Annotated in this window: 50 protein-coding genes and 5 tRNA genes (1 of these 55 running past the window's edge); 46 read left to right on the forward strand and 9 right to left on the reverse strand. The window is 48.9% G+C overall.

Annotated elements, in window-relative coordinates:
• The first annotated feature begins 152 nt into the window (after window positions 1–152).
• The 3 genes from ABCW45_RS09885 to ABCW45_RS09895 all read left to right on the forward strand — a co-directional run bounded on the left by ABCW45_RS09885 (window position 153) and on the right by ABCW45_RS09895 (window position 4,122).
• Complete coding sequence (locus ABCW45_RS09885) at window positions 153–1,139, forward strand: hypothetical protein (RefSeq protein ID WP_343220748.1); 987 nt, start codon at window positions 153–155, stop codon at window positions 1,137–1,139.
• Window positions 1,140–1,226: 87 nt separating this feature from the next.
• Entirely contained in the window at window positions 1,227–3,209 is a 1,983-nt protein-coding gene (locus ABCW45_RS09890) for an AAA family ATPase (protein ID WP_343220749.1), read from the forward strand.
• Window positions 3,202–4,122 carry a hypothetical protein gene (locus ABCW45_RS09895; RefSeq protein WP_118514967.1) on the forward strand — a complete coding sequence of 307 codons (921 nt, stop codon included), beginning with the start codon at window positions 3,202–3,204 and terminating at the stop codon, window positions 4,120–4,122. The genes ABCW45_RS09890 and ABCW45_RS09895 overlap by 8 nt, the downstream gene beginning before the upstream one ends.
• Before the next feature lie 119 nt (window positions 4,123–4,241).
• Here ABCW45_RS09895 and ABCW45_RS09900 read toward each other — a convergent pair whose 3' ends face one another.
• Entirely contained in the window at window positions 4,242–5,396 is a 1,155-nt protein-coding gene (locus tag ABCW45_RS09900; RefSeq protein WP_343220750.1) for an IS3 family transposase, read from the reverse strand.
• A 74-nt stretch (window positions 5,397–5,470) separates the two neighbouring features.
• Window positions 5,471–6,250 carry a DUF6904 family protein gene (locus tag ABCW45_RS17925; RefSeq protein ID WP_425518601.1) on the reverse strand — a complete coding sequence of 260 codons (780 nt, stop codon included), beginning with the start codon at window positions 6,248–6,250 and terminating at the stop codon, window positions 5,471–5,473.
• A 333-nt stretch (window positions 6,251–6,583) separates the two neighbouring features.
• Here ABCW45_RS17925 and ABCW45_RS09915 point away from each other — a divergent pair, with 333 nt between their 5' ends.
• From ABCW45_RS09915 to ABCW45_RS09925, 3 genes are all read left to right on the forward strand, one after another.
• Window positions 6,584–6,787: a hypothetical protein gene (locus ABCW45_RS09915; protein ID WP_117470871.1), complete on the forward strand. Its 204-nt coding sequence runs from the start codon at window positions 6,584–6,586 to the stop codon at window positions 6,785–6,787.
• A 455-nt stretch (window positions 6,788–7,242) separates the two neighbouring features.
• Window positions 7,243–7,665 (forward strand): DUF6431 domain-containing protein, encoded by a 423-nt coding sequence (locus ABCW45_RS09920; RefSeq protein WP_117483470.1) that lies wholly within the window; start codon window positions 7,243–7,245, stop codon window positions 7,663–7,665.
• Between the two features lie 485 nt (window positions 7,666–8,150).
• Window positions 8,151–8,378 carry a helix-turn-helix domain-containing protein gene (locus ABCW45_RS09925; RefSeq protein ID WP_117470870.1) on the forward strand — a complete coding sequence of 76 codons (228 nt, stop codon included), beginning with the start codon at window positions 8,151–8,153 and terminating at the stop codon, window positions 8,376–8,378.
• Window positions 8,379–8,423: 45 nt separating this feature from the next.
• Here ABCW45_RS09925 and ABCW45_RS09930 read toward each other — a convergent pair whose 3' ends face one another.
• Window positions 8,424–8,642: a helix-turn-helix domain-containing protein gene (locus tag ABCW45_RS09930; protein WP_343220753.1), complete on the reverse strand. Its 219-nt coding sequence runs from the start codon at window positions 8,640–8,642 to the stop codon at window positions 8,424–8,426.
• A gap of 289 nt (window positions 8,643–8,931) precedes the next feature.
• Here ABCW45_RS09930 and ABCW45_RS09935 point away from each other — a divergent pair, with 289 nt between their 5' ends.
• The 3 genes from ABCW45_RS09935 to spoVT all read left to right on the forward strand — a co-directional run bounded on the left by ABCW45_RS09935 (window position 8,932) and on the right by spoVT (window position 10,579).
• Window positions 8,932–9,222, forward strand: a complete 291-nt coding sequence (locus tag ABCW45_RS09935) for a helix-turn-helix domain-containing protein (protein ID WP_015552337.1) — start codon at window positions 8,932–8,934, stop codon at window positions 9,220–9,222.
• Window positions 9,223–9,518: 296 nt separating this feature from the next.
• Window positions 9,519–9,950 carry an FKBP-type peptidyl-prolyl cis-trans isomerase gene (locus tag ABCW45_RS09940; RefSeq protein WP_343220754.1) on the forward strand — a complete coding sequence of 144 codons (432 nt, stop codon included), beginning with the start codon at window positions 9,519–9,521 and terminating at the stop codon, window positions 9,948–9,950.
• An 80-nt stretch (window positions 9,951–10,030) separates the two neighbouring features.
• Window positions 10,031–10,579: a stage V sporulation protein T gene (gene spoVT / locus ABCW45_RS09945; protein ID WP_015552339.1), complete on the forward strand. Its 549-nt coding sequence runs from the start codon at window positions 10,031–10,033 to the stop codon at window positions 10,577–10,579.
• A gap of 491 nt (window positions 10,580–11,070) precedes the next feature.
• Here spoVT and ABCW45_RS09950 read toward each other — a convergent pair whose 3' ends face one another.
• A complete protein-coding gene (locus tag ABCW45_RS09950) occupies window positions 11,071–11,940 on the reverse strand; it encodes a DMT family transporter (RefSeq protein ID WP_015552340.1) in 870 nt (289 codons plus the stop codon).
• Between the two features lie 384 nt (window positions 11,941–12,324).
• Here ABCW45_RS09950 and ABCW45_RS09955 point away from each other — a divergent pair, with 384 nt between their 5' ends.
• The 23 genes from ABCW45_RS09955 to ABCW45_RS10065 all read left to right on the forward strand — a co-directional run bounded on the left by ABCW45_RS09955 (window position 12,325) and on the right by ABCW45_RS10065 (window position 34,887).
• Window positions 12,325–12,720 carry a MazG nucleotide pyrophosphohydrolase domain-containing protein gene (locus tag ABCW45_RS09955; RefSeq protein ID WP_015552341.1) on the forward strand — a complete coding sequence of 132 codons (396 nt, stop codon included), beginning with the start codon at window positions 12,325–12,327 and terminating at the stop codon, window positions 12,718–12,720.
• Between the two features lie 149 nt (window positions 12,721–12,869).
• Entirely contained in the window at window positions 12,870–13,145 is a 276-nt protein-coding gene (locus tag ABCW45_RS09960) for an HU family DNA-binding protein (RefSeq protein WP_015552342.1), read from the forward strand.
• A gap of 159 nt (window positions 13,146–13,304) precedes the next feature.
• Complete coding sequence (locus ABCW45_RS09965) at window positions 13,305–13,544, forward strand: RNA-binding S4 domain-containing protein (RefSeq protein ID WP_015552343.1); 240 nt, start codon at window positions 13,305–13,307, stop codon at window positions 13,542–13,544.
• 450 nt (window positions 13,545–13,994) lie between these two features.
• Window positions 13,995–14,273: a sporulation protein YabP gene (yabP, locus tag ABCW45_RS09970; protein ID WP_021905775.1), complete on the forward strand. Its 279-nt coding sequence runs from the start codon at window positions 13,995–13,997 to the stop codon at window positions 14,271–14,273.
• A gap of 125 nt (window positions 14,274–14,398) precedes the next feature.
• Complete coding sequence (yabQ, locus tag ABCW45_RS09975) at window positions 14,399–14,725, forward strand: spore cortex biosynthesis protein YabQ (protein ID WP_242990631.1); 327 nt, start codon at window positions 14,399–14,401, stop codon at window positions 14,723–14,725.
• A 53-nt stretch (window positions 14,726–14,778) separates the two neighbouring features.
• On the forward strand, window positions 14,779–15,108 hold the full coding sequence (locus ABCW45_RS09980; RefSeq protein WP_015552345.1) for a septum formation initiator family protein: 330 nt from the start codon (window positions 14,779–14,781) through the stop codon (window positions 15,106–15,108).
• Between the two features lie 161 nt (window positions 15,109–15,269).
• Entirely contained in the window at window positions 15,270–16,694 is a 1,425-nt protein-coding gene (locus ABCW45_RS09985) for a SpoIIE family protein phosphatase (RefSeq protein WP_117470867.1), read from the forward strand.
• A gap of 61 nt (window positions 16,695–16,755) precedes the next feature.
• Entirely contained in the window at window positions 16,756–18,381 is a 1,626-nt protein-coding gene (gene tilS / locus ABCW45_RS09990; RefSeq protein WP_343220755.1) for a tRNA lysidine(34) synthetase TilS, read from the forward strand.
• Window positions 18,374–18,901: a hypoxanthine phosphoribosyltransferase gene (gene hpt, locus ABCW45_RS09995; protein WP_015552347.1), complete on the forward strand. Its 528-nt coding sequence runs from the start codon at window positions 18,374–18,376 to the stop codon at window positions 18,899–18,901. The genes tilS and hpt overlap by 8 nt, the downstream gene beginning before the upstream one ends.
• Before the next feature lie 14 nt (window positions 18,902–18,915).
• Entirely contained in the window at window positions 18,916–20,760 is a 1,845-nt protein-coding gene (ftsH, locus tag ABCW45_RS10000) for an ATP-dependent zinc metalloprotease FtsH (RefSeq protein ID WP_199537923.1), read from the forward strand.
• A gap of 586 nt (window positions 20,761–21,346) precedes the next feature.
• Window positions 21,347–23,428: a glycoside hydrolase family 13 protein gene (locus ABCW45_RS10005; RefSeq protein ID WP_343220756.1), complete on the forward strand. Its 2,082-nt coding sequence runs from the start codon at window positions 21,347–21,349 to the stop codon at window positions 23,426–23,428.
• A 46-nt stretch (window positions 23,429–23,474) separates the two neighbouring features.
• Window positions 23,475–23,556: transfer RNA gene (locus ABCW45_RS10010), tRNA-Tyr, on the forward strand.
• A 225-nt stretch (window positions 23,557–23,781) separates the two neighbouring features.
• Window positions 23,782–23,854: transfer RNA gene (locus ABCW45_RS10015), tRNA-Phe, on the forward strand.
• A 159-nt stretch (window positions 23,855–24,013) separates the two neighbouring features.
• A tRNA-Gly gene (locus ABCW45_RS10020) sits at window positions 24,014–24,084 on the forward strand.
• Between the two features lie 113 nt (window positions 24,085–24,197).
• Entirely contained in the window at window positions 24,198–25,970 is a 1,773-nt protein-coding gene (locus ABCW45_RS10025; RefSeq protein ID WP_343220757.1) for a bifunctional homocysteine S-methyltransferase/methylenetetrahydrofolate reductase, read from the forward strand.
• A gap of 163 nt (window positions 25,971–26,133) precedes the next feature.
• Window positions 26,134–27,390 carry a PP-loop family protein gene (locus ABCW45_RS10030; protein ID WP_117504280.1) on the forward strand — a complete coding sequence of 419 codons (1,257 nt, stop codon included), beginning with the start codon at window positions 26,134–26,136 and terminating at the stop codon, window positions 27,388–27,390.
• Between the two features lie 179 nt (window positions 27,391–27,569).
• Window positions 27,570–27,649 (forward strand) — tRNA-Leu (locus ABCW45_RS10035).
• Window positions 27,650–27,868: 219 nt separating this feature from the next.
• Complete coding sequence (locus ABCW45_RS10040) at window positions 27,869–28,432, forward strand: manganese efflux pump MntP (RefSeq protein WP_343220758.1); 564 nt, start codon at window positions 27,869–27,871, stop codon at window positions 28,430–28,432.
• A 198-nt stretch (window positions 28,433–28,630) separates the two neighbouring features.
• Window positions 28,631–30,421, forward strand: coding sequence for a VanW family protein (locus ABCW45_RS10045; protein ID WP_343220759.1), 1,791 nt, complete (start codon window positions 28,631–28,633; stop codon window positions 30,419–30,421).
• A 77-nt stretch (window positions 30,422–30,498) separates the two neighbouring features.
• Complete coding sequence (locus tag ABCW45_RS10050; protein ID WP_117470877.1) at window positions 30,499–31,455, forward strand: LysR family transcriptional regulator; 957 nt, start codon at window positions 30,499–30,501, stop codon at window positions 31,453–31,455.
• 284 nt (window positions 31,456–31,739) lie between these two features.
• Complete coding sequence (locus tag ABCW45_RS10055) at window positions 31,740–32,663, forward strand: fumarylacetoacetate hydrolase family protein (RefSeq protein ID WP_117470860.1); 924 nt, start codon at window positions 31,740–31,742, stop codon at window positions 32,661–32,663.
• 125 nt (window positions 32,664–32,788) lie between these two features.
• A complete protein-coding gene (locus ABCW45_RS10060) occupies window positions 32,789–33,583 on the forward strand; it encodes an SDR family oxidoreductase (RefSeq protein WP_117470859.1) in 795 nt (264 codons plus the stop codon).
• A 119-nt stretch (window positions 33,584–33,702) separates the two neighbouring features.
• Entirely contained in the window at window positions 33,703–34,887 is a 1,185-nt protein-coding gene (locus ABCW45_RS10065) for a pyridoxal phosphate-dependent aminotransferase (RefSeq protein WP_343220760.1), read from the forward strand.
• Window positions 34,888–34,966: 79 nt separating this feature from the next.
• Here the strand turns inward: ABCW45_RS10065 and ABCW45_RS10070 are convergent.
• Window positions 34,967–35,038: transfer RNA gene (locus tag ABCW45_RS10070), tRNA-Gly, on the reverse strand.
• Between the two features lie 198 nt (window positions 35,039–35,236).
• Here ABCW45_RS10070 and ABCW45_RS10075 point away from each other — a divergent pair.
• From ABCW45_RS10075 to ABCW45_RS10105, 7 genes are all read left to right on the forward strand, one after another.
• On the forward strand, window positions 35,237–35,983 hold the full coding sequence (locus ABCW45_RS10075) for a gamma-glutamyl-gamma-aminobutyrate hydrolase family protein (RefSeq protein WP_117483458.1): 747 nt from the start codon (window positions 35,237–35,239) through the stop codon (window positions 35,981–35,983).
• 15 nt (window positions 35,984–35,998) lie between these two features.
• Window positions 35,999–37,336, forward strand: coding sequence for an alanine/glycine:cation symporter family protein (locus ABCW45_RS10080; RefSeq protein WP_343220761.1), 1,338 nt, complete (start codon window positions 35,999–36,001; stop codon window positions 37,334–37,336).
• A gap of 259 nt (window positions 37,337–37,595) precedes the next feature.
• Window positions 37,596–38,141 carry a flavodoxin family protein gene (locus ABCW45_RS10085; protein WP_117483457.1) on the forward strand — a complete coding sequence of 182 codons (546 nt, stop codon included), beginning with the start codon at window positions 37,596–37,598 and terminating at the stop codon, window positions 38,139–38,141.
• Window positions 38,142–38,161: 20 nt separating this feature from the next.
• Window positions 38,162–38,710, forward strand: coding sequence for a flavodoxin family protein (locus ABCW45_RS10090; RefSeq protein WP_117483456.1), 549 nt, complete (start codon window positions 38,162–38,164; stop codon window positions 38,708–38,710).
• Window positions 38,711–38,814: 104 nt separating this feature from the next.
• A complete protein-coding gene (locus ABCW45_RS10095) occupies window positions 38,815–39,198 on the forward strand; it encodes a nuclear transport factor 2 family protein (RefSeq protein ID WP_117567186.1) in 384 nt (127 codons plus the stop codon).
• A gap of 76 nt (window positions 39,199–39,274) precedes the next feature.
• Window positions 39,275–39,562, forward strand: coding sequence for a putative quinol monooxygenase (locus tag ABCW45_RS10100; RefSeq protein ID WP_117567185.1), 288 nt, complete (start codon window positions 39,275–39,277; stop codon window positions 39,560–39,562).
• 256 nt (window positions 39,563–39,818) lie between these two features.
• On the forward strand, window positions 39,819–41,186 hold the full coding sequence (locus ABCW45_RS10105; protein ID WP_343220762.1) for an MATE family efflux transporter: 1,368 nt from the start codon (window positions 39,819–39,821) through the stop codon (window positions 41,184–41,186).
• Between the two features lie 58 nt (window positions 41,187–41,244).
• Here the strand turns inward: ABCW45_RS10105 and ABCW45_RS10110 are convergent, their stop codons facing one another.
• The 3 genes from ABCW45_RS10110 to ABCW45_RS10120 all read right to left on the reverse strand — a co-directional run bounded on the left by ABCW45_RS10110 (window position 41,245) and on the right by ABCW45_RS10120 (window position 44,162).
• Entirely contained in the window at window positions 41,245–41,928 is a 684-nt protein-coding gene (locus tag ABCW45_RS10110) for an ABC transporter ATP-binding protein (protein WP_343220763.1), read from the reverse strand.
• Window positions 41,912–42,685, reverse strand: a complete 774-nt coding sequence (locus ABCW45_RS10115) for an ABC transporter permease (protein WP_120040617.1) — start codon at window positions 42,683–42,685, stop codon at window positions 41,912–41,914. Before ABCW45_RS10115 ends, ABCW45_RS10110 begins: the two co-directional genes overlap by 17 nt.
• Before the next feature lie 397 nt (window positions 42,686–43,082).
• The gene (locus ABCW45_RS10120) at window positions 43,083–44,162 is read right to left on the reverse strand and encodes an ABC transporter substrate-binding protein (RefSeq protein WP_343220764.1); all 1,080 of its coding nucleotides are present in this window, start codon (window positions 44,160–44,162) and stop codon (window positions 43,083–43,085) included.
• 609 nt (window positions 44,163–44,771) lie between these two features.
• Between ABCW45_RS10120 and ABCW45_RS10125 the strand changes: the two genes are divergently transcribed.
• Entirely contained in the window at window positions 44,772–46,244 is a 1,473-nt protein-coding gene (locus ABCW45_RS10125) for a 4Fe-4S dicluster domain-containing protein (RefSeq protein WP_343220765.1), read from the forward strand.
• A 188-nt stretch (window positions 46,245–46,432) separates the two neighbouring features.
• A complete protein-coding gene (locus ABCW45_RS10130) occupies window positions 46,433–46,639 on the forward strand; it encodes a hypothetical protein (protein ID WP_117470847.1) in 207 nt (68 codons plus the stop codon).
• 168 nt (window positions 46,640–46,807) lie between these two features.
• Here ABCW45_RS10130 and ABCW45_RS10135 read toward each other — a convergent pair whose 3' ends face one another.
• The gene (locus ABCW45_RS10135) at window positions 46,808–51,130 is read right to left on the reverse strand and encodes an acyl-CoA dehydratase activase-related protein (protein WP_343220766.1); all 4,323 of its coding nucleotides are present in this window, start codon (window positions 51,128–51,130) and stop codon (window positions 46,808–46,810) included.
• Between the two features lie 397 nt (window positions 51,131–51,527).
• Here ABCW45_RS10135 and ABCW45_RS10140 point away from each other — a divergent pair, with 397 nt between their 5' ends.
• The 5 genes from ABCW45_RS10140 to ABCW45_RS10160 all read left to right on the forward strand — a co-directional run.
• Window positions 51,528–52,391 (forward strand): rhomboid family protein, encoded by an 864-nt coding sequence (locus ABCW45_RS10140; protein WP_117483447.1) that lies wholly within the window; start codon window positions 51,528–51,530, stop codon window positions 52,389–52,391.
• A gap of 1 nt (window position 52,392) precedes the next feature.
• Window positions 52,393–53,829: a pyruvate kinase gene (gene pyk / locus ABCW45_RS10145; RefSeq protein ID WP_343220767.1), complete on the forward strand. Its 1,437-nt coding sequence runs from the start codon at window positions 52,393–52,395 to the stop codon at window positions 53,827–53,829.
• Between the two features lie 27 nt (window positions 53,830–53,856).
• Window positions 53,857–55,131 carry a diaminopimelate decarboxylase gene (locus tag ABCW45_RS10150; protein ID WP_118736621.1) on the forward strand — a complete coding sequence of 425 codons (1,275 nt, stop codon included), beginning with the start codon at window positions 53,857–53,859 and terminating at the stop codon, window positions 55,129–55,131.
• Between the two features lie 450 nt (window positions 55,132–55,581).
• Window positions 55,582–56,475 carry a S8 family peptidase gene (locus ABCW45_RS10155; RefSeq protein WP_343220768.1) on the forward strand — a complete coding sequence of 298 codons (894 nt, stop codon included), beginning with the start codon at window positions 55,582–55,584 and terminating at the stop codon, window positions 56,473–56,475.
• A 513-nt stretch (window positions 56,476–56,988) separates the two neighbouring features.
• On the forward strand, window positions 56,989–57,671 hold the 5' end (the start) of the coding sequence (locus ABCW45_RS10160) for a Na/Pi cotransporter family protein (RefSeq protein WP_343220769.1). The gene runs 1,093 nt beyond the window's last position; only the first 683 of its 1,776 coding nucleotides appear in the window; the start codon lies at window positions 56,989–56,991; its stop codon lies off the right edge, out of view.

Below are 57,671 nucleotides of genomic sequence, written 5' to 3' on the forward strand. Positions count from 1 at the left end.
AGGAGTGCATCCTTTAACTCTGGACTATAGTTCATAATGAAAGCTCCCTTCCTGCGATAGCTCTATACTACCACAAATGTAATTATCTTTCACTGACAACTATCCTAACACACAGGGCTATTGTAGAGGGCGTTAACACCAATGCAAAGAATATGGTTGTATTAAACCATAGTAAGGGAACAAAAGAACTAACAGTTTTTGATTTTAAAAATATCATTGGTAGAGCGGGTAGGTATTATCATAATTTTGTCGGGAGATATTTTTTAGTCGATAAAGAATTAGAAAAATTTGAACATACAGAGGATTTGACGCTTAATTTTGTTACATATGATGATCAAGAATTGGATCCGGTAGATATAGATAATTCAGAGTATATGGATCTTTCGGACATAAATAAAAATCTCAAACATAAAAGAGAGGAACAGTTTAAAGAATACTTATTGACAAATGATATATATGAAAAAAATAGATTAATAAAAAGAGAATATCAAGAGATACTTTTAAGATTTCTACTTAATAATAATATTCTTTATAATAAATTTTATAGGTATTTATCTTACCCAGATATATTAATGCAATTTACGACATACCATGCAATGAATACTGTGCTTGATATTTTTGAAAAATCAGGATTACTGGACGTTACTATTGTTCGAAGATATAAAGCCGTTAGCAATACATACTGTAATGAAGGATTTCATGGATTATTGAGGTATGAAATAGACAATGCCCGAGGAGATAAGGTGAAACATAAACGTATCGATAAAGCGTACATGGATGCGTTTAAAACACAAAAAGATATTATAGAACATAAAATTCCTAAGATCCTAGCACTATTTGAAACTATTTTTTCATATGCATCATTGTTGAGGAGAAAAACATTAGATAATTTTTCATTATCTAAAGTTTCGCGTTTTTATGAAACGGGTGTAAAAAGTTATATTGGAGAACAACTAATTGAATTCGGATTCCCAGTTGATGCAATTAAAAGAATTGAGGATAACAATTTAAGGTTATTATCTATGGATGCGAGTGCGAGTCAAAAATACATATTAGAACACTTGGAGGATATTAAGCAGTTGTTGGATTCATATGAGAGAGGATTATTAGATAAAGCTTTAAAATCGATTTGTAGCTAAGGTTAGTTAAGTAAATTGTGAACTATATAAAAAAATTAAGTCAGATTATATTAACATAAAATCTGGTCCAATAAAGGAAGAATACCTATGATCCTCATCTACGCCTACATAAACAAATTCAAAAACTACACAACCCAGGAAATCATCTTCGACCACCGCTGGCGTGTCAATTTCTCAAACAACAAACTGTCGATCCAATACCGCGGTCAGTCATCCGCGTCCGCGATCATCCGTGGAGACAGGAAACCTGACAACCTGCATATTCTTGTTGGAAAAACAGGGTCTGGAAAGACGAATCTGCTTCAGATGATCGGGGCGAAGCATGATGTGCGGTATCATAGGAAGTGGGAAGGAGAGGATGACTCGTATTTTCTTCTTTATAGTATCAGCGATACGGAATTTTTCCTTGAGATATGTGACATGGAGATCATGCAGTTTCCGAAGCCTGTGGAGAGGGATGATTCGACGATTCCGGAGCCGATCAGGGAGAATGCGAGGCGTGCGGGGACGCTGCGGACGGTGCGTTTTGCGCTGGAAAAAGCGTTGAAGCCGGGCGAGATGGCGGTCAGATTTTGCGCGGTAAAAGAATATGGATACGAAAGAAATCTTTCGGAATTAAAGGTCCGTGACATGGCGATGATTATGAACTGTTATGATGCTCATGCGTTTATACGGCCGCCGTATCCGGATGATAAGGAGGATTTTACGGATTTCAGGAGTGACTGGATCGGCAGGGCGGCTTTTCCATATCAGAGGACATCGCTCTGGCAAATCTGCGGCTATATCCGGGAATATCTTACGAGTCTGGAACCGGGGAGCGGGAAGCGTCAGGTTTCGTTTGTGCTGTCGACACATAATTTTGCGGATCGGTATCCGTTAAAGCTTTCTAAGGCAGTGGAGAAGGAATACTGGACGTTTTATGAGAGGATGCAGGATGAGAAACGCGCAATTTATGATCCAGAGGCCAGGGAACGTGTACGGAAGAGGAAAAAGAAGAAAACGCTGACGAACAAGCAGATGTTCATTCATGATCTGTGGACGGATTATGCGAAGTATCTGCGGAAATGGGTCGAGAAGATCCGGAACTTTAATGCGGAAGAGGAGCCGGCGGAGGACCTGGATGCTTACCAGGAGTTTATGGACTATTATATAGGGAAAACGCGCAGGGAGAGCATCGATCCGACTGTGCTGCCGGATGGAGAAAAAATGTCCATTGTCAGGAGATGTATCTGGCTGGCGGAGTATATAGACAGAGCCGGGGATGGGGATCCACATGGGCTGTTATGGCAGATCATGGGGGATATTAAGGACATTGCCGGTTTTCTCGAGAAGCTGGATGACCGGTATTTCACGGTGGACACATGTTCCATACCGGTGGTTGATATGGAGAGGGCGGAGTATCGGGAATTGTTTGATGACCTGTTTGAACGCATGGAGCAGTATCGTCCGGATGATGCGGGGATTTTTACGGAGTGTCTTCTTCCATACGAGTTTACGAGACTCAGCACAGGGGAGTATCAGTATGCCAAGGTCCTTGGCGGGATGGAGGACTATTTGAAGCTTTCGTCTTCCGGCAGGACCAACAGAGGACTGGACAAGATCATACTGATGGACGAGCCGGAGGCGTATATGCATCCAGAGCTGGCACGGCAGTTTATCGCCCGCATGCTGAAAATCGTTGAGAAATATCAGGGACCTTCTACGATCCAGATCATACTCAGCACGCATTCGCCATTTATGCTTTCTGATGTTCTTCCGGAGGAGATCACCAGGCTGACGATCGACCGTGAGACAGGAAATGCGTTGGTAAAGAACGGATCAGATAAGGAATATTTTGGTGCAAATATTCACACGATCCTGGCGGATGGATTTTTCCTTGATTACACCATCGGGGAGTATTCCAGAAGCTTTCTGCAGAATGCTTTTTCGCGGCTGGAGAGGTATGCGGATCATGGTGACGCTGATGAGTCGTTTTTGATGTCGATGGAACAGTTGATCCAGCACATCGGGGACCGGATGATCCGCAGGGCATTTGAACTTCAGATGGAGAAGGTGAGAAATCGTGATTAAAATACCCGAGAAAGAGGGGCGGCTTTCCGCAGCTAAGGCCGCTCATATTGAAGCAGTTATAGCATTTGTGAAAAGGAAGACGGAGGGATACAGGAGAGACCTGTTTGCAAATATCAGCCGTGTCATGCTTGTTTCTGGGACCTTTGAGGACATGAGTGCCAGGGATGACTGGAGCTGGCTTTCTGATTTTATCCTGGCAGATGTGAAGACTTTGAAGCAGATGATCGGCAGGCCGGAGCTGCTGCAGTTTGATGAGTTTAAGAGAATGTATTCCGATTATTTCAGTGCCGGAAGTGATAAATATGTGGATGCGTCAACGAAATATAATGCGTACATGTTTATTGAGAACCTTGGTGTCACGATCTGTCCCTACTGTGACGAGGAGTATCTGGATGTTGTTGAGAATGGAAATGGAGGAAAACTGAGGACACTGGAGATCGACCATTTCTTTCCGAAGGGAAAATATCCGGCGCTCGCAATGTGCTTCTATAATCTTGTTCCCAGCGGGCAGAACTGCAATGGAATGAAGCGGGAAGAGCTCCTGGGAATGAATCCCTATGAAGAGGGAATCGAAGGCTGTACATGGCTCTACCCGGATCTGCCTGTGGGAGTCAACATGGAAAAGGTCCCGGCTGCTGACTGCACGATCCACTTTCATCCGAAGGCGGGAATGGAGAAGAATGTGAAGGCGCTTCATCTGGAAGAACGCTATGAGCGGCATAAAGCCACAGCGCATAAATATCTTCTTTTGCGGCAGCAGTATGACGATGCGAAAGTGGAAGAGATGGTAAAAATGGGAATGTTCCCGACAAAGGATTTCGCGTATAGGGTGCTGTATGGAGAGCCGTTGGATGAGGAGGCGGAAGAGGGGATTTTGAGAAAGTTGAGGAGGGATATTGCAGGTAGAGGGTGAGAAGAGGATGCCCGGCTGCGTGTTTGAGGGGTAAACTATAGTGGTTCAGTTGTCAAGACAAAAATTCAAGCATTTTATAATGAACCGATATCTGTAGCTGAATTAGGGAGGTGCCCCCGTTAAGCAGCATGATCAATCAGCAGTGCCGGATAATAATATGATGCGGGTGTCTGATCGTTGATCGCTGAATGACAGCGCTCAAAGTTGTAGGTATGTACATAGCTTTTGATAGCCGCTCGCGCTTCCCGGATGTTGGCATACTGTGTAAGATAGGCTTCCTCATATTTGAAGCTACGAAACCAACGTTCAATCATGATGTTGTCTGCCCAGCGGCTTTTTCCATCCATGCTCTGACGGATATGGTTTTCTTTGAGAAATGCTATGTACTCGGTGCTTGTAAACTGACATCCTTGATCAGAGTTCAGAATCAGGGGTTTTGACACCTTGAAAGCTTTTTTCAGCGCGTTTATGACCATTCTGGTGTCCAAGGTATCATCTATCTCCCAGCCAACAATACAACGGCTATACCAGTCAATGATGGCTGTTAGATACAGGAAGCCGTGCTTGATGGGGATATAGGTGATGTCGATTGACCATGCCTGATTTGGACGGTCGATAACGGCGTTACGAAGCAGATACGGGCAGACTTTTGCCTGTTGCATACGTTTGGAAAGATTCATCTTTGGATAGATCGGATCAATCCCCATTTCAATCATATAGCGGCGCGTTTTCCGGCGTCCCACCTGATGACCACGCATTTTCAGCTGTAAAGACATTTGACGAGCTCCCCAGGCAGGATTATCGGTATGCAGATGATCAATGATAGCCTTGCATTCTAACTCTTCCTGAGATATGGGTGTTCCATTATAGTACACGCTGGTGCGGTTGATTCCAAGAAGCTCAGCACCTGTTTTTATCGGGAATTCTTTAGTCTTCAAAAGGTTTCGGACTAAATTTACTCTCGTAGTCAGGTCCAAGTGTTTCTTCAGATTTTTTTTCAACCAATCCACCTGCATGGTGAGCTGGCCAACTTTTTTCGCGTATTCGGCTTTTTCCTTGCGCTCTAAGGCGAGTTTCTCTTTCAAGTTGTCTTCTCTTGAATCATCGAAGACAACCGATGCTTTATCGAGGAATTCTTTTTTCCAGTTGCGAAGAAGATTCGGCTGAATGTTATTTTCGCTGGCAATTGTATTTAAGTCCTTTTCTCCTTTAAGCAGTTCAATGACTAACTCGGATTTGAATTTTGCGGAGAAATTTCTTCTTGTTCGAGACATAAAAATGATCCTTCTTTCTATAGTGCTTACAGTATACCAGATTCATTAAAAAATGTCTCTCAAAGTGTCTTAAATTACGATACCATTATAGTGTTGAAATCTGTTTTCCCAGAGGATTGTATGCCCTTGGCTCTGCCGGGGGCTTTTTCTTTTATCAGAGCTGCTTTTTGGACGGCCTCCCATGCTTCATCCGGGTCTTCATCGAGGAGAGAGGAAAGCTCCAGACAAAGCAGAGAAAGCAGTTCCTGCCGTTCTGATCGTGTTTTTACGCCATTGATCCAGTATGTACAAAGCCATTCCATATACAGATCAGGATAGAAGAAATAGTATTCGATATGGTTGTAGGTTCTGGTGTAGGTCCAGACTACCTTCATAACCTCCTCGGGGAGATGATTTCTCAATTTATCCCAAAGAAGCTGGACAAAATGAGTGATCAGTGCCAGATCTTTCTCGGCCAGATACTCATTATAAAAATCTTCATCGTCAAACCAGGAGGCATAATAATGGTCTTCGACGATTGCCTGCAGAGTGTACAGATAAAAGATAGCCCAGGGATAGAGGACTTCAACATTAAAATAGAGGTTTCCGGACTTATATTTATTGCGTTCTTTCTGAAGGGACTGACTGTCAACGGAAAAGATGCAGGATGCCAGCTGCCCTATATTTTCGTAGTTATTATCGACGGATTCAATATTTCGATCGCCCTGATAGGCATGGCGGATATCGTAGCAGAGCCCGAGAATATTTTCGTAACAGGAAGAGGATTCGACATCATCCTGATGTGCAAAGTAGAAACGAAGGTAATCGCTGAGCGCACTGTGAAGCGCGTTCAGATCCTCATAATCCCCGTGTATTCAATGTGAACTTTCTAAAATATTAACGTTCATTCCGGAATATACTTGTTTTAAGCTATTTGCAGTATGCTTGAAAGTGTTTTTGAAAGTTGATTAACTCTCAAATTTTTTATTGCTTGTGGGACTTTTTGTAGTAAAGATCAAGCGTAAGCGTTTACAAATAAAATGTGGGCCTAAAATTTTGGGGCTAGGATGGTGAGGTGAGGGGCGGACATTGTTGCACACTCCAGGGACAAATTATATAATGATTTTAGAAAGCGTTTGAAGAAGAGCGAGGAAACAGATACTAAGTATAAAAATAAATAATCGAAGAGCAGAAGTGAGGATGAGTCTATGAATAATAATAGTAAGGAAGAGCTGAAAGCGGATCTGTATATGCTTTCGTGCATTAGAAAAATTGAGAAAGTATTTTCCTGTCGGCTTATGGATGTAACTGCGGGAAAGGAAATGAATTTAATCGACTTCTTCTTGTGCCTTGCGAAGAAAAATTACTTATCGGAGAGTGTGCTGCCTCTGCTGAATATAAAGTTAATGTAGCTTGTAAAAACAACAGTGCCTTGCAGTGATGACACTGAGAGCATAGCGAGAGAAAAAATTCTTATGCGTGCGAAAACTTGTGCACTGGCAGCAGAACTTCAAAAAATGGTGGAACATGTTCCGGCAGTTGAAGAGTGGAGAAGGATAGGGAAGGATAAAAATGAGTTTATGGAGATTCGGGAGGCGAAATGGTAACAAAAGAAAGTAAAAAACTTCAATTTTTTTCCATTTTTTCGTCACAAATCCAATTTTATTACGTTTATATTAGTAGAACATGTTGATCAGACCGGAATTTTTCCGAAAAAACGTGGTCGTTTGCCAGAGAAATGAGCGGAAAACGGCGGCAGAACTTTGGTGAAATTCTGGTTAAAACCCTAAAGAACCGGAATACAGGTTTATTTGAACCGATAGGCGGATGTGGTCCTACGAATATGACGAATGGAGGAGGAATGAATATGGTCGTGTTAAAGAATTACAAAATCAAAGAGCAGAATGGAATGTATTATATTGTTCCGTCAAGCGTTCCGGGATGCCCGCAGTGCGGTGGAGAGATGAAGATCCGTGACAGCAAGAGGCGGAAGGTGATTTTTGCGGATGGTACGGTGGATACATTTGTTTTGCGGCGATACAAGTGTACGGTGTGTGGGCGTGTTCATCTGGAACTCCCGGACATCATGGTTCCTCATAAGCATTATTCGAGGTCGGCGATCATCGATACGATAAATGGTGAGAGAAACTGTTCCGCGGAGCAGTCGACGATTTACCGCTGGAACCGGGAGAAGATGCAGCTTGAACGTCTGCTGGTTCAGGTGGAAGATAAGAGTCCGGAAGCAAAGCGGACTGACGGCGATAATAACTGCAGGTGCGCAGGAAATTAAATATGAAAAAGCGGCAGGTGAAATACCTGCAAAAGGGGAAATGAAAAAGCGGCAGGTGAAATATCCGAAAAGGGGAAATGAAAAAGCGGCAGGTGAACTGCCTGTAAAGGGGAAAATGAAAAAGCAGCAGGCGGATGCCTGTAATTTGTGTGATCAGTGATTATGATGGCCGGTCAGTCAGAAATGGCTGACTGGCGTTTTTGATTGCCATGTATCCGAAAAAATGTCAGAAGAAGATTCTGTCAGTTCATAGAAAACAATGATTGAAACAGAGCACAGAATCCGTGCATAAGCTGAAAAATTGGCCATTCGCGCGTCGTATACCTGACCGTGACCGAACGTGGAACATATATAGTCCGAATATGGGCAATATACAAATAGTGTCAATGTATGTTATATAGAAGACATCAGAGTAACTGTTTGTCAGATTTGCGGATATTTTGCGGGCTGAAAAGTGTGTTGGGCTGATATGCACGGAGGATAAAATGATAAGTTACAATCGCTTGTGGGAGACCATGGAGAAGAGAAAGATCAGTCAATATCGGTTGATCAAGGAGTTTGGCTTAAGCTCCGGCCAGATGAGCCGTCTGAAGAAGAATACATATGTTTCGACGCATACGTTGGAGACGCTCTGCCGGATCCTGGACTGCCGGATCGAGGATGTGATGGAGGTTTCTTTCGAGGACGAGGAGAAGGAAAATAAGGCGAATTGACACTGATCTTTACCGGAAAAGAGTTCCGATAAAGACCAGATATTTTTACGATTCTTTTTCCTCGCGGTCAAATGAGATGCGGACGATGTCCGCAACGCTGCAGTTTAAGATCCGGCACAGAGTTTCCAGGGTATGTGTGGATACATGTTCATTTTTACGGATCCGATGGAGCTGGCCGGAGCTGAAATGATAGCTGCGGATCAGGCGGTACTGGTTGATGCCTTTTGACTTTAAGGTGTTCCAGAGCGGGCTGTAATCGATCATGAGAAACGCCTCCTTTCCTTATATAATGCGGCAGAAGTTCTGCCATAGTAAAGAATAAAAGATATTTAGGGGAATTTGTGGAAATATAAGGAAAAACAGGTCGAATCTTGCGGATGTTGGCAGGAAATACAAATGAGAAAATAGAAAATGTATCGCTGGTGAGCAGGCGTGGAAACCGAAAGAGAAGAATTTAGGCGGTTTCTGCCGGATTACGAGTCTATGGATTGAACGGGTCAGCCTGGAATGTCCTGGAAATAACGGCGAGAGATGAGACAAAGGAGAAAACGGTATGGTTAAATATACAAGGTTATGGGAGACAATGCAGAGAAAAGGCATCAGCCAGTATCGCCTGATCAAGACATATGGAATCAGCAATGGTCAGTTGAACAGGCTGCGGAAGAATTTATATATTTCGACGCATACCGTGGAGACTTTATGCAGAATTCTGGACTGCCGCGTGGAGGATGTGATGGAGATCGTGTTCGATGAGAGCGACGAGCTTTTATGGTCTCCGGGACTGGAAGAGGAGCGGCAGAAGCAGGAGGAGCTGGAGAAGAAAAAGAAGAGGCAGGGACAGTAAAGATCCTGTGTGGCAAAATTTGGTGCATAACAGATTGCGGAAATGCAGCTGTTTGCGATATCGTGAGCAGAATCCGGCTGTGAAACAGAAAAATGAAGTGCGGCGGTACCTGAAATAAGTTGCCAATATTCTTTTTAACAGGTATACTGGATAGGAATGCATGATTTCGTTATAGAACATTCGTGAAAAACCTGTTATCGGCAGGTTTTGCGGATGAGGTCTGCACATTTGCTGCGCTGACCATGATAGAACGCAGGCGTGCAGGAAATAATAGAGAATATCGGAGGAACTTAAAGATGACAGGACGCAATGTTGGAAAGACATGCCGCACACATTACAGAGGTACTTTTAACGATGGTACACAGTTTGACTCTTCCTACGACCGCGGCGAGCCGTTAGAGTTTGTATGTGGCGCTGGACAGATGATCAAGGGATTTGACGCGGCTGTTGCGGATATGGAGGTCGGTGAGATCAAGGAGATCCACCTGATGCCGGAGGAAGCTTACGGAATACCGAATCCGAATATGATCCTCACACTCGAGATCGCAAATCTCCCGGGTTCCGAGGACCTTGAGGTTGGACAGCAGGTATACCTCACAAACCAGAGCGGCCAGCCGTTCCCGGTGAAGGTTACCGCGAAGGACGAGAAGATGATCACTCTTGACGCGAACCATGAGATGGCGGGGAAAGAGCTGAACTTCAAGATTGAACTGGTTGAAGTAAAATAGGAATAATCCCGACATTTTTCCACATACTACCCATAAGTCACACGATATGGAAGCAGTGGTATGCAGGAGGAATAAACGTTATGAAAGCTACGGGAATTGTAAGAAGAATTGATGACCTCGGACGTGTGGTGGTTCCGAAGGAGATCAGGCGGACACTTCGTTTGCGCGAAGGAACGCCGTTAGAGATCTTCACGGACCGTGAGGGGGAGATCATTCTGAAGAAGTACTCGCCGATGATGGAACTGAATGCGTTTGCAGGGCAGTATGCAGACGCGATGGCGCAGTCGACAGGGCTTATGGTCTGCATCACGGACCGGGACCAGGTGGTCGCGGCGGCCGGCGGGGCGAAAAAGGACTTTTTCCAGAAGCCTATCAGCCGGGCGCTGGAGCATGTGATCCAGGAGCGGATGACGGTGCAGGCGGGAAAGGATGAGCGGGCGTTCACGCCTGTGACGGACGATGACAGCGAGGGAATCACTGCGCAGGTGATCACTCCGATCATCTGTGAAGGTGACGCGATCGGGTCGGTCATTGTGATGAGCAGGGAGCCGAGGGCGAAGTTCGCGGATGCAGAGGTGCGTTTGGCAGCGACGGCGGCGGGATTCCTGGGACGGCAGATGGAGAGCTGAGAATTGAGGCTGGGCGAGATTTGAAACAGCAGTAAAAATGTTGAGAAAATATGCCTGGTAAGATAAAAAACGAAAAAAGTCCACATGATGATATTTTAGAAGAGATCACTTCAATAAATATTATCATGTGGACTTTGACTTTTATTTACAACGAATCAAAAAACGATCGAAACTGTTCAGTAGGTCTGCGCACTTGCTGCGCTGACCGTAAGAAAACATAGGCTGGAGGGCAAAAATCCCATCAGCGAAGCTGATCTGGAATGGATTTTTGCGTGTAACTATGAAGGTACTGAATAGTTACAAACGATCTAAATAAAAGGCATTATGCAAATGCATATTTCTAATTGCCATGCATCCGGAAGAAGCTGCCGGTGGCGGTTCCGCAGGTGAACAGTGTATCCAGACTATGTTCATGCGGGTAGACTTTTCGGATTCTGACATTCTTTATACACGTAATTATTCGGTCTACGCTAGTTTGGGCTGAAAGAACTTTATTTCCCAGCCTGCTTCTTCGAATTCCCATAGATATACACCATGATCGAAGCAATCGCAACCAATGCGCCGCCGAGGATTGAGGTGGATTTTACAGGCTCGCCGAGGATCGCTGCGCCGAGAACGATGCTGAACAGGATTCCGGAGTAGTTGTAGATACTGATCTCGGATGCCGGGGCGAAGCGGTAAGCGTAGGTGATGAATACCTGGCCCAGGGAGCCGAAGAGGCTGATCAGCATGAGCAGCATAAACTGATGCGGGTCTGGCATAACGAAATTGCTGATGACGAACGGCAGGGAACCGAACACGCTGAAGGTTGAAAAGTGCATGATAACGGTGATTCCGTCGACTTTTCCCTTAAAGTAGCCGAGAAACGTGTACGCAACGCCGGATGTGATGGCGGAGAGCAGCGCGACTACCAGCGGAAATGGGTCGGACTGGAAGCTCGGACGGAATACGATGAATGCGCCGATAACGGACAGTGCCAGCGCCGGGATCTGGATCGGGGAAAGCTTCTCCTTCATAAACACAGCAGCCAGCAGTGTGACAAAGATCGGGGAGAGCTTATTTAATACGGTGACATCTCCCTGTGCAGCATGGCTGGAGGCGTAGAACAGCGTGATCAGGCCCAGAAATCCGAAGAAAGAGCGGCCGAACAGGTACGGCTGATATTTTTTCGGGCCGTAGTAGGAACCACGTTTTTTACGGATGATGAAAAAGGAAACGATCAGGATGAAGAGATTGCGGACGCAGATCTGCTCCATCGTTGGAATTTCGCGGCTCATACGGACAACGACCTGCATGGAGGCGAAAGAAAGCGCGGACAGGATCATAAAGAGGATGCCCTTTTGTTTTTGTGTGATATTCATGATGTCCTCCTGTGAAATTGTAATCGAGGAATAGCTCAATTAGAATGATGATATGTCAAAAGACACGACAATTAAGAGTATAACTTTTTTTCATGGAATCGTCAATTGGTGCAAATATATAGAAGGAATAAAAGATTTCAGGAGGACATGTGGAGTATGTTTGGTGCGGATTAAATTGGAACAAATGGACGGTGATGGATTGCAGTTAAAAAACAGAATGCATATTGCCAGAGAAATAGAATCCAGTTACAATGATAGTAGAAAATAGTATTTAAAACTGTTGGCGGAGAGCGTAGGCGGAACCGACGGGGAGAGGACCGGGCGATCGTCAGAGGCTCGAAACAGCAGAAAAATGAATGAAAACGGATAAGGTGAGGAAATACTATGTATACATTCGAGGACTTAAAGCAGATCATGAAGACACTGCGTGCGGAGGATGGCTGTCCATGGGACCGGGCGCAGGATCATGACACGTTGAAAAAGCATCTCGTGGAGGAATGCGCGGAGGTGCTGGAGGCGATCGATGCTCATGACACGGAAAATCTCTGCGAGGAGCTGGGGGATGTCCTGTTCCAGGTCATGTTCCACAGTGAGATCGAGGCGGAGCAGGGAAATTTTACCGTGGATGATGTGGTGAACGGCATCTGCGAGAAGATGATCCGCCGCCATCCACGGGTCTTCGGAGGCGAGATTCCGGAGGTGGAGAACGAGAAGGACCTCTGGGAAGCGATCAAGAAACAGGAGCGGGAGGAAAAGAAAAAACGGGCCGCCGCACACTGACGAAAAGTGCGCAAAAACACGGCAAAAACGGGCAAAAATCCTTGACAAAGAATGCAGAAACATATATAAATGTAAGAGTGCAATGCAAAGGTCCTTCGGGCAGGCTTTGTCCGCAGGTTTGAAATGAATTTTAGGAGGAAATAAAACAAATGAACAAGACAGAATTAATCGCAGCAGTTGCTGAGCAGGCAGAACTCTCCAAGAAAGATGCTGAGAAGGCACTGAAGGCTTTCACGGATGTTATTGCAGCAGAGTTAGTTAAAGGTGAGAAGGTACAGTTAGTTGGCTTCGGTACATTCGAGGTATCCGAGAGAGAGGCTAGAGAGGGAAGAAACCCGCTTACAGGCGAGAAGATCACGATCGCAGCTTCCAAGAACCCGAAATTCAAAGCTGGTAAGGCTTTAAAGGATATGGTTAACGCTTAATTCTGTTTAGAATGATAAAAGTGGCTGTGTAGGCAGCACGTGTTTGGATCCCCTCCGTGATATGCGTATTGCGGAGGGGGAAATTGTTTCCGGGGTTCGCCTGGACAGGCGGGCAGCAGGAAGTCCGGCGGCGATGGTGCCGCAGAAAAGGAGCAAGTTATGCGTTTAGACAAATATCTGAAGGTATCCCGTATCATCAAGCGCAGAACCGTGGCAAACGAGGCGTGCGACAGCGGCCGTGTGATGCTGAACGATAAGATTGCGAGAGCCAGCGCGGAAGTTAAGGTCGGAGATGTGATTGAGGTGGCATTTGGAACAAAAGCCGTCAAGGTCCGTGTGACGAGCGTGCAGGAGACGATCCGCAAGGAAGATACGAAGGAAATGTTTGAATATATTTAGGAAAAACCTCACAGTGAAAACTGATGAGGTTTTTTATGTAAGGCGCGAAAACATACCAAAACATACTCTTTATTATACCGGAGTCCATAGATTCAAGTGAATCCATATGATATAATCGACTCGTTGTCACACCCAATCTGGCAACAGAAAGGGGGTGAATGCATGGAGTCGATAATTTCATTTCTGGTTTCCGTTATGGCAAGTGTGATCGCATACTATATTTGCAAGTGGTTAGACGGAAACGACAGTGGCAATTAGCCCAAATGAAAACCCCAGAGAATGGCCTCTCTGGGGTTTTCGCTTGTGAATTGCATGGATACAATTTCATTTCTGGTTACCGATATTGTAGCATATGCAAAAATGTATTTCAATATGCCAAAAGTGAAAAACAGCATAAAAATTTTTTAACTTCATATATTTAAAACATATTTACATATACAGGAGGTTTTTATGGAAGAGAATCCGGGAATGGCGCATAAGATCGTTTTGAATAATCGGAATCAGGGAAATCTCACGGGGATCCTGGATGTGATCTCCTTTGACGAGAACTCCATCGTGCTGGACACGGACATGGGACTTCTGACCATCAAGGGAAAAGACCTCCATGTAAACCGGCTGAGTCTGGAAAAAGGTGAGATCGATATTGAGGGCAGGACGGACAGCCTTGTGTATTCGGCGGGCGGCGGCGCGAAGAGCGGGGAATCATTTTTTGCAAAATTATTTAAGTAGTGGAAAAGCAGTGATGAAAGAGTTCATGAGGAAAAATTCAGGTAACCGCAGAAAATAGATCATGTGACGAAAAATGAGACCATGAAAGAGAAAATAAGCAGGAAATTTAAACTCGGAGGTGCCTTGTGAGTCCTTATCTTACTCTGGAAGTCCGCCTGGTTGGCATGAGTACGGTGCTCGGCTTTATTTTGATGGCGAGTTATGACTTTTTGCGGCTATTCCGCTTTTTTGTTCCCCATGGGCGGCTGTGGACGGGGATCGAGGATTTTTTTTACTGGATCTATGCGGCTGTCATGACGTTTCTTCTGCTGTTTTACGAGAACAGCGGTATTGTTCGGGCGTACATCATTGCGTGTGTGTTTTTCGGCATGATTTTTTATGATAAAATCATTAGCCGGAATGTGTTTCAGCTATTGAAAAAGCTGAAAAAATGGTATAAGATTAAAAGATAGAATCGTTTTGTTGGTTAGAACGGGAGGGAAAATCCAGAAGGAAGCGAGAAATCATGGGAGAAAACCGGAACAGACGAAATAAAAGAAAATCGAAAAACAGTCTGAGCAACCGGATGGCGTTAATTGGAATCACGGTGGTCGTAGCGAGTCTTGCTGTGGTAGTCCATATCGGCGGCGCTTCCCTGAGAGAACGCGATCTGGAATATCAGGCGCGGGAACAGGCGCTTGAGAAGTCCCTCGCGAAGGAAGAGGCGAGAGCCGCGGAACTCGAGGAGTACCGCGTGTATGTTCAGACGAAGCAGTATATTGAGAAGGTCGCGAAAGAGAAACTGGGGCTTGTAAATAAGGATGAAATTCTGTTTAAGGCCGATGAATCAAGCTAGGGCGAATCATGTCACTAACTTTTAAAAATTAAATACGGGAATCCGACAAATATTTCCCGCCTGCCTGCATATAATAAAATGGCGTATTCTGCGCCGTTAAAGCTGGTCATGGAGATCGGAACGGTCTTTGTGACAGGGTACGCAGGTTAGGAGGGATTTTTGTGTTTGGAAATCGTGAGGTACATAGAAAGCTGTCCGGGACCGGGGGCTATGCGGCGGGGCGGCTTGCGGAGATATCTGAGTCATTAGGACAGCTTGCGAAGGTTATGAAAAATTCCGGCGAAGATCCCGGACTTTCCAGGGAGGACGGGATCGCGGCACTGGAATCGGCGGCGTCCATGGTCTGCGGGAGCTGCGACCGCTGTGGCATGAAACAGGAATGCCTGGAGGATCAGGACGGGGAGAACTATTTCCTCTATTATCTGCTTCGCTCTTTCGAGAAAAAGGGCGCTCTGGAATATCCGGACATGCCCAGGGAGTTCCTGGACCGGTGCCGGAAGAAAACGGATTATCTGCGGGAATTAAATAGAAGTCTTGGGCGGTCCACGATGAATCTCGCCTGGAAGAACCGGTTTCTGGAGAGCAGGGACGCGGTCATGCTGCAGTTTGAGGAGATGGCGGGGATCCTGGGGGAGTTCTCCGGGCAGATGGAGCAGGCGGCGGATGTGACGGAGGCGCTGGTTCCGGCGGTGCGGGCGGCATTTCGGAAACGGCGGATCGCCCTGGAGGACATGCTCGTTTTGAAATATGGGGATGGACGCCGGGAGGCATTCCTCACGGCACGGACAGGAAACGGACGGTGTGTGACCGTGAAGGACATGGCGGCGTTGTTTGGACAGGCTGTGGGGGCGGAATTTATCCCGGCGAGGAATGGGAAGACGCTGGTCACGAGAAAATCGTCCATGGTGCGTCTCATCGAAAAGGGAAGCTACCGGATCCTGTTTGGATGCGCGAAGACTCCGAAAGAGGGGGAAGAAGTCTCCGGTGATAATTATATGTTCCGGAACACGCTGCCGGGGCAGGTGGCGTTGAGTCTCTCCGACGGAATGGGGAGCGGACCGGCGGCTGGGGCTGACAGCGAGCAGGTCATGGAGCTGGCGGAGCAGCTTCTGGATACGGGATTTTCGGCGCGGTCTACGTTAAAGCTCATCAACACGGTGCTCCTGCTGAATGGCATGGGTGACCGGCCGGCGACGATGGATCTGGGACTTGTGAACCTCTATACGGGGGTGCTGGAGATGATGAAGCTCGGGGCGGCGGCATCGTTTTTACTGCCGGACCGGCGGGGCGGCGGCGAGGCAGAGGTCCTGGAGTCAGAAACAGTCCCGGCGGGAGTGCTGAATCCCGTGGAACCGGTGATGATATCGAGGAAGCTGTGGGACGGAGATAAGATCATTATGGTCAGTGACGGAGTCCTGGATGCTATGCCGGGAGTGGAGAAGGAGAAAGCGTTCCGGGAATTTCTGGATGGTCTGCCCGACACGGGGGTGCAGGAGACGGCGGAGATGATCTTGACGTTTGCATTGTCGTTTGAGGGAGAGCCGCGGGATGATATGACGGTGCTGGTGGGCGGAATATACGGGTAAAGGTAATCACAAACGCACAAAGATTTTAGATATCATTACAGGAAAAACAGCGGAGAAGAAAATGGCAGGAAAAACAGCAGTGAAAACAGATGTAAAAGCGGGCAGATTTCGGCAGAAAGTTCTTAGCTTTATGAAGAAAAATCATATGACAGACCGGGGAGACAGCGTCCTGGCGGCAGTGTCGGGGGGCGCGGACTCGGTCTGCCTGCTTTTGCTTTTGCATGAGATGGCGGCGGAGCTTGGAATTAAAGTCTTTGCATTTCATATGAACCATGGGATCCGCGGAGCGGAGGCTGACCGGGATGAGCAGTTTGTGATGGAACTCTGTGAGCGGTTAAATATTCCGCTCACCGTGGCGCATGAGAAAGTGGAAGAATATGCAGCGGAACGTGGTTTATCGGGCGAAGAAGCAGGGCGGATCCTGAGATATCATCATTTGGGAGAGACTGCGGAAAAGTATCAATGCGCGAAGATCGCTGTCGCACATCATGAAGATGATGATGCGGAGACGGTGCTTTTGAATCTGTTCCGGGGAAGCGGACTTGCCGGACTTTCCGGGATCCGGCCGGTGCGGGAGAATATTATCCGGCCGTTATTATGTGTTTCACGGAAAGAAATTGAGGAATACTTAAATGAGCAGGAGCTTTCCTGGTGCGAAGACTCCACAAATAAGGAAAATGACTACACTCGGAACAAGATCCGAAACGAACTTCTGCCCTGGGTGACAGAGAATATAAACAGCCGGGCAGCAGAACATATTCTGGCGGTGTCGGAGTTTGCGGCGCAGGCAGACGCATATTTTGAGATGGAAGCAGAGAGAATTCTGGAAGAAAGCTGTTCAAAAAGAAGAGAAGAGGGGAAACAGCCAAATTCCAAAAATGCGGGGGAAGCAGATGGAAAAGAGCCTGGGACAGGTCAGAGCTCGAAAGTGGCAGAAAATGAGATGAAAATGTGTACAAAAATAAACACAGACATTTTCGATCCACAGCCCGAGATCCTGAAAACCTACATCGTCCGCCGCATGATCCTAAACGCCGCAGGGAAAGCGAAGGATATCACGGAACGCCATATCCGCTCCGTAATGGATCTCTCCGGTCCGGGTGGTGGGCATACTGTAGACCTGCCATATGGTCTCAAAGCGGTGCGTGGATATGAGACATTAGGGATCGTACAGAACAAAAATCCATCGCAAATGTCTGAGTCAGATCAGAAGCAGGAGAGAAAACCAGTTTTTGAAAATAAAATCAATCTGGAAACAGATATGGATGAGATTCTGGACCTGGGCGGAACACACATCCGCCTCCATGCCGTCCACCGGGAAAAAGAGCTGGAAATTCCGAAAAACCAGTATACGAAATGGTTTGACTATGATAAAATAAACGTTGGATTATCCATAAGATACAGGAAAAATGGGGATTATCTCACACTTTCCGGGGGTGGAAAAAAGAAGCTCCGCAGGTATATGATCGATGAAAAGATCCCGGAAAACGAGCGGGACCGGATCCCGGTCCTTGCAGATGGAGACCATGTATTATGGGTAGTCGGATACCGAATCAGTGATTATTATAAAATAACAGATGAGACTGAGCACATCCTGGAGGCGGAGGTGATCCTGCCTGGTGGGGGAGAGCCGGAAGGCGGCAGACAGGCAGGCATCTGGAATTGCAAAGGAGAAGACCATGGCTGATAAAATTCGTGTATTATTAAATGAAGAAGAAGTTGACAGGCGGATCAAAGAGATCGCGGAGCAGATCAACAAGGACTATGAGGGAAAAGCGGTTCATCTGATCTGTATCTTAAAGGGCGGTGTATTCTTTACCTGTGAGCTTGCAAAGCGCCTGACTGTCCCGGTTACACTGGACTTTATGTCCGTGTCCAGCTACGGCAGCGGCACAGAGTCCTCCGGCGTTGTAAAGATCATCAAAGATCTGGACCAGCCGCTTGAGGGAAAGAATGTCCTGATCGTGGAGGATATTATCGATTCCGGACGCACACTTGCGTACCTTATCGATATTTTACACAAGAGAAATCCGAACTCCATCCACTTATGCACTCTGCTTGACAAGCCGGAGCGCCGCGTAAAGAAACAGGTAAAAGTTGATTACACCTGCTTTACGATCCCGGATGAGTTCGTTGTAGGCTATGGCCTCGATTATGACCAGAAATACCGCAACCTTCCGTTCATCGGCGTTGTGGAGCAGCAGTAAGGAGGCACCCCAAGTTGAAACAGAACCAGCAGTTCCGCGGAATCGGTCTCGTCCTGCTTGTGATCGCGCTTATCACATTCGCGTCAAGCCTGACGAGCCAGGGGAGCTTATTCAGCCAGGAGATGACCCACCAGGAATTCATGGTGGCCGTGGAGAATAAGACCATCGAATCCGTAGACATCAATCAGAACCAGCAGCCGCCGACCGGAATCCTGGATATATTGCTGAAAAGCGGAGACCGGGCAGTTGTCGCAGTGTCCGATGTAAAAGAAGCAGAAAAACTTCTCCGGGAAAACTCTATCGACTATATTGTCGAGAATGTTCCACAGGAGAATTACCTGATGTCCGTTATCATCCCGGTAGCATTGAGCGCTGTGGTCATCATGTTCATGTTTATGTTCATGAACGCGAGACTCGGCGGTGGCGGCGGCGGAAACTCCAAGATGATGAATTTTGGAAAGAGCCGCGCGAAGATGAGCCGGACAAATTCCGTGAACTTCTCAAAGGTCGCAGGTCTTGAGGAGGAGAAGGAAGAACTCGAAGAGATCGTTGATTTCTTGAAGAATCCGAAGAAATATACGGATGTGGGCGCGAGGATCCCGAAGGGAGTGATCCTTGTGGGCCCTCCGGGAACCGGTAAGACACTTCTCGCGAAGGCGGTTGCCGGTGAGGCCGGTGTCCCGTTCTTCTCCATTTCCGGATCGGACTTCGTAGAGATGTTCGTCGGTGTCGGCGCATCCCGTGTCCGCGACCTTTTCGAGGACGCGAAGAAGAACGCACCGTGTATCGTCTTTATCGATGAGATCGATGCCGTTGCGAGACGCCGCGGTACCGGTATGGGCGGCGGACATGACGAGCGCGAGCAGACCTTAAACCAGCTTCTCGTTGAGATGGACGGTTTCGGCGTCAATGAGGGAATTATCGTTATGGCGGCGACAAACCGTGTAGATATCCTGGATCCGGCGATCTTAAGACCGGGCCGTTTCGACCGGAAGGTCGGAGTCGGAAAACCGGATATCCGCGGACGCGAGGAGATCTTAAAGGTCCACTCCAAGGAAAAGCCGCTGGGCGACGATGTAGATTTAACAAGAGTGGCACAGACCACAGCCGGATTTACCGGTGCGGATCTGGAAAACCTCTTAAATGAGGCGGCAATTCTCGCTGCAAAGCAGTCCCGCCGCTATATTCTCCAGGCAGATATCGATCAGGCATTCGTGAAGGTCGGAATCGGCGCGGAGAAGAAGAGCAAGGTGATCTCCGAGAAGGAGAAGAAGATCACGGCTTACCATGAGACGGGCCATGCGATCCTGTTCCATGAACTCCCGGATGTCGGTCCGGTCCACACGATCTCCATCATCCCGACCGGCATGGGCGCGGCTGGATACACGATGCCACTTCCGGAGAAGGATGAGATGTTCAACACGAAGAGTAAGATGTTAGAGACCATCATGGTTTCCCTTGGCGGACGGATCGCTGAGGAGATCATCTTCGGTGATGTGACCACAGGCGCGTCCCAGGATATCAAACAGGCATCCGCGATCGCCCGGGCGATGGTGACCCAGTACGGTATGTCTGAGAAGCTCGGAATGATCAACTATGGCAGTGATGATGACGAGGTGTTCATCGGAAGAGATCTTGCGCATACGAGATCCTACGGCGAGCGTGTTGCCTCCGATATCGACAGTGAGGTAAAGCGGATCATCGACGAGTGCTATGCGAAGGCGAAACAGATCATTCTGGAGCATGAGGATATTCTCCATAAGTGTTCTGCGCTGCTGATCGAGAAAGAGAAGATCGGTCAGGCGGAGTTTGACCGTTTATTTACAGGTGCTGAGGAAAAGTCTGCAGCAACAGAATAAATTTCTGCGTCGGTGGTTCCCTGGGCAGCAGAAAAAGAAAGACTTAGAAATGCTTTGACGGGTCATTTTGAGTAAAAGTTTAGAAACTTAAGCAGATCGACGTTTGTGCAAAAGAAATACAGCCAAACGTCGATTTTTTGCTTGAAATGATAAAAATGCATAAAGAAAAATGGGCCAGTGGCAAAATGAACAAAAAATATTTTCATGTTTTTAAATGTTTGTGCACACTTATCCGGATTCCTATGCTATATTACTACACGTAACCCCCCAATACATTATATAGTTTTTGCTATACCCCATAAGAGACATAATACCTTTTCCGGAAGAAGGCCAGTGGTTCCCCCCGCTGGCTTTCTTTCTGCCCATTTTTAGACAAAAGACCTGGAATTTTTGCCGCAGTTCAGAGCGGCTGGTTTCAGGTCTTTCTATTTTCGGGTCTATCTATTTTCAGAAAAAAACGTGCAAACAGGTGTGCAATCCTGTATAATAACACTTGTGAGTGAAGTAAATGAAAACAGATATCAGTCATACGGCTGCGTGCTGACCGGGCAGCCGTTTCAGATCAGTAAGGGAGGCCATTCAAAATATGTTGAAGGCGGCACTTTTCAGTGATGGGACAAAAGAGTACCGCATTCCGGAAGAACCGGAGTGCGGGGATAAAGTAACGATCAGGTTCCGGACCGGAGCCGGGGATGTGGATCATGTGTATGCGGTGGTCCGGGATGCCGTAAGCCGGGAAGAGGGCAGGCGGCTGGAGCTTAAGAAAAAGGAATCCATCGGAAGATTTGATTTCTATGAGACAGAGATTTTAGTGGGGGAGACCCCGCTGCGATATGATTTTGAGGCTGTAAAGGGGAGCGAGGTCTGCCATTACAATCGTCTCGGCGTTCTGGAGGCCGGCGGCATGGATGCGCCTTTCGTGATCACACCGGGATTCCATGTACCGGAATGGGCGAAGGGTGCCCTGATGTACCAGATCTTCGTGGACCGGTTTAACAACGGAGATCCGACGAACGATGTTCTGGGGGACGAGTATGTCTACATCGGATTCCCGGTGACGAAGGTGGAAAAATGGGATGAGCGGCTTTCGGTTCTCGATGTGGATCGGTTTTACGGCGGTGATATTCAGGGGATCTGGGATAAGTTAGACTATCTTCAGAGTCTGAAGGTGGAGGTCCTCTACCTGAGTCCGGTGTTCGTGTCTCCGTCGAACCATAAGTACGACTGTCAGGATTACGAGCATATCGATCCGCATTACGGCGTGATCGTAAAGGATGAAGGCGGGCTTGTGACGGGAGACGCGTCGGACAACGGGAATGCGAAGCGGTATTCCGTGCGCACCTCTGACCGGGAAAATCTGGAGGCCAGCGATGAGTTTTTTGCCCGATTTGTGCAGGAGGTCCATAAGAGGGGGATGCGGATTATCCTGGACGGCGTGTTCAACCACTGCGGTTCCTTCAATAAATGGATGGACCGGGAGAAGATCTATGAGAAGGACGGCGGGTATGAGCCGGGGGCTTACCTGACAGCGGACAGTCCGTACCGGGATTTCTTCCTGTTCGGAGATCAGGACGGATGGCCGGACAATGATTCCTACGAAGGCTGGTGGGGACATAACACACTGCCGAAGCTGAACTATGAGGGATCGGAGAAGCTGTATCAGTATGTGCTTGATATCGCGAGACGCTGGCTCTCCCCGCCGTATTCCATCGATGGCTGGAGACTTGACGTGGCGGCGGATCTCGGGCATTCTCCGGAGATGAACCACCGGTTCTGGAGAGATTTCCGGAAGACGGTGAAGGAGGCGAACCCGGACGCGCTGATCCTGGCGGAACATTATGGGGACGCTTCAGACTGGCTTTCCGGGGATCAGTGGGACACGGTGATGAATTACGATGCGTTCATGGAGCCGGTCTCCTGGTTCCTCACAGGCCTTGAGAAGCACAGCGAGCGGAAGGATGAGCACCTGCTCCACAACAGCCAGGCGTTTATGTGCTCCATGCTTTCAAATATGAGCCGGATGCAGACGGGATCGCTCTACGCGGCGATGAATGAGCTTTCAAACCATGATCACTCGAGGTTCCTTACGAGAACGAACCGTGTGGTGGGACGGCTTTATAAGCCGGAGGACGCCGAAAACGCGGAAAAAGGCATCAATTACGGAACATTCCGCTCCGGCGCCCTGATCCAGATGACATGGCCGGGGGCTCCGACGATCTATTACGGGGATGAGGCCGGTGTCTGCGGCTGGACAGATCCGGACAACCGGAGAACGTTCCCGTGGGGAAAGGAAGATCTGGAGCTCACGGAATTCCACCGGTATCTGACGGGGATTCGGAACAGGACTCCTGCGTTCAGGCGGGGCGCGTTTAAGTCGCTGTTGGCGGAGAACGGCATGATCGCTTACGGAAGGTTCGACGCAGACGAGCAGGGAGTCGTCGTGGTGAACAGCGAGGACTATGCACAGAGAGTCCGGATCCCGGTATGGGAAGCGGAGGTGACCGCAGATGCCATGGTCCGTGTGATGCTCACGGACGCGAAGCGCTACAATGTAGGAAGCCTGAAATACCCGGTGGTGGATGGTGTGATGGAAGTGGAGCTTCCGGGAAATGGAGCGATGATCTTTATCGCGCGGAGTTCTGGGCAGGATGATGAAAAAACTGCTTGATTTTTGAATTAATGTATGGTATCATTTTGAATTGTCAGAATGATATGGGCGGATTCCCGAGTGGCCAAAGGGGACAGACTGTAAATCTGCTGCAACTTGCTTCGGTGGTTCGAATCCACCTCCGCCCATTATTGATCCAGGAAGTTAGGGAATGCAAAGCCCCAGATTGGAATGAGCAGTTCTTGGCGAGCTGCGGAAAGCCCATCTCGGGAACTGCGTCCCCGAGATGTACGTTGATTTGTAAATACAAATCAACGAATAAATTTCCAAATAAAATTCCTTATGTGAGCAAGCTCTCAACGGAATTTTCTTCGTAAATTTATTACCTTTCCTCTGTGCTTCCAAATTTATGCGCCCAGATAGCTCAGTTGGTAGAGCAGAGGACTGAAAATCCTCGTGTCGCTGGTTCGATTCCAGCTTTGGGCACTAGAGGTACTGGTGAGGATGACTCCGAGGTATTATGGAGCTTCGCTCCATAATCGCCGTTTGCAACGGCGATAACTGCTGACATAGAAATTTTTTCTTATGTGAGCAAGCTCCCAACGAAAACTTTCGATGTCATCAGTTGCCTCTCATTACTTATACGCGGGTGTAGTTCAATGGTAGAACACCAGCCTTCCAAGCTGGATACGTGGGTTCGATTCCCATCACCCGCTCTTCTTATGAATTGCCGGATCTCTGAATTTCAGAGGTCCGGTTTTTCTATATAATAATTGTGTCAGAATGTCAGACTACCCCATAAAAGCTGATACCCCACAGGAGGACGAACATGAATTTACGCGAATATCTGAAAACCACCAACCTCATCACCGACGGCGCCTTCGGAACCTATTTTGCCGCAAAATACCAGACCCAGGATATCCCGGAGCTGGCAAATATTACTGCGACGGAGAAAGTAAAGAAGATCCACGAGGAATACCTGAATGCCGGAGCGAAATTTATCAGGACAAATACGTTTGCGTCAAACAAAGAAACACTGCAGGAGGATTTTGCGGAAGTTGAGAAAAACATTCAGGCGGCGGTTGAGATCGCGAGAGACGCGGTAAACGGGAGAGATGCCTGGATTGCGGGAGATATCGGCCCGATTCCGGTGAATGGAGCGGAGGACGCGGCGGCAGCGGCGGACGAGTATTATCAGATTGCGAAGACCTTTGCGGAGCGCGGTGTCACAGTTCTGGATTTTGAGACATTCGCGGACCTCGACGGAATTCTTCCGGCGATCAAAAAGATCTGCGCGGAATATGAGATGTTTATCATGGTCTCCTTCTCTGTAAACCAGTTTGGCTACAGCGCGGCGGGACTCAGCGCGAAGCGCCTGTTAGCGGATGCGGCGGCTGTTCCGGAGATCGATGCGGTGGGCTTAAACTGCGGCGTAGGTCCGGCCCATATGCGCCAGATCCTGGAAAAGGCGGGTCGTCCTGTGGATAAGTTCCTGCTTGCGATCCCGAATGCGGGATATCCGACGCTGACGAGAAATAAGCTCCAGTTTGGAAATACACCGGCATACTTTGCGGAGAAGATGAAGGAACTTCAGGCGCTCGGCGCAGATATTCTCGGCGGCTGCTGTGGAACGACCCCGGAATTTATCGGAGAACTGTCTTCGTGGGACGGAATCTTAAACAAGATTGTCCTGGATACAGAGATGGATAATGGGGAGCAGACGGGACATGTCCAGAGACATGGATTCCTTTACGATGAAAACGGAGAGAGGAAACAGAAAAAGCTCATCGCGGTAGAACTTGCCCCGCCCTTTGATGCGGATGATGAGAAGCTTTTGGAGTCGGCCCATCTTTTAAAGAATGCGGGCGTGGATGTCCTCACATTCCCGGATTCCCCGTCCGGGCGGACAAGAGTCGATTCCGTCCTCATGGCGAGCAAGGTCCGTCAGGCTACAGGCCTTAATGTGATGCCGCATATCTGCTGCCGTGACCGGAATGCGATCGCTATGCGGTCCCTGTTTTTGGGAGCGGCCATCAATGACATCCATAACTTCTTAATTATTACAGGAGATCCGATCCCGTCCACAGCGAGACAGACCGTAAAGGCGGTGTTCAACTCCGACTCCACCGGTCTCATGAAGATCGCAAAGGAGATGAATGAGGATGTCTTCGCGAAGAACCCGCTCTGCTACGGCGGCGCCATCAACCAGGGAAGAAAGAACTTGGATGTGGAGATTGGACGTGTGAAGAAAAAGATGGAAGAGGGCGCGGAGTTCTTCCTGACCCAGCCGGTATTCACGAAGGAGGACGCGGCGAGACTGCGCCGGATCAAGGAGGAGACGGGCGCGACAATCCTCTGCGGGATCATGCCGCTGATCAGCAGAAAAAATGCCATGTTCATGAAAAATGAGATCGCAGGCGTCAACGTGACGGACGAGATCGTTGCCAGATACCCGGAGAAAGCGAACCGCAAGGAAGGCGAGGCAGCGGGAATCCAGCTCGCGAAGGAAGTCATGAAGATGGTGGAAGATTTTGCGGACGGATATTACTTCTCATTCCCGTTCAATAGAGTCTATATGCTGCAGGACATCATGGGAAAATAAAGAACTGCAAAGATACAGATTGACAGCTTTTTTTCCTTATGTTATCATGTCAACCGTTGTATAAAATCGGAAACTCCTTGAAAATACAGGGATTTTCTTCCTATAGAAACAGTGACGGCACCCCGGCACCCGGAGACGGCCGTAAACGGAGAATAGAAAAAGAATGATTAAAACGATTACAGCCGCAGAGCTGATCAATGGAAGAACCTTTGACCGGACGATCATTGACATCCGTCCGGCGGAGGAATACAAAAAGGGGTCCATGGACGCCGCCTTAAATATCCCGGAGGACAAGCTGGTGGAATATCTGGAGAATCCGGAAGAGGCGGATCTGGAATCCGGCACCATCGGCGATGGAAAAGCCTGGGAAGAGGGCGTGAATGTGGGAAAGCTTCTCGCGGCGATCCCGAAGGACAAGCCGGTATGGGTACTCTGTCACACCGGAAATAAGAGTCTTTACGTTGCAGAGCTTATGAGCGATGCGGGCTTTGATGCCGGAAGCGTGGAGGGCGGATACCGTTCCTTCCTGCGCCTGTCCTTATCCATGATGGTCATGAACGAGGAAGAGGTCACGGAGCGGACGAAAGCCATCGAGCGCAGCATCATCACGAAATACCGCAAGTCCATCTGGAGACGGTTCACAAAGGGAGTCCATGACTACGAGTTAATTAAGGAAGGCGATAAGATCGCGGTCTGCATTTCCGGCGGAAAAGACTCGATGCTGATGGCGAAGCTTTTACAGGAGCTGCAGCTTCACGGCAAGGTAAAATTCGACCTCGTATTCCTTGTGATGAATCCGGGCTACAACGAGGACAACTGGAATATCATCTTAAACAACGCGAAGCTTCTCGGCATCCCGATCAATGTGTTTGAAAGCGATATCTTCAATATTGTCGCTGACGTGGATAAGAGTCCGTGCTATCTCTGTGCGAGAATGCGCCGCGGTTACCTTTACTCCCACGCGAAGGAGCTTGGCTGCAATAAGATCGCATTGGGGCATCATTTCGATGACGTGATCGAGACGACGCTCATGGGCATGCTGTACAGCGGAAAAGTCGAGACGATGATGCCGAAGCTCCACAGCAAGAACTTCGAGGGCATGGAGCTGATCCGCCCGATGTACATGGTCCGCGAGGCGGACATCAAGGCCTGGAGGGATTACAACAACCTTCACTTTATTCAGTGCGCCTGCCGCTTCACCGAGCGCTGCGCGACATGCGGCGGCGAAAAGGGATCGAAGCGCGACGAGATGAAGGAGCTGATCGCGGAGCTCAGGAAGCGCTGCGATACCATCGACATGAACATCTTCAACAGTGTCCACAATATTAATTTAAAAACGGTCATCGGCTATCACAAGGGAGACTGGACGTATAATTTCCTGGATGACTACGATGAGGAAGAGAAGAAAATGCCGCGGTAGATAAGAATATTTTAGGGCGTCAGTCGGTGGAAAGTTACTTTTCATGGGTAGGAATTTTCTGAACTGAAAATTCCGTATGATACCGTTGTAACTGTGGGAAACTTGCGCGGAAAATTAAACAAAAGCGTAATTGACAATTCTTTTCAAACACGCTATAATGAGATTCTATCGGAGATCATGCGGATGTGGCGGAACTGGCAGACGCACCAGCCTTAGGAGCTGGCGGGCAACCGTGGGGGTTCAAATCCCTTCATCCGCATTCTTCTTTAGAATTACGAATCGAATAACTACCAGAATAGGGGAGTAGTCGGCGCCACTGGCGCAGTAAGGCCAACATACTGGAAATGATCCTGGTTTTACTTTAAATGATGAGACTTATCTGTCGGGAAAAGACAGAGGGGGTCTCTTTTTTTATGCATTTGCGGGCTTCTTACTGGTGGGAAGATCAACAAGAAATAAAATTTGGAGGAAATGATCTATGGGGCTTCTGGAATTGTTTATCCTGGCTGTGGGGCTGTCGATGGACGCCTTCGCGGTGTCTGTCTGTAAGGGCTTGTCGGTGACGAAAATGGAACCGAAGCATGCGTTGCTCTGCGGCGCTTATTTTGGCGGATTTCAGGCGCTGATGCCGGCACTTGGCTATCTTCTGGGAAGCCAGTTTGAATCCATGATCACCCAGATCGACCACTGGATCGCCTTTGTGCTTCTCGGGATCATTGGATCAAGCATGATCAAAGAATCCAGGGAGGACGAAGAGGAAGAGGTCAGCGCGAGCTTTGATGTGAAGACCATGCTGGCGCTGGCGGTTGCGACGAGTATTGATGCCCTCGCCGTGGGAGTCACCTTCGCATTTCTCCATGTAAATATCGTCTGGGCGGTGACCTTTATCGGCTGTACGACCTTTGTCCTGTCAGCAATCGGGGTAAAGGTCGGTAATGTATTTGGGATGAAATATAAGTCGAGGGCGGAGCTGGCCGGCGGAGTGATCCTGATACTCATGGGGATCAAGATCCTGCTGGAGCATCTGGGATTCCTCGGATAATATGAGATACAAATAGACCTCCGGGATTCTTGACAATGGTTTGACAGACCGATATAATGAGTGAGTATCCGAGAAGCGTACAGCAGTGTACGATGAGCATTGTATACATCAGGGTTCGGCATCATTTGATGCGGACCCTGTAACTATGTTGACATAAGCATGGAAAACGATTCTAATTTTCCGGAAAGTTGAAGAAATATGGAAAAGAGAAACACAAACAGACAGAGAGAATATCGGGACGATTACCGCCAGCATTCCCCGGCGTGGATCCGGGCACAGCGCAGGAAGAGAAAGCTCATTATGAGACGGCGGATCATGATCGGCGGAGCGGTGATCTGCGTCGTGCTGATCGCGGGCGTGATCCGGATCTTTTCCGGCGGAAAGAGCCATGGAAAAGAGACGGAGGCCAGTGCCATCGAGGAATCCACATTCCAGGCATCCGATATCAGCGTAAACGGAATTTCCTTAAAGGGAATGACGAGAAGTGAGGCGAAGGCCGCTATTGAAAAAGAATATCCGTGGAAGGTGACGATCACCTACAACGGGGAGAGTATCGACGCGGAGAACCTGATCGACACTGATCTTGACGCGTTTTTAGATGGAATCTGCACGGGAAAGGCAGAGGGAGAGTACACCTTCGCGGTTGAAGACTCCGAGGATCTGCAGTCCGCTGCGGCAGAGGCAGCGGCGGACGCGGCGGCGAAGTGGGATGTGAAGGCAAAGAACGGCTCGATCTCCGAGTATGACGCTGCGACGGATAAGTTCCTGTTTGCGGACGGAGCTCCGGGCAAGGCTGTGAACCAGGAGAAGCTTATAAAGGACCTCGTGGAGGCTGCGACAAGCGGAAACTATGACGCCGTGATCCAGGCTGAGGTCAATGAGAGCCAGCCGGAGCTTTCCGCAGCGAACGCGAAGGAGCAGTATAAGACTCTTTCTACGTTTACGACGGAGACTACCGCCAACGAGAAGAGAAATACGAACGTAAAGCTTGCGGCCAGGGCTATCAACGGAACCATCGTGCAGCCGGGTGAGGAATTTTCCTTTAATAAGGTCGTGGGACAGCGCACGGCGGAAAAGGGATATCAGGAAGCGGCTGCCTACAGTGGAGGCGAGGTCGTACAGGAACCGGGCGGCGGTGTCTGCCAGGTATCTTCCACGATGTACCGTGTGGCATTCCAGTCCGGTATGCAGATCACGTTCCGAAGATCTCATACCTTTGAGCCGAACTACGTAACTCCGGGACAGGATGCGGCGATCAGCTGGGATATTCCGGATTTCAGGTTTATCAATACATCAAAGGCGGCGATCGGTATTCGCGCGAACTACAGCAACCGGAAGATGACAGTCTCCTTTTACGGAGTACCGGTTCTGGAAGATGGAATCACCTGGAGTCTGGAGTCTGAGAAGACGGATGAGCTTCCGCCGCCGGAGCCGACTTATGTGGAGGATCCGACACTGGATCCGGGTACTGAGGTGACACAGAAGGCGGCGACGAACGGCAGCCGCTGGGTTACCTATAAGATCGTTTCAAAGAACGGAACTATTGTCGAAAAGACAGAAGATCACGCGAAGACCTACAAGGGACACGCAGCTGTGATCCGCAGAAATACGGGAACCGTGAAGGTTTCACCGGATGAGACGACAGCCGTTGAGTCCACGTCGGCGGCAGCAGTAGACGGAATGCCGGACGGATATGTTCCGGGCGAGAGCGTCGCGCCGGAGAGCTCTGCCGCCGCGACAACCGCAGCCGGTTCTTCCGGCACATCGGCGGCAACGGCGTCCACCGGTGGATCTGAGACGAAGGGCACACACAGTGAGACAACGGCTGCATCGACGACAGCGGCAGCGACTGAGGCAGCGACGACGGCTGCACCGGCGACAGAAGCAACGACGGCAGCCGCGCCAAAGGGCCCGGGTGATGAAACATCCGCAGCTGCACCGACGGAAGCCATTGGAAATATTGCGGGATTTCCGGGAAATGGGAACTAGGGAAATCTTTGCACGCATTGGCAATGGCACTGGCAGATACAGGAAAACACCAGATAGAAACAAGGGGTGAATGCGGCATGTTCAGCAGGCGCGAATATGAATATGTGATGGAGATCGCCAAAGAGGGCAGCTTTTCGAAGGCAGCCCAAAAGCTTTATGTGTCCCAGCCAGCACTCAGCGGCGCGATCAAAAAGCTGGAAAAGGACCTTTACGGGATCCCGCTTTTTGACCGTGCCGTCACGCCGGTGGCATTGACACCGGCAGGGCAGTATTACCTTGAGCAGGCGAGAAAGATTTATGAGCTGAGGAATGAAATCGAACATCACTTTGCGGATCTTGCCGGAATCCGGACGGGAATCATCAATATTGGAACTTCCGGATATTTCTGCGCCTATCTTCTCCCGGATATCATCCGTGGCTACTACCGGCTCAATCCGAAATGCAGGATCAATGTGACGGAGACGGATGCCTCCGGCATGGACGCAGGTCTCCGTTCCGGACAGTTCAATATCACGATCGATGTCGAGGTGCTGGATCCGGAAATGTTTGAGAGTGTGACACTGGGATATGAGTATATGGTAATGGCTGTTCCGGCATCCTTTGAGGTCAATGACAGAATGAAACAATATCAGATCTCGAGAGAGGCGATCTTAAACAGAAGTTTTCTGGATGATTCGGTACCGGCTGTTGATCTTTCCCTCGTCGCGAAGGAACCGTTTTTGATGCTCAAAAAACATCACGATGCCTATCGCAGGAGTATGGATATCTGTGCGCATTCGGGATTTGAGCCAAACGTCGTGATGTCCTTCGATCAGCTTCAGACAGCCTATAACGTGGCGAGAAGTGGACAGACCGGTATTATTTTCTTCCGGGATGGGCTTTTAAAATACACGGAGAATACCGAAAAGCTGTGTTATTATAAGCTCGGGGATCCTCTGGCGAAGAGGGCAATTCTGCTGACAATGAAGCGCTATCCCGGCGTTGGACCGACGGTGGATGACTTTATTAAATATCTAATGCTTGCGAAGAAATAACGTGGATGGATACCGACTGCGTATCTGTCAAAATATATAGTATCAGGCGAAAAGCGTCTGGAACAGAATTCTGTTCCGGGCGCTTTTCGTTTATCCCCTATAAGCATTTGCTTATACATCCATATCTGAAAGCGAGTTGGAAATCTTTTCTCATAGATGTTACAGTAATGTCAGAAACAAGCAAGGTACATAAAGAGTTACCGCACAGAGGTCGGATGCGTCAGAACAGAAGCTCCGCATGAAGCGGGAACCACAAAGAAGTCACAGTATAAGGAGGATTCAGCATGAGATTAGCAACTATCAAGGTAAACGGAACAGAAAAAGCCGGTATCGTATTAAATCGCGGTATTCTTCCGATCAAGGCGCTGAACGCCGCAAAGGGAACTGCATGGGCGGAAGACATGATGAGCCTGATCCAGAAACAGCAGATCCCGGGCTTAACAAAATGGTATAACGAGGGCGGAAAGGAAGAGCTTGAGAACATTGCAGGTCTTGTCCCGAACGCAGATGTTGTATATGGTCCGCTTTACCGCAACCCGAAACGTATCTTTGGAATCGGTCTTAACTATGTGGATCATGCGGGAGACATCGGATCCGCAGCGCCGAAGGGATTCCCGGGAAGCTTCTTCAAGATGGCAGATACCCTGATCGGACCTGGGGACGAGATCCTGCTTCCGAAGTTAAAAGAAGCGCAGAAGACGACCGCTGAGGCAGAGCTTGGAATCATCATGGGAAAGGATTGCAGAGACGTTTCCGAGGAGAACTGGCAGGATGCCATCGTCGGATACACAACGATCCTCGACATGACAGAGGAGTCCATCTTAAAGGGAAATGATTATGTGACAGGAAATCCGAGATACCTCTGCATCGTCAAGAACTTCCCGACCTTCTTCTCCTTTGGACCGCAGCTCGTAACACCGGATGAGGTTCCGGATGTGCTGAAATTAAATGTACAGAGTATCCACAATGGCGAGGTTCACGCGGAAAACGTAGTTGCGAATATGACACACCGCCCGGCACGCCTCGTGTCCCTGCACAGCAGTATTCAGGGCTGGTACGCAGGAGACATCCTTTCCACCGGAACACCGAGAGCATTCCACATTCAGGACGGCGACATAGCGGAATGCCGCATCCAGGGACCGGACGGATTTGAGATGGCACCGCTTGTGAACCCGGTCGTTGACTTGAAAAAGCATCCGGAGAAATAGAACTTATTCAATTACTGTATTTTAATCAAACAATTCAAATAATTAAAACAATAATTTGATCCCGGATAGCTGTGAAGAGATAAACAGTTACCAGTTTCAAAACATTTAAATTGGAGGTATCTATCATGGATTTAGGTTTAAAAGATAAAGTTGTTCTTTGTATGGCATCTGCAGCAGGACTTGGAAAAGGAATCGCAACAGAGATGGCGCGTGAGGGCGCAAAGGTTATGATCTGCACCGCAGAACCGTTTAAGGATCAGCTCCTCGAGGCGCAGGCTGAGATCGAGAAAGAGACCGGAAATAGACCGGAAACATTCCTCTGCGATGTGAATAAACCGGAAGACATTGACGCACTTGTAAAACATACGGTCGATACTCTCGGCGACATCTACGCTTTAGTAAATATGTGCCCGGGTCCGAAACCGGGACCGTTCGAGAACTTTGATGACGCAGCATGGACAGGCGCTTTCAATATGTGTCTCCTTTCCTATGTAAGAACCATCCGTGCGGTACTCCCGTCCATGAAACGTCTCGGCGGTGGCCGTATCGTAAACTCTACATCCTCTTCTGTTAAGGACTGCCTCGACAACCTGATCCTTTCCAACACCATGAGAATGGGTGTTGTCGGCATGAGCAAGACACTTGCAAGAGAAGTCGGCAAGGATAATATCCTGATCAATGTCATCGGACCTGGTCGTATCGGCACAGCAAGAATCGAGAGCTTAAATAAGATGCGCGCGGACAAAGCCGGAATCAGCGTATCCGACTATGAAAAAGAGGACCTTAAGAAATTCCCGATGGCGCGCTACGGCACTATCGACGAGTACGGTCGTCTCGCAACATGGCTCTGCTCTGAGGCAAACACATATGTATCCGGCCAGACGATTCTCTTAGACGGCGCTATGACGACCGCATATTAATCAGAAAACATGTATTGTCCCGCTGCGTGTGAAAACAGCGGGGCAATACGGATTGAAACAGCCAATATCAGGTCGCTCCTTCTGGAATGGGAAGCGTAAAGCAGAAAGGAACTTTAGTGATGGATAAATTATTTGCAAAAAGAATGGACGAGCTCGCTCCGTCCGGAATCAGAAAAGTAAACGAGAAAGCGCTTGCAATGGAGCGTGCCGGTGAGACCGTGATTCACTTTGAACTTGGTCGTCCGGATTTTGACACACCGGAATATATCAAAAAAGCCTGCATCGCCGATATCGAGAAAGGTGACGTTTTCTACACCTCCAACTTCGGTACTATGGAGCTCCGCGAGGCGATCGCTTGGAAATTAAAGACTCAGAATAATGTCGACTACAAGCCGTCCGAGATCATCGTCAGCGTTGGTCTTTCCGAGGCAGCCTTCGATGTAATGACAGCGATTCTCGATGAGGGCGATGAAATTCTCGTTCCGAATCCAGGCTGGTTAAACTACTTAAATGTACCGAAGCTTCTCGGCGCAACACCGATCACCTATACATTAAAGGAAGAGAATGATTACCAGATCGATCTCGATGAGATCCGCGCCAAGGTAACTCCGAGAACAAAAGCCATGGTCCTCATCACACCGAGCAACCCGACCGGAGGTGTTCTCGCTGAGAATGTCTTAAAGGAACTGGCGGAAATCGCAGTGAAGAACGACATCATGGTCATCTCCGATGAGGTTTACGAGAGACTGCTATATGATGATGCAAAGCACATCAGCATCGCTTCCCTTCCGGGAATGAAAGAGCGTACCATCACATTGAATGGCTTCTCAAAGGCGTATTCCATGACCGGATGGAGACTCGGATATGCTGCATGCAATGAGGAGATCGTTAAGACCGTCAACAAGCTTCATCAGCATGTGGTCACATGCGCAACTTCCTTCGTACAGAAGGCAGGTGTTATTGCCCTTAAAGAAGAGAAAAACGAAGTCAACGACATGGTCAAAGAGTATCAGAGACGCCGCGACTACGCAGTCAAAGCCATCAATGAGATCGACGGCTTAAGCTGCCGCTGTCCGAAAGGTGCATTCTATATCTTCATCAACATTGAAAAACTCGGCATGACCGGGCAGGAATTCGCACCGCTGCTCCTTGAGAACGCAAAAGTTGCCCTTGTTCCGGGCGATGTATTCGGGACGGAAGGTGATCATTATGTCCGGATGTCCTTCGCGAATAGCTATGAGAATGTCGTTGAGGGATGTAAGAGATTGAAAGAGTTTGTTGAGAAGCTTCGCAGGAACAAATAAGCATTTCATATCGGAAGATTACTTCTTTTATATCTAAAAACCCCGGAACCTGTTATAAGATTCCGGGGTACATAACGAGAGCACGAGACGGGATTCGAACCCGCGACCCTCGCCTTGGCAAGGCGATACTCCACCACTGAGCCACTCGTGCGAAATGAAATTGCTTTAAGAGATGTTTCTATTATACCTATAGTTTTTTTACCTGTCAATGATGAAAACGTAATGTTTTACATGATTTTGCACAGCAGCAAAATGGAAATAGTACAATGATCTGGCGAAGATTCGTATCTTTTGACCGTAGTCATGGGATACGGACTCAGGCAGAATCAGATAAACAGGAGGTAAAGATGTGAAGAAAAAGGTGTTGTATGTTGAGCGTGGTATTGATGAATACGGTTTGTATGAAGGAACTCAGGATGCCATGAAGGATCTGAACGTGGAGTTGTCCATCACGCTTGATCCGAAGGACATTGAAGACTGCGACGGAGTGATATTTCCGGGAGGTCTGCCGGATGTTGATCCTGAGCTTTATGGGGAAGAGAATCAGGGCAGCATGAACCTCGACAGAACGCTGGATGATGAGCAGATGGCAATGATCGACGCTGCGGTAAAAGCAAAGAAGCCGATCCTGGCGATCTGCAGAGGAATGCAGTTGGTTAATGTTTATTTTGGGGGAACATTGATCCAGGATCTGGAGAATGGAACTATGCATAAATATGTTCCGAACGAGAATAAGCTGCATGATACGGTCTGCATTTCAGGAACTCCATTCGCGATCATCTACGGTGATACCGGAATCGTCAATTCTGCTCATCATCAGGCTGTAAAAAAACTGGGAAAAGGATTTAAGATCGGTCAGGTATGGCTTTCGGGAAAGCTTAGCCCGGAGCAGAAAAAAGAATGGCTGGAAAAGATCGAAAATGATGAGAACCTGGAGATAGAGTGCAAGAGAACCTGTATTATAGAAGGAATGATACATAAGGAGCTGCCGATCATTATGGTACAGTGGCATCCGGAGCTGATGCACAGAGATCCGATCAAGGGAACATTGGATCAGGACCGTATCTTTATGTACTTTGCGTCATTACTGAAATAACAGGGGGAAGATCATATGGCAATTTACAATGCAATCATGGCATTTACGAACTGGATGTGGACATTCCCGATCCTTGCCCTGCTGATCGGCGGCGGTCTTGTAATCACCGTGGCATGCGATTTTGTCCAGATCAAACATTTTGGCTACATGCTGAAGGCAACATTCGGTGATGCAGCGCACAGTAAGAGTGAAGAAGGAATCTCAAGCTGGTCGGCGATGGTAGCGACACTTGCAAATACGATCGGAACCGGCAACATCATCGGTGTCGGAAGTGCGATCGCGTTAGGAGGTCCCGGAGCGGTTTTCTGGATGTGGGTGATCGGTTTTGTCGCGATGGCATTAAAATATTCTGAGGCATTGCTTGGCGTGTATACAAGAGAAAAGGATGCAAACGGACAGTGGCGCGGCGGAGCGAATATTTATCTGGCAAAGATCTGGAAACCACTTGGATGGATCTGGGCGATCACCTGCTGCTTTGGAATGGCGATCGGATGCGGCGTTCACACCGGAGCGATCAGCTCCTCTGTACATACATTCGGAGTGCCGTCCCTGATCACAACCGTAGTTTGCTGTGTGATCATCGTTCTGGTTATTCTTGGCGGTCTTGGCGCACTTGTAAAGGTCACTGACAAACTGGTACCGGCAATGGCGATCATCTATATGGCAGCTGGAACACTTCTGATCATTCTGAATATTCAGAATCTGATTCCGGCTCTGATCTCCGTCTTTACAAATGCATTTACAGGGACAGCGGCAACCGGCGGATTTGCAGGGGCTGCGCTGGCGGCAACGATCAAAAACGGTTGTTCCAGAGGTGTGTACTCGAATGACGGAGGAAACGGAAGCGCCAGCATCCTGCATGCCCAGGCGAACACAAATGAGCCGGTCAAGCAGGGAATGTTTGGTATTTTCGAGGTATTTATGTGCACGATGATCATCTGTACGTTCAGCGCAATGGTCATTCTTGTCACAGGAACATGGGAGACTGGAGATCCTGGTTCTGTTCTGGCGATCAATGCATTTGGAACGATCGGTCTTCCGGGAAGACTCCTGGCATCCATCAGCCTGATCCTTTTCGCAGCATCTTCAGCGTTGTCCATGTCAACATCGGCAGGGATCCTTGCGGAAAGCCTGCTGGGAAAAGCAGCAAAGCGGATCATGCAGATCCTGGTTGTGGTTTGCTGTTTCATCGGAGGCACGATCGGTGTTGATGCGGCACTCCCGTGGGTAGATTTTGGCAACATGTGGGCGATCCTGGTTCATGTCATCGGCATCATGTTCTGGGTTCCGAAGATGCGGGAGCTCACACTTGATTTCTTTGACCGTCTGAAGAGGGGAGAAATCCAGGAGTAAGCAGAGATCGGACATAATTTTTGCGGCGGGTATACCCGTTTTTAAAAAGAGATTTAAATAAAAGCTCAGTGTCAGGATGAAAAAACGAAGGAGAAAATAGTTACTTTGCACGGAGTCACTGATCTGATCAATACTATCGTATAGGTAAGTATTAAACTATAATGTGAGTATTACATTTAAATGTGCGTACTTGTATTTGAAATCATTCTTGATATAAGCAACAAAAAAAACTGATCCAATAGAAGCGGAGGAAAATTTTATGAGCAAAAAAATCGTAGTTATCACAGGAAGCCCAAGAAAAAACGGCAACAGTTTTGCAATGACAGAGGCATTTATCAAAGCAGCTGAGGATAAAGGGCATACCGTTACCCGCTTTGATGCAGCGATGAAACAGGTTGGCGGATGTCATGCATGCGAGACATGTTTTAAGACTGGAAAGGCCTGTTCCTTTGACGATGATTTTAATACGATCGCACCGGCAATCCTGGAAGCAGATGCGGTTGTGTTCAGCACACCGGTTTACTGGTATTCGATCCCGGCCCAGATTAAAGGGGTTATCGACAAAATGTATTCCTTCTGTGTGGCAGGGAAAGAGATCGCAGGCAAGGAATGTGCCGTGATCACCTGCTGTGAGGAAAATGACCTGTCTGTCATGGACGGTGTCCGAATCCCGATCGAGCGTACGGCTGCTCTGCTGAAGTGGAATATGATCGGCGAAGTGCTGGTCCCGGGTGTTTTAAACGCAGGAGAGATCGAAAAAACAGACGGATGCAGACAGGCGGCTGAACTGGCAGAGAAGATCTGAGAGAAAAGGTGAGTGCAGGTATGGGAAAGAAGATTGTAATACTGAATGGAAGTCCCAGAAAAAATGGGAACACTTCCGCTCTGGTCCGAAAGTTTACGGAAGGCGCAGAGAGTGCAGGGAATGTGGTTACGGAATTCTTTCTTGATCACATGGAAATCCATGGTTGTAAAGGCTGTTTTGGCGGTCACAGCAGCCGCGAATGCCCATGTGTCCAGAAAGACGATATGTCACAGATCTATCCGGCCGTAAAAGAATGTGATGTGATCATTCTTGCGACTCCTTTGTATTACTGGAATATGAGCGGACAGATCAGAACAGCGATCGACAGACTGTTTGCACTTGAGGAAGGCGATGGAAACCTGCTCCGGGGACATGGACGGGCAAGCGCACTTTTAATGGCGGCAGAAGGAAATGGATTTGAGGATGTCCTGACTTATTATGATCACCTGATGAAACATCTGAGATGGAAAAATATCGGGCATGTTCTTGCGGGAGGCAATGGGGATGTCGGAGACATCACCGGAAAGCCGGAACTGGAACAGGCTTATGAGCTTGGAAAGTCGATCTGACAGACAATGAGAATGTGTTTTGCGATTCCTAAAAATGCCTGAAGGCAGGAAAATCAAAGGAATCGAAACAATAAAAATATTAAATTATATGGAGGTTTTTTATCATGAGAGCACCGATCAAAGAGTATGAGGCAGTTGAGAAAGCAGCAATGAACTTTGTTAAGAGCGTAGCTGAGGGAAACAGCAAATACGCGAAAGAGCTTTTTACCGATGAGGCAGTCCTTTTTGGATATCTTGATGGTAAGCTGGAACATGGTTCCATCGAACAGTTCTACAAGAATGTTGATACCGTTCCGGGCGGCGATAATTTCAAGGCAAGAGTCGACGTTGTACTTGTGGAGGAATCTCTTGCAGTTGTTCGTGTCCTCGAAGAGGGATGGGGCAACAGAATTGACTTCACAGATGTTCTTCTCCTCTTAAAGATGGGTGGAGAGTGGAAGTGCGTTGCAAAGGCATATAACCAGAACTCCAATACGATCCAGAAATAAAAACAGTACTGGATGTGCCCCTGAAATGCGGGAATTTCACCAGTAGCGAAATGATAACCGAAAGGAAGAGTGATCTGTGACCCACTATATTGCAGCCCTGACGATAAAAGACAGGAAACGGGAAGAATATATCGGAGCGCTGAAACATGCGAAGCTGGTAGAACAGTTCCGGGAACAGCATGGAAATGTCCATTATTTTATCAGTGAATCGGTAGACGATCCGGATGTTGTGATCGTTTCCGATCTCTGGGAGACAAAGGCAGATTTTGATGCGCATTGCAGTTCTGAGATCGTGAAGAAGACATGGGCAGAATTGTATGATCAGTATGTAGTTTCGGAAAAGTCGAATCTTTACGAAAAATAATAAAAAGGAAAACGGATGGGTCAGAGATGATTCCGTCCGTTTTTTGCGCGGAAGGGAAATTCTCAACTGTAACTGGATCATGCGGGAGTTTTATTTTGGAAAATTTCTGGTCATAAAGAGCCCGGGAGAGTGATCTCTTCTGGTAAAGCTCCATTATTTTTACACAAAATAGAAAATATGGTATATAATACACCCGGACAATATGAAAATATTCAAAATGATACAGAAGTGAAAAGATCGGAAAGGACAACAGAACGTGGAGCAGACAGGAAAAAAGTCAAAAGAAATGGATATGTTAAACGGCGGACTCGCGGGAAAACTGATCCTGTTTTCAATTCCGCTGGCATTCAGCAGTATTTTACAGCAGTTATTTAATTCCGCGGATGTGGCGGTCGTCGGGCGGTTCGCCGGGGACCAGGCGCTGGCGGCGGTCGGGAGCTGTGTGGCGCTCGTTGGAATTTTTGTAAACCTGATCGTGGGACTCGCGGTGGGACCGAACGCGGCGCTTGCGAACCTGATCGGACAGAAAAACCGCGGAAAGATCAACAGCATGGTCCACACGATCCTGACCTTCGGCGCGGTTCTCGGAATTGCGCTTCTCGTGATCGGAATGCTGGTGGCAAGACGGATCCTTGTGGCATCCGGAACGCCGGAGACAGTGCTGGATCAGGCACTCTTATATATCAGGATCTATTTTGTGGGAATCCCGTTTATGGTCGCGTACAACTTTGGTGCTGCCATTGTCAGAAGCTACGGTGATACGAGGAGACCAATGTGCTACCTTATCGTGTCCGGCGTGCTGAATGTAATTTTAAACCTGCTCCTTGTGATCGGATTCCATCTGGGAGTTGCGGGCGTTGCCATCGCCACGGTGATCTCCAACGTGGTCAGCACATTCCTCATTATCTCCCATCTGTACCGCAGGAATGATGAGTTCAGTTTCCGGTTTGACAGGATGCGGATCGATACAAATGAGCTGAAAAAGGTGCTGGCGATCGGTATCCCGGCAGGAATTCAGGGTGCGATCTTTTCTGTCTCCAACGTGTTTATCCAGAGCGGGATCAACATGTTCGGTGAGGCGGCCATCGCGGGTTCATCCCTGGCACTGAATTTTGAGTATTTTACATATGATATTGCAGGTGCTTTTGCCCAGGCTGCGGTTACATTTACGAGTCAGAACTTCGGCGCGGGCAACATGAAGAGATGCAAAAAGATCTTCTGGCTCTGTCTGCTCTTTGGATTCGGATTTACGGAGATCCTCAGTGTGATCTTTATCGTGTGGGAAGATTTTTTCGTCAGCATCTATACGACGAGCGCTGCGGTGGCGGCATACGGGATCATACGAATGGATCGGGTGTGTGCATTGGAAGGTTTAACTGCGACATATGAGGTTGCCAGTTCCTGCCTGCGAGGAACTGGAAAGTCTCTGGAGCCATCCATCATCACGATTCTCGGTACGGTCGTGTTCCGTCTGATCTGGATCACAACGATATTCCGCATGTTCACGACTTATGATATGTTGATGAATGTGTATGTGGCGTCCTGGCTGTTTACGGGATGTTCAATGTTCGTGGTCTACTTCTTCCATATGAGAAAGATGGATAAGCTGTTTGCGTCAAGATAGAGAGAAAAATCTGTTACTGTCTGCACAGTGCGTAAATAATAAAATGCGTTTTTCTGACTTATAAGTGAATGATCTTCGCACCCAGAAGCTCTGCGTCGTCCTCCGCATGGGTAGCGATGATCAGGAGCTTTCCGGCACAGAGCTCTTTGACCAGATCGATCGTGAGCTGCCTTGTATCCGCGTCCAGTCCGGTAAATGGCTCATCCATGAGAATGATATCGGTCGGTGCGAGGATCGCGCGCAGGATCGCGACACGCCTCTTCATGCCGCCGGAAAATTCACAGACAGGCTTACTCAGGGCGTCTTCCGGGAGAAGACGGAGCAGGTATGCGGTCAGAGCTTCGCTGGAATATCGCTTTCCAAGAGCGAAGCGGAGGTTTTCAATGGCGGTATAGCCTTCCAGAAGACGGTTTTCCTGAAAAACGGCGGAGATCAGGGGACGCATTCCCCGGATCCTGCAAGGATCAGATTTTGATACCATGCCGGAAGATGCTTTTATATCGTTATTGCCGGTATCCCCTGCTGATGTACCGAACAGGATCACACCGGAATCCGGCTTTTCAAGTCCGAGGATCAGACGGAACATTGTAGTCTTTCCGTTTCCGGATGGTGCCATCATACAGTAAAAAGTTCCGGAGGAAAATTCCAGGGAGAGATCGGAGAGAACCGGCTGTCCGTCGTAGGATTTGGTGACAGAGCGGAGTGTGAGGGCAGTGTCATTTTTTTTATTTATCGGACTCATTTACATCGGCCCCCTTTCCGGCACATTTCTTCAGAATCCACAGGAATCCCTTTTCGAATAGACTGCTCACAAGAATGATGACGACCGTCCACGCGAAGAGCTCCGCGGTGCTCAGATAGATCTTCGCGAGATAGAGCCCCTCGCCGATGGAACCGTCCGGCACACCGATGACTTCGGCGGCGATCCCGGACTTAAATCCCATGCCGAGAGCGGTGCGGCAGGCGCTTTTTAAGTACGGGTAGAGTGCTGTGCGGTAGATATAGAGCGCCCGACGGATAAACGGGATGTGGAAGACTTCCGCCATCTCTAAAAGCTCCCGATCCGCAGATATCAGCCCGGCTCTCGTGTTCACATGGATCATGGGATAGACCACGAGGAACGAGATAAAGACGGAGAGGTTTTTAGAGCCGGTCCAGATCAGCGCCAGGATCACGAAGGAAGCGACGGGAACCGTCTTCATGAGCTGCACCGGTGGCTCTAAGAATTCGTCCACGATGGGAAAACGGTACGCCAGAGATCCGGTGAAAAGTCCAAGAAAAAACGCCAGAAAGAATCCGATGCTGATCCGCCAGAAAGAAAACGCGATGGCGGACCAGAAATCCGGGAGTAGGATCTGCTCACAGAGCGCCCGCAGCGTATCGGCAGGCCCCACAAGGAAAATATGATTCCGGATCAGGGAGGCAGCGGTCTGCCAGAGAACGATCCAGAACAGGATGATCGAGAGCCTGCGGAGAAATCCGGAAAAACGATGATCCATGGCGGCTGTCTCCTTCCATAAAGTGTAATAAAAATCAATGCTGTTTTCCAGCGGTTGAATTTCTTCATGTAATCGTAATAATAAAATTATAGTAACTATTCAGTGCCTTCATAGTTACGTGCAAAAATCCATTCCAGATCAGCTTCGCTGATGGGATTTTTGCCTTCCAGCCCATGTTTTCTTACGGTCAGCGCAGCAAGTGCGCAGACCTACTGAACAGTTACAAATTATAACAGATATTTCTCATGGCTCAAGCTATTAATCTGACTTATGTAAACTAAATTCCGTGAGAATAAACGAAGATATAGAAATGAGGTATGACTGTTTTGCCAGCCATACCTCGTTTTTCACAGTCGGCATGAATGCTTGTAACTGTTGAGAACTTTCACAGTCACAATTACTTTACATAGTAGAAGCTATCATCCGGCAGCTCACCGCCGACGGAGGCCGGGTTCTGGTCGTACAGAGCCTGAAGGTAACCGGAAAGTGCTGTTTTCATCTCATCACCGGAGATAAAGGTGATGTTGCAGTACGGAAGCGCTTTTTTCGCGATCGGGGCCTTTGCGACGATCTCAGCCTTTGCGATGAGCTCGGCTGCGGCATCCGGATCCTCCGCGGTGAAGGCGATGGATGCCTCATGTTCCTGTAAAAACGTATCAACGAGGTCCTCGTGCTCCTTTAAGAAATCATTGTTTACAATGGTAACACCTGTTACAAGACGGCTTCCGGAACCTTCGCCCTGGACATTATCCCACTCTTTTGTGAGGTCCATGATGATGGAGAGCTTTTCGTTCTGGGCGAGAGCGGCAGTTACGAACGGCTGCGGAAGAAGACCGATGGCGTTCGGATCCTCAGCGAGGACGGAAGCAACCTCAGATGCCTCGGACTTGAATTCAAGAGTTACATCATCCTCTCCGAGTCCTGCGGCGGAGAGCACATAGCGGAGTGCGTATTCCGGAGTAGTTCCCTTTCCCGGAAGATATACGGTCTTTCCCTTTAACTGATCAATCGTTGTCACGGAGCTGTCGGCAGATACGAAGTAGAGAACGCCGAGAGTATTGATATCGATCACGGAGATATTTTTGTTTGTCTTATTGTAGAGAACGCTTGCGACGTTCGCCGGAAGCAGGGCGATATCGACTTTTCCGCCTGCGACCATGGCGGTCATCTCGTCAGCTGCGGTGACCATAGTGAATTCGTAGCTGTTCTCGGACTCCCCGTTTGCGGCCTCATCCATGAGCTTTACAAGTCCCATGGTGGTCGGTCCCTTTAAACCGCCGACACGGACAACGGTCTCCTCGCCGGTGTTTTCAGCGGCGGACTCGGAAGCGGCTTCCGTTGTGGTTTCCTCAGCGGCAGTCGTTGTCTCCTCCGCGGAAGAAGCGGCAGCTGTTGTTTCGGTTTTGGATGATGAGCAGCCTGCAAGGAGAGATCCCGCGATCGCGGCAGCCATCATGACGGATAACATTTTTCTCATAACTTAGTTCCTCCTGAAAAAAATCTGACAGACACGGGTCTTGTCCCACTGTCTGCGTGAATGATAAATCCCCGGTATGCACACGAAAAGAGCATACCGGGGATCCTGAATATGACAGATATTCCCGTATCAGATTCTTTTCGTCTTTTCCCTCAGGACAGTTGACCTTTGGGGTTAGCACGACCGAACTAAATAGAATATATCATGGGGAGTTAGGAATGTCAATCCAACATGAGACTGGGGAAAACATGTTTTAAAGGCGAAGGCTGCATATGCCAAACCGAAAATAATCGGAAACGGAGTGGCGGGAAAGAGGCGGAACCGGAACCTGACTTTGTGAAAAAAAGAGACAAAGAAAGCGGTGCTGGACAGCCGCATACTGCGAACAAATATCCGACACAGATAGACAGAAAAACATAGGAAAATACAAGGAATTTCGCTGCCTGTACTTTATTGTATACAATTTAAGAAAATAAGGTTTTTCCCCGGAATGCGTTGGATTATATACAATTTCCGACTTGCTTTGCAAAGGGGGATATGCGATAATATGATGCGAAAACATTAAAAATTAAGGTAAGATAGAGGATTCAAAATTTAGGAGGAAATGGTATGAAAACCAACGATGAGGCACTGCTTAAGATCAAGTATAACGTGCTGCGCACAGTTTCCAGGCTGGCTTTTGAGGGCAGACTCGAGGAAGAGAGAGACAATATCCCGTTCAAACTGATCCCGGGCCCGAAGGCACAGTTCCGTTGCTGCGTATATAAGGAGAGAGAGATCATCCGTCAGAGAGTCCGTCTCGCGGAAGGAAAATGTCCGAGTGACAAACAGAGCAACAATATCATTCAGGTTATCTCTTCTGCATGTGAGGAGTGTCCGATCACAAGATTCGTTGTAACCGATAACTGTCAGAAATGTATGGGTAAAGCCTGTCAGAACGCATGTAACTTTGGTGCGATCTCGATCGGCCGCGACCGTGCCCATATCGATCCGGGTATCTGTAAAGAGTGCGGACGCTGTGCTCAGTCATGTCCGTACAATGCGATCGCTGAGCTGATCCGTCCGTGCCGTCGTGCATGTCCGGTAGATGCGATCACAATGGATCCGGAGACAGGAATCTGCCAGATCGATGAAAAGAAATGTATCCAGTGCGGCGCCTGCGTAAGAAGCTGCCCGTTCGGTGCAATTTCCTCCAAGGTATATGTTGTACAGGTGATCGAGGCGATCAAGGCCGGCAGGAAGGTCGTTGCTATGGTTGCTCCGGCGGCTGAAGGTGAGTTCGGTCAGGATATCACAATGGAGAGCTGGCGTACTGCATTAAAGAAGGTTGGCTTTACCGATATGGTAGAGGTTGCTGCCGGTGCTGATATGACAGCAGCTTATGAGGCAATGGAATGGGCAGAGGCATTTAAGGAAGGCAAAAAGATGACGACTTCCTGCTGTCCGGCATTTGTAAATATGATCAAGAAACACTACCCGACTCTGATCGATAATATGTCCACAACGGTATCCCCGATGTGTGCGGCATCCAGAATGTTAAAAGCGATCGATCCGGAGACGATCACAGTATTTATCGGACCGTGTATGGCGAAGAAATCCGAGGCTGCTGACAAGTCCATCGAGAACAATGCAGATTATGTTCTGACCTTCGGTGAGGCCATCGAAATGCTGCGCGGAAAAGAAGTTGAGCTTGAGCCGGCTGAGGAGACAAAGCAGGAAGGCAGTGTCTTCGGAAAACGCTTCGGCAATGGCGGCGGCGTGACAAACGCGGTGATCGAGTGCTTAAAGGAAAAGGGAGAGAGCACAGACGTTAAGGTTGCACGCTGCAGCGGTGCGGCTGAGGTCAAGAAAGCCCTTCTTCTTCTCAAGGTAGGCAGACTTCCGGAAGACTTCATTGAGGGTATGATGTGCCAGGGCGGCTGCGTAGGCGGACCGAGCAATCTGAAACAGGAGATGGCATTCAAGAAAGACCGTGACGCTGTGATCGCGAAGGCAGACGGCCGCGGAGTATGGGAGAACTTAAAGAATTACGATATGGATTCCTTCTCTATGCATCGCAGCTACGAGAAGCCGGAGGCTTAATGTAGGTTTACATAACATATGAATATGGCAGGGTGTCCGGCTGGGGCTGGCGGACACCTGTGAACAAAAGAACAGCATATATTTTCTGGAGAATTTCTGGAAGGTATATGCTGTTTTGATGTCATGGATCCGGGGGGTGTCGGCTTAACAGCGGAAAAATGTGACCTGCAGCAAGTGCTCATGCCCGGGTGAACGGAAGATGGTACTATCTGAACGCAGACGGAGATATGGCGATCGGCTGGATCCTTGTGAACGGAGTCTGGTATTACCTGAATCCGATGGCAGGAGTCCTTGATCCGGGTGGAAATCCGATACCGGAGGGCGCAATGTACGTAAGTGCTGTGACGCCGGATGGCTATCATGTCGGAGTATCCGGGGCGCTGATCGGAAGATAACAGACAGCGGCAGGTATCGAAAATGATATCTGCCGCTGTTTTTATGTGCTTTATCCAGGTTCGATAAGAATCCCACCTTTTTCAGGTGGTAGTAACAGCAAATTCGTCTCAGTGGAAGTCAGTTTTCGACTGAGACGAATTTGTATTTAGAAGCTTATGGTATGTAGATTACAACCGACACTTATTGACACGCTTGGAAGAAAGCTCTTCCACCTTCTTTAACGTCTTCGCCAGATTCGGATCCACATATTCTTCTTTTTCAAGGTTTTTCTGAGCTGTGGAAAGCATCAGCTTGATACGGTTTAACTGGTTTACCTCACTGGCCCCCGGATCATAGTCGACGGCGATGATGTTTGCCTTGGGGTTCGCGTAGCGAAGCTCCTTGATGACACCTTTTCCGACGATATGGTTCGGCAGGCAGCCGAAAGGCTGAACGCAGACGATGTTGTTGACACCGCTCTTGATGAGCTCCAGCATCTCACCGGTCAGGAACCAGCCTTCACCGGTCTGGTTTCCGAGGGAGACAAAGCCGTTTGCCATCACTGCCAGATCCTTGATCCTTGACGGCGGAGTGAAGTGGGTGCTCTTTTCGAGAGCGATCCTTGCGGCCTTTCTCATGTACTCTAAAAGGGAGATCGCCATGTTGCAGAGATGCGCCGTGGAGCGCTTCATTCCCAGATTATCTGCCTTGAAGTTGCTGTTGTAGAAGCAGTAAAGCAGGAAATCCATGAGATCCGGCATAACAGCTTCCGCACCTTCCGACTCCAGGAGCTCCACGATGTGGTTGTTGGCGGTCGGGGAGAATTTGACGAGGATCTCTCCGACGATGCCGACCTTCGGCTTGTGGACATTCGTGCGCTCTAAGTTATCGAAGTCATGGATGATGCCGCGGATATTCTTCACAAAGGTCATCATTCCGGCGCTCTTTGTGGAGAGTGCTTTGACACAGATCTTCTTCCATTTCTCGTGGAGCGCATTTGCGGAGCCTGGAACGGCCTCATAAGGTCTTGTAGCGTAGAGAACACGCATAAATACATCACCGTATACAACAGCCTGAAGAGCCTTCACAAGCATAGCCGGTGTATACTTGAATCCTGGGTTTGTCTCCATGCCATTTGCGTTGATGGAGATGACCGGGATCTGCGCCATTCCGGCTTTTTCCAAAGCGCGGCGGATAAATCCGATATAGTTTGACGCACGACAGCCGCCTCCGGTCTGGCTCATGAGGACAGCTGTGTGGTCGAGATCATACTTTCCGGACAGCAGGGCATCCATGATCTGTCCGATAACGATCAGGGACGGATAGCAGGCGTCGTTGTTTACATATTTTAATCCCGTATCGACGGCTGTCTTGTCATCGTTCTGGAGAACAACGAGGTTGTAGCCGAAGCTGCGGATCGCCGGCTCGATGAGCTCGAAGTGGATCGGGGACATCTGCGGGCAGAGCAGCGTGTAGTTTTTCTTCATGTCCTTCGTGAACATCACACGGTTGTAGGAGCTGGACACGATATTTCTCGTGTAGCGGCGCTCCTCGCGGACACGCAGGGCGGAGATGAGGGAACGGATACGGATCCTTGCGGCTCCGAGGTTGTTGACCTCATCGATCTTTAAGACCGTATAGATCTTCCCGGATCGGGTGAGAATATCACTGACCTGATCGGTGGTCACGGCGTCGAGACCGCAGCCGAAGGAATTTAGCTGGACGAGATCCAGGTTATCCTGTGTCTTTACAAAGGCCGCCGCCGCATAGAGGCGGGAGTGGTACATCCACTGGTCGGTAACGACGAGCGGGCGCTCCACCTTTCCTAAATGGGATACGGAGTCCTCCGTGAGGACAGCGAAACCGTAGGAGGTGATCATATCGGCGATGCCGTGGTTGATCTCCGGATCGATGTGGTACGGACGTCCCGCAAGGACGATGCCGTGTTTTCCGGTGTCTTTTAAGTACTGTAAGACTTCCTCGCCTTTCTTCTCCACATCGGTTCTCGCCTGGGCGAGTTCATCCCAGGCCTTTTTAGCAGCCTTCTTCGTCTCGGATTCCGGAATATCGAATTCCTTCTTAAAGACTTCCTGAAGCTGCTTTGAAAGGACCGCCTCGCTTGTGAACGCCATGAACGGATTTAAGAACTTCACGTTCTTTTCCTTTAATTCCTCCATGTTGTTCTTGATGTTCTCCGAGTAGGAGGTGACCATCGGGCAGTTGTAGTGGTTTCCGGCTCCCGGAACCTCTTTCCGCTCGTAAGGAATACACGGATAGAAGATAAACGGCACATCGCGTTTGATGAGCCAGGAAATGTGTCCGTGGGCAAGCTTTGCCGGGTAACATTCAGACTCACTCGGGATCGTCTCGATGCCCAGCTCGTAGATCTGGTGGCTGGACTGTGGGGACAGCATCACGCGGAAGCCGAGCTCCTTAAAGAAGGTTGCCCAGTACGGGAAGTTCTCGTACATGTTGAGGACCCGCGGGATTCCCACAACGCCGTGGGTCGCCTTGTCGGCTGTCAACGGCTCATAGTCGAAGAGTCTGTGATACTTCCATGTAAAGAGGTTCGGGATGTCACGTTTTGCCTTTTCCACGCCGAGACCGCGCTCACAGCGGTTTCCGGAAATATACTGACGTCCACCCTCGAACCGGTTGATCGTCAGGACACAGTGGTTTACGCATCCGCGGCAGCGGCTCATGGTTGTCGTGTAGGTCAAATTGATCATATCGTCCAGAGAGAGCATCGTCGTCTCATGGGGACGGTGCATGTAACGCTCACGGGCGATCAGTGCCGCGCCGAAGGCACCCATGATACCTGCGATATCCGGGCGGACGGCATTGCAGCCGGAGATCCGCTCGAAGCTTCGGAGGACTGCGTCATTGTAGAAGGTTCCGCCCTGTACAACGACGTTCTTTCCGAGGTCGCCGGCGGAAGTGATCTTGATGACCTTAAACAGGGCGTTCTTGATCACAGAGTAGGCGAGGCCGGCGGAGATATCCGCAACAGAAGCGCCTTCTTTCTGCGCCTGTTTTACGTTGGAGTTCATGAATACGGTACATCTCGTTCCGAGATCCACCGGGTTCTGGGCAAAAAGTGCCGCCTTCGCGAAATCCTGAACGCTGTAGTTTAAGGATTTTGCGAAGGTCTCGATGAAGGAACCGCAGCCGGAGGAACATGCCTCGTTGAGCTGGACACTGTCCACGGTGCCGTCCTTGATGCGGATACATTTCATATCCTGACCACCGATATCGAGGATGCAGTCTACGGACGGATCGAAGAATGCCGCCGCGTAGTAGTGGGAGATCGTCTCGACCTCGCCCTCATCCAGCATGAAGGCCGCCTTTAAGAGGGCCTCGCCGTAGCCGGTGGAGCAGGAGTAGGCGATCTTCGCGCTGTCCGGAAGCAGGGACTTAATCTCCTTTATGGAAGAGATCGCGGTCGCCAACGGGCTTCCGTTGTTGCTGCTGTAAAAGCTGTAGAGCAGGGAACCATCCTCGCCGACGAGTGCCACCTTCGTTGTGGTGGAACCGGCATCGATTCCTAAGAATACATTTCCCTCATAGGTGGCGAGGTCGCCGCGGCGGACCTTGTACTGGTCATGGCGGTCGGTGAATTCCTTATAATCTGCCTCATCCTTAAATAAAGGCTGCATTCTCTTTACTTCAAATTTCATCTTGATGCCGCCGGAGAGATCCGAGATCAGCTTATCAAGGGAGAAGATCTCCGCATCATCTTTTGCGTTCATGGCAGCGCCCGTGGCTGCAAAGAGGTGGGAGTGATCCGGAGCGATAATGGCGTCTCCGGTCAGATTTAAGGTGCGGATAAAGGCGTTCCGAAGTTCCGGTAAGAAGTGCAGCGGACCTCCGAGGAACGCTACGTTTCCGCGGATCGGCTTGCCGCAGGCGAGACCGCTGATGGTCTGGTTTACGACTGCCTGGAAGATCGAGGCGGCGAGGTCCTCACGGGTAGCCCCATCGTTGATCAGCGGCTGGATATCGGATTTCGCGAATACGCCGCAGCGGGCAGCGATCGGGTAGATCGCCTTATAATTCTTTGCATATTCATTCAGACCGGCAGCATCCGTCTGTAATAAGGAAGCCATCTGGTCGATAAAGGAACCGGTACCTCCGGCGCAGATCCCGTTCATACGCTGGTCGATTCCGCCTGTAAAGTAGATGATTTTCGCGTCCTCGCCGCCAAGCTCGATGGCGACATCCGTCCGCGGAGCGTAGTCCTGAAGTGCGGTCGCAACCGCTACGACTTCCTGGACAAATGGAATATGTAAGTAACCCGACAGAGTGAGTCCGCCGGAACCTGTAATATTGGGCCGTAAAGAGAGTTCACCGAGTTCTCCCTTACACTTTTTCAGAAGCGAGGCCAGGGTTTCCTGGATATTGGCGTAATGCCGCTCATAATCCGCGAATAAAATTTTGTTGTTGTCGTCGATCACGGCAACTTTTACTGTAGTGGAACCGATATCGATTCCCAGACGATAGCATTGATTCATACGAGCGGGGAGTTCTCCCCATACCTCCTTTTCAACAGAAAAAAACGAGCCGTCCGCAAAAAGCAGGCAGCCAGCCGGAATGCGGGCATCAACATGCCGAACCGTTCAGCCATACAATTTTCTGCCGGAATCGGCACATAGCTGAACTGTTATGTCAAAATTCCGCACATAGTATAACACATTAAAAAAGGAAATACAATTGACGGAACTGGCATCTTGAGGCTAAAAACGGTTAAAATTCTGTAAAGAATGTGTAAAGATTTTAGAAGAAAGCGTTGCGGGGATGGATAGACATTCCAGTAACGATATCATAAAGCGTTTGACAAAAGAAACGGTTGGGAATTATAATACGGGACGTAGGAGAAATAGATATTTCTATTAGGAAAGGAAAGCTTCAATGAATTTTATGAACAAGATGGAGCGGAAATTCGGACGGTACGCGATTCCGAATCTCATGTATTATATCGTGATCCTGTATGCGGTGGGCGTGCTGGTCCAGATGATGGCACCGGCATTTTACATCCAGTACCTGATGCTGGATGCGAGGGCGATCCTTCACGGACAGATCTGGCGAGTCGTTACATTTATGATCTGGCCGCCGTCTGGCAGTCTTTTCTTTAACCTGATAGCGATCTACCTTTACTACAATCTGGGAATGACTCTGGAGCGGGTTTGGGGAACCTTCCGGTTTAACGTGTACTTTTTTATGGGTGTGATCGGTCATGTCCTTGCGGCGCTGCTGATCTACATCATTACAGGGCAGGTCTATATTCTCACCACAGATTATCTGAACTTTTCCCTGTTTTTTGCATTTGCAGCCACATTCCCGGAAATGCAGTTTTACCTGTTTTTTGTACTTCCGATCAAGGCGAAGTATCTGGCACTTTTTGATGGACTTTACTTCGTCTATGGATTCCTTTTCGGCGGCATGTCGCAGAGAATTGCGATCGTTATGTCTTTACTTAATTTTATCGTATACCTCTTCATGTCCAGGGGGAGCCGTCTGAATCCGAAAGAGATCAGAAGAAAGCAGGTTTTTCACACACAGATGCGCGAGGCGCAGAAGACAGCGGAAAAGATCGGACGCCACCGCTGTGCTGTATGCGGACGTACCGAGGAGGATGACCCGAATCTTGTATTCCGCTACTGCTCCAAGTGCGAAGGCGACTATGAATACTGTCAGGACCACCTGTATACCCACAAACATGTAACAAAAGGCGGGATGGATCCAAGACAGGCAAACAGCAATCAGGAGGCATAACATGAAGAAAACAAAAATTATCTGTACCATGGGACCGAACAGCGATGACAGAGAGGTCATGAAACAGCTGCTCTTAAACGGAATGGATGTTGCCCGTTTCAACTTCTCCCACGGAACACACGATGAGCAGAGAGCCCGCTACAAACAGCTCCGCGAGGTTGCGGAAGAGGTTGGAAAACCGGTAGCGGCTCTTCTTGATACAAAGGGCCCGGAGATCCGTACCGGTGTTTTAAAGGACGGAAAGAAGGTAACTCTGACAGCAGGCGAGGAGATCATCCTTACAACAGAGGATATCGTCGGTGACGCAAAGAGAGTCCACATCAACTATAACGGTTTAAATGAGGATGTAACAGAGGGCAACGTGATCCTGATCGATGACGGTCTGATCGAGCTCCATGTTGAACGTGTCGAGGGAACCGAGATCTACTGCAGGATCATGAACGGCGGCGAGCTTGGAGAGAGAAAGGGCGTCAACGTCCCGAATGTAAAGATCAAGCTTCCGGCATTAACAGATAAAGATAAGGAAGATATCCGTTTCGGTATCGAGCTTGGGTTCGACTATATCGCGGCTTCTTTTATCCGTTCCGCAGATGCGATCCGTGAGATCCGCCAGATGTTGGATGAGGGCGGTTCCTCAATGGGAATCATCGCGAAGATCGAGAACGCTGAGGGACTTGAGAACCTTGACGAGATCATCGAGGCCAGCGACGGAATCATGGTAGCCCGCGGAGATCTGGGCGTTGAGATCGCACCGGAGAAGCTTCCGCACCTTCAGAAAATGATGATCAAAAAGTGCAGCGCTGCATGTAAGGTCGTTATCACAGCGACCCAGATGCTGGATTCCATGATCCGCAACCCGAGACCGACCCGCGCGGAGGTTTCCGATGTTGCGAACGCTGTATATGACGGAACAGATGTCGTTATGTTATCCGGTGAGACTGCAAACGGCAAGTATCCGGTCGAGGCATTAAAGATGATGGCTCATATCGTTGAGGAGACCGAGTCCCACATGAACGGTGACTTCTATGAGAAGAGAACCGTATCCGACGATAACCGCCACAATATTTCCAATGCAGTGAGCTACGCATCCGTTGCGACTGCACAGTCCCTTGATGCGGCTGTCATCATTGCGCCGAGTATCAGCGGCTACACAGCGAGAATGCTTTCCAAGTGGCATCCGTCCACAAAACTTGTGGGAATGTCCCCGAGTATCTCTGCAGTCCGAAAGATGATGCTCTACTGGGGTGTAACTCCGTTCCAGGCAAAGAGAGCGGAATCCACTGACACTCTAATTGAGAACAGTATTGACATTTTAAAAGAGAATGGTATTGTAAAAACAGGCGATATCGCAGTTGTAACCGCAGGAGTCGTTGATTATGCGAAAAGACATGAGCCGGCTGCTTCTACAAACATCATGCGTGTTGTAAATATCGACTAACACTGACTAACGAAGGAGAGAACGTACATGGAGAAGAAACCGTTTGTAACGAAGGAACAGCTGGAGGAGATCGCGAAGACATACCCGACCCCGTTTTATCTTTACGATGAGAAGGGGATCCGCGAGAATGCCCTGAAATTAAAAGAGGCATTTTCCTGGAACAAGGGATTCAGGGAATACTTTGCAGTAAAAGCGACACCGAATCCGTTCATTTTAAAAACACTTCAGGAGCTTGGATGCGGAACAGACTGCTCTTCTAAGACAGAGCTTTTAATGTCCGATGCATGCGGTTTTTCCGGCCATGACATCATGTTCTCTTCCAACGATACCCCGCCGGAAGAGTTCAAACTGGCTTACGACCTCGGTGCGATCATCAACCTGGATGATTTCACACATATCGAGTGTCTGGAGAAGACGATCGGAACGATCCCGGAGACGATCTGCTGCCGTTTCAATCCGGGCGGATTATTCAAGGTAACAACTGATATCATGGATAACCCGGGTGATGCGAAGTACGGCATGACAGAGGCCCAGATCACAGAGGCTTACAAGATCTTAAAGGCAAAGGGCGCGAAGAACTTTGGTATCCATGCGTTCCTTGCAAGCAACACTGTGACAAATGAGTATTATCCGCTTCTCGCGAAGGTTCTTTTTGAACTTGCCGTGAAGTTAAAGAAAGAGACTGGCGCTGACATCAAGTTCATCAACCTCTCCGGCGGAATCGGAATCCCGTACAGACCGGACCAGGAGCCGAACGATATCAAGGTTATCGGTGAGGGCGTAAGAAAAGTTTACGAGGAAGTTCTCGTTCCGGCAGGAATGGGCGATGTTGCGATCTTCACTGAGCTTGGACGTTTCATGCTGGCTCCGTACGGCGCTCTCGTGACAAGAGCGATCCATGAGAAGCATACCTATAAGGAGTACATCGGCGTTGATGCATGCGCAGTAAACCTGATGCGCCCGGCTATGTACGGCGCTTATCACCATATCACGGTTATGGGAAAAGAGAACGAGCCCTGCGACCACAAGTACGATGTGACAGGTTCCCTCTGCGAGAACAACGATAAGTTTGCAATCGACCGTATGCTTCCGAAGATCGATAAGGGCGACCTGCTCTTTATCCACGATGCAGGCGCACACGGATTCGCGATGGGTTACAACTATAACGGTAAATTAAAGAGCGCAGAGCTTCTTCTCAAGGAAGACGGCAGTGTCCAGATGATCCGCCGGGCGGAGACTCCGAAGGACTACTTCGCTACATTTGATTTCTGCGATATTCTTAAGAATGTGAAAAACGTGTAAGAAACCGACCGATGATTTGGACCGGTGTGGCGGACAGCAGTTAAAAACAGAAAGACGGTACTTAACCCTGGAACGAGTTGAGTGCCGTCTTTTTTTGGGAGATTTTTCTGGAAAAATGGCATGAAAAAACCCTGTACATACTGTACAGGGATTCATCATTTAGGATTTCAATTTCAAAAAGGTTTAGGATAAAGGATTTAAATTATCTCGTGCATTTCTTATGGTTAAAGTATAGCACATCACCCCCGAAAATGATTGTATATTCTTTGAATGAATTATTAAGATTTCTTTAAGATTCGGATGTTGTTTTCGAAGAATGTGGAAAAGAGTCGGAAATACTGCAAATTGTGGGTGGGGATATGCACAGATGTATATTTTGGGCAGCAGCGCAAGACGAAGTGATTATGAATATCCTGTAAGTAAGAGGAATAGAATAGAGGAATCTTACATGTGAACCATATTAAAGATCAGATCCGCTGCGGCGCGGCTTACCGTCTGGGACTCACCGGAAAAGGCATCGGCGTGGCGGTTTTGGATACCGGGATCTTTCTTCACCGGGATTTTGACAGCCGGGTCACCGGGTTCGCAGACATGGTAAACGGGAAGACCTTCGCCTACGATGACTGCGGGCATGGGACTCATATCTGTGGGATCATCGGAGGCAGTGGGCGTATGTCCGGCGGGCGGTACAGCGGGATCGCGCCGGGCTGTGACCTCGTCATGGTGAAGGTCCTGGACCGGAGAGGAAATGGATATTCTTCGGATGTCCTGGCGGGAATCTCCTGGATTTTGGAGAGGAAGGAGAAGCTGGGGATCCGGATCTTAAATATATCGGTAGGTGCCTGCTCGAAGCGGGGGATGAGCGAAAATTCCGCCCTGGTGAAAGGCGTGAACCGGGCATGGGACGCCGGGCTTGTTGTTGTGGTGGCGGCGGGAAACAATGGCCCCCGGACCATGAGCATCACGACTCCGGGGATCAGCAGAAAGGTGATCACGGTGGGCTGTTCGGACGATGACAGGGAGGTCCTGGTGGGTGGAAACCGGATGGTGGACTACTCCGGCCGGGGTCCCACCGCCGCCTGCATCTGCAAGCCGGACCTCGTTGCTCCGGGCTGCAGCGTCGTCAGCTGTGCTGGCCGGGCGGATAAATACACCATCAAAAGCGGCACCTCCATGAGCACTCCCATCGTCTCCGGTGCCACAGCGCTCCTTCTGGAACGGTACCCGGATATGACGAATAAGGATGTGAAGCTGAAGCTTCGGGAAAGCTGCAGGGATATCGGGCTTCCGAGAAATCAGCAGGGGTGGGGGCTGCTGGATGTGGAGAAACTGGTGAGTAAGTAGAAATCATGTAACTGTTCAGTAGGTCTGCGCACTTGCTGCGCTGACCGTAAGAAAACATAGGCTGGAGGGCAAAAATCCCATCAGCGAAGCTGATCTGGAATGGATTTTTGCGTGTAACTATGAAGGGACTGAATAGTTACGAAATTATAATAAACTGGAGTATATTAAAATCCCTTATAAAGTATGCTATATTAAAAACAAAGAGTGCCACCGATAGACGGCTGGTCCATAGGTATCAAAAAAATAACCGTTCGATTTCTTAGGTCGGGGCGGTTATTTTTTTGCATTTACAGTATCTTTTCCACAAAATTCTAACATATCTAAGATATTCCATCAATCGACTCCAGTATAAAACAGAACAAATTCTAAAAGAAATTTAAGGCCGTTATGGGCTTTGATATTTTACACAGATTTTACATACTGCCTACAAAGCATTTTACATTCCCCTGATATTCTGATACATGGTAAGAAAGAGATAAACAAAATGTTAATGAATTTGAAGAGGGGAAATTTATGGATTTTTTTGGTGTATTGACGATGCTTGGCGGGCTCGCGCTGTTCCTTTACGGAATGGAGACTATGGGGAAAGGTCTCGAAAAGCTTTCCGGTGGAAGGCTGGAAAGAATTCTTGAAAAACTGACATCAAATCCGATCAAGGCGGTCCTTTTAGGAGCGGGAGTTACGGCGATCATCCAGTCATCATCCGCAACCACCGTCATGGTCGTAGGTTTCGTAAACTCCGGTATTATGAAGCTGACCCAGGCGGTCGGCATCATCATGGGCGCGAACATCGGAACGACGGTGACGTCCTGGCTCTTAAGCCTTACCGGAATCGAGAGTGGAAATTTCTTTGTACAGCTGTTAAAACCGACATCATTTTCACCGGTTCTGGCACTCATCGGCGTCTGTTTTATCATGTTCTCCAAGAAGGAGAAGAAAAAAGATGCCGGAACCATCATGATCGGTTTCGCGATTTTAATGACCGGAATGGAGACAATGAGCGGTGCCGTCAAACCGCTGGCAAATGTCCCGGAATTTACCGGAATCCTGACAATGTTCTCAAACCCGGTCCTCGGAATGATCGCAGGCGCTGTCCTCACAGCGATCATCCAGAGCTCCTCCGCGTCCGTCGGTATTCTTCAGGCGTTATGCGCCACAGGGGCGGTAAATTTCAGTACTGCGCTCCCGATCATTAT

Source organism: Pilosibacter fragilis (genome assembly GCF_032490495.1).
Classification (GTDB): domain Bacteria; phylum Bacillota; class Clostridia; order Lachnospirales; family Lachnospiraceae; genus Pilosibacter; species Pilosibacter fragilis.

Bases quoted from the DNA above. Each gene is read 5' to 3' on its own strand.
- ABCW45_RS09885 (WP_343220748.1), top strand. From the start codon at position 153: ATGGTTGTATTAAACCATAGTAAGGGAACAAAAGAACTAACAGTTTTT.
- ABCW45_RS09890 (WP_343220749.1), top strand. From the start codon at position 1,227: ATGATCCTCATCTACGCCTACATAAACAAATTCAAAAACTACACAACC.
- ABCW45_RS09900 (WP_343220750.1), bottom strand. From the start codon at position 5,396: ATGTCTCGAACAAGAAGAAATTTCTCCGCAAAATTCAAATCCGAGTTA.
- ABCW45_RS09915 (WP_117470871.1), top strand. From the start codon at position 6,584: ATGAATAATAATAGTAAGGAAGAGCTGAAAGCGGATCTGTATATGCTT.
- ABCW45_RS09920 (WP_117483470.1), top strand. From the start codon at position 7,243: ATGGTCGTGTTAAAGAATTACAAAATCAAAGAGCAGAATGGAATGTAT.
- ABCW45_RS09925 (WP_117470870.1), top strand. From the start codon at position 8,151: ATGATAAGTTACAATCGCTTGTGGGAGACCATGGAGAAGAGAAAGATC.
- ABCW45_RS09930 (WP_343220753.1), bottom strand. From the start codon at position 8,642: ATGATCGATTACAGCCCGCTCTGGAACACCTTAAAGTCAAAAGGCATC.
- ABCW45_RS09935 (WP_015552337.1), top strand. From the start codon at position 8,932: ATGGTTAAATATACAAGGTTATGGGAGACAATGCAGAGAAAAGGCATC.
- ABCW45_RS09940 (WP_343220754.1), top strand. From the start codon at position 9,519: ATGACAGGACGCAATGTTGGAAAGACATGCCGCACACATTACAGAGGT.
- spoVT (WP_015552339.1), top strand. From the start codon at position 10,031: ATGAAAGCTACGGGAATTGTAAGAAGAATTGATGACCTCGGACGTGTG.
- ABCW45_RS09950 (WP_015552340.1), bottom strand. From the start codon at position 11,940: ATGAATATCACACAAAAACAAAAGGGCATCCTCTTTATGATCCTGTCC.
- ABCW45_RS09955 (WP_015552341.1), top strand. From the start codon at position 12,325: ATGTATACATTCGAGGACTTAAAGCAGATCATGAAGACACTGCGTGCG.
- ABCW45_RS09960 (WP_015552342.1), top strand. From the start codon at position 12,870: ATGAACAAGACAGAATTAATCGCAGCAGTTGCTGAGCAGGCAGAACTC.
- ABCW45_RS09965 (WP_015552343.1), top strand. From the start codon at position 13,305: ATGCGTTTAGACAAATATCTGAAGGTATCCCGTATCATCAAGCGCAGA.
- yabP (WP_021905775.1), top strand. From the start codon at position 13,995: ATGGAAGAGAATCCGGGAATGGCGCATAAGATCGTTTTGAATAATCGG.
- ABCW45_RS09980 (WP_015552345.1), top strand. From the start codon at position 14,779: ATGGGAGAAAACCGGAACAGACGAAATAAAAGAAAATCGAAAAACAGT.
- tilS (WP_343220755.1), top strand. From the start codon at position 16,756: ATGGCAGGAAAAACAGCAGTGAAAACAGATGTAAAAGCGGGCAGATTT.
- hpt (WP_015552347.1), top strand. From the start codon at position 18,374: ATGGCTGATAAAATTCGTGTATTATTAAATGAAGAAGAAGTTGACAGG.
- ABCW45_RS10005 (WP_343220756.1), top strand. From the start codon at position 21,347: ATGTTGAAGGCGGCACTTTTCAGTGATGGGACAAAAGAGTACCGCATT.
- ABCW45_RS10025 (WP_343220757.1), top strand. From the start codon at position 24,198: ATGAATTTACGCGAATATCTGAAAACCACCAACCTCATCACCGACGGC.
- ABCW45_RS10030 (WP_117504280.1), top strand. From the start codon at position 26,134: ATGATTAAAACGATTACAGCCGCAGAGCTGATCAATGGAAGAACCTTT.
- ABCW45_RS10040 (WP_343220758.1), top strand. From the start codon at position 27,869: ATGGGGCTTCTGGAATTGTTTATCCTGGCTGTGGGGCTGTCGATGGAC.
- ABCW45_RS10045 (WP_343220759.1), top strand. From the start codon at position 28,631: ATGGAAAAGAGAAACACAAACAGACAGAGAGAATATCGGGACGATTAC.
- ABCW45_RS10050 (WP_117470877.1), top strand. From the start codon at position 30,499: ATGTTCAGCAGGCGCGAATATGAATATGTGATGGAGATCGCCAAAGAG.
- ABCW45_RS10055 (WP_117470860.1), top strand. From the start codon at position 31,740: ATGAGATTAGCAACTATCAAGGTAAACGGAACAGAAAAAGCCGGTATC.
- ABCW45_RS10060 (WP_117470859.1), top strand. From the start codon at position 32,789: ATGGATTTAGGTTTAAAAGATAAAGTTGTTCTTTGTATGGCATCTGCA.
- ABCW45_RS10065 (WP_343220760.1), top strand. From the start codon at position 33,703: ATGGATAAATTATTTGCAAAAAGAATGGACGAGCTCGCTCCGTCCGGA.
- ABCW45_RS10080 (WP_343220761.1), top strand. From the start codon at position 35,999: ATGGCAATTTACAATGCAATCATGGCATTTACGAACTGGATGTGGACA.
- ABCW45_RS10085 (WP_117483457.1), top strand. From the start codon at position 37,596: ATGAGCAAAAAAATCGTAGTTATCACAGGAAGCCCAAGAAAAAACGGC.
- ABCW45_RS10090 (WP_117483456.1), top strand. From the start codon at position 38,162: ATGGGAAAGAAGATTGTAATACTGAATGGAAGTCCCAGAAAAAATGGG.
- ABCW45_RS10095 (WP_117567186.1), top strand. From the start codon at position 38,815: ATGAGAGCACCGATCAAAGAGTATGAGGCAGTTGAGAAAGCAGCAATG.
- ABCW45_RS10110 (WP_343220763.1), bottom strand. From the start codon at position 41,928: ATGAGTCCGATAAATAAAAAAAATGACACTGCCCTCACACTCCGCTCT.
- ABCW45_RS10115 (WP_120040617.1), bottom strand. From the start codon at position 42,685: ATGGATCATCGTTTTTCCGGATTTCTCCGCAGGCTCTCGATCATCCTG.
- ABCW45_RS10120 (WP_343220764.1), bottom strand. From the start codon at position 44,162: ATGAGAAAAATGTTATCCGTCATGATGGCTGCCGCGATCGCGGGATCT.
- ABCW45_RS10125 (WP_343220765.1), top strand. From the start codon at position 44,772: ATGAAAACCAACGATGAGGCACTGCTTAAGATCAAGTATAACGTGCTG.
- ABCW45_RS10135 (WP_343220766.1), bottom strand. From the start codon at position 51,130: ATGAATCAATGCTATCGTCTGGGAATCGATATCGGTTCCACTACAGTA.
- ABCW45_RS10140 (WP_117483447.1), top strand. From the start codon at position 51,528: ATGAATTTTATGAACAAGATGGAGCGGAAATTCGGACGGTACGCGATT.
- pyk (WP_343220767.1), top strand. From the start codon at position 52,393: ATGAAGAAAACAAAAATTATCTGTACCATGGGACCGAACAGCGATGAC.
- ABCW45_RS10150 (WP_118736621.1), top strand. From the start codon at position 53,857: ATGGAGAAGAAACCGTTTGTAACGAAGGAACAGCTGGAGGAGATCGCG.